At 62.9% G+C, this 57671-nt stretch carries 54 protein-coding genes and 1 pseudogene (1 of these 55 running past the window's edge); 26 read left to right on the top strand and 29 right to left on the bottom strand.

The features are described from left to right. The 8 genes from QCE69_RS17085 to pepE all read left to right on the top strand — a co-directional run. Positions 1–609 carry the end of an FAD-dependent oxidoreductase gene (locus QCE69_RS17085; protein WP_309932028.1) on the top strand. 798 nt of this gene lie to the left of the window's left edge, so 609 of the gene's 1407 nt are visible here — the last part of the coding sequence; its start codon lies beyond the left edge, outside the window; it ends in the stop codon at positions 607–609. A 10-nt stretch (positions 610–619) separates the two neighbouring features. Further along, entirely contained in the window at positions 620–1744 is a 1125-nt protein-coding gene (locus tag QCE69_RS17080) for an FAD-binding oxidoreductase (protein WP_309922852.1), read from the top strand. 79 nt (positions 1745–1823) lie between these two features. Next, complete coding sequence (locus tag QCE69_RS17075; protein ID WP_309812575.1) at positions 1824–2177, top strand: RidA family protein; 354 nt, start codon at positions 1824–1826, stop codon at positions 2175–2177. A 253-nt stretch (positions 2178–2430) separates the two neighbouring features. Continuing rightward, positions 2431–2592 (top strand): hypothetical protein, encoded by a 162-nt coding sequence (locus QCE69_RS17070; protein WP_309932026.1) that lies wholly within the window; start codon positions 2431–2433, stop codon positions 2590–2592. Between the two features lie 212 nt (positions 2593–2804). Beyond that, complete coding sequence (locus QCE69_RS17065) at positions 2805–3629, top strand: IclR family transcriptional regulator C-terminal domain-containing protein (protein WP_309920618.1); 825 nt, start codon at positions 2805–2807, stop codon at positions 3627–3629. Positions 3630–3665: 36 nt separating this feature from the next. Next, positions 3666–5285, top strand: coding sequence for an OPT/YSL family transporter (locus QCE69_RS17060; RefSeq protein WP_309932024.1), 1620 nt, complete (start codon positions 3666–3668; stop codon positions 5283–5285). A gap of 45 nt (positions 5286–5330) precedes the next feature. After that, the gene (locus QCE69_RS17055; protein ID WP_309932022.1) at positions 5331–6269 is read left to right on the top strand and encodes a DUF1177 domain-containing protein; all 939 of its coding nucleotides are present in this window, start codon (positions 5331–5333) and stop codon (positions 6267–6269) included. A gap of 52 nt (positions 6270–6321) precedes the next feature. Continuing rightward, positions 6322–7038, top strand: a complete 717-nt coding sequence (pepE, locus tag QCE69_RS17050) for a dipeptidase PepE (protein ID WP_309932019.1) — start codon at positions 6322–6324, stop codon at positions 7036–7038. A gap of 756 nt (positions 7039–7794) precedes the next feature. Here the strand turns inward: pepE and QCE69_RS17045 are convergent. Continuing rightward, positions 7795–8721, bottom strand: coding sequence for a LysR substrate-binding domain-containing protein (locus tag QCE69_RS17045; RefSeq protein WP_250491089.1), 927 nt, complete (start codon positions 8719–8721; stop codon positions 7795–7797). A gap of 109 nt (positions 8722–8830) precedes the next feature. Here QCE69_RS17045 and QCE69_RS17040 point away from each other — a divergent pair, with 109 nt between their 5' ends. From QCE69_RS17040 to QCE69_RS17010, 7 genes and pseudogenes are all read left to right on the top strand, one after another. Then, positions 8831–9925 carry a tartrate dehydrogenase gene (locus QCE69_RS17040; protein WP_250491108.1) on the top strand — a complete coding sequence of 365 codons (1095 nt, stop codon included), beginning with the start codon at positions 8831–8833 and terminating at the stop codon, positions 9923–9925. Positions 9926–10237: 312 nt separating this feature from the next. Continuing rightward, complete coding sequence (locus QCE69_RS17035) at positions 10238–11497, top strand: glycerate kinase (RefSeq protein ID WP_309922849.1); 1260 nt, start codon at positions 10238–10240, stop codon at positions 11495–11497. 1 nt (position 11498) lies between these two features. After that, entirely contained in the window at positions 11499–12917 is a 1419-nt protein-coding gene (gene pyk / locus QCE69_RS17030; protein WP_309932017.1) for a pyruvate kinase, read from the top strand. A gap of 7 nt (positions 12918–12924) precedes the next feature. Further along, positions 12925–14232: a phosphopyruvate hydratase gene (eno, locus tag QCE69_RS17025; RefSeq protein ID WP_309932015.1), complete on the top strand. Its 1308-nt coding sequence runs from the start codon at positions 12925–12927 to the stop codon at positions 14230–14232. Between the two features lie 85 nt (positions 14233–14317). Beyond that, complete coding sequence (locus QCE69_RS17020; protein WP_309932013.1) at positions 14318–15622, top strand: MFS transporter; 1305 nt, start codon at positions 14318–14320, stop codon at positions 15620–15622. A gap of 278 nt (positions 15623–15900) precedes the next feature. Beyond that, positions 15901–16136 (top strand): annotated as a pseudogene (locus QCE69_RS17015) (MFS transporter); the annotation flags it as partial. A 416-nt stretch (positions 16137–16552) separates the two neighbouring features. Continuing rightward, a complete protein-coding gene (locus QCE69_RS17010) occupies positions 16553–17041 on the top strand; it encodes a cache domain-containing protein (RefSeq protein WP_309920596.1) in 489 nt (162 codons plus the stop codon). 392 nt (positions 17042–17433) lie between these two features. Here QCE69_RS17010 and QCE69_RS17005 read toward each other — a convergent pair whose 3' ends face one another. The 4 genes from QCE69_RS17005 to QCE69_RS16990 are packed head-to-tail and all read right to left on the bottom strand — an operon-like array spanning position 17434 to position 22533. Continuing rightward, positions 17434–17925, bottom strand: coding sequence for a 2Fe-2S iron-sulfur cluster-binding protein (locus QCE69_RS17005; RefSeq protein ID WP_309932011.1), 492 nt, complete (start codon positions 17923–17925; stop codon positions 17434–17436). Next, complete coding sequence (locus QCE69_RS17000) at positions 17913–18842, bottom strand: FAD binding domain-containing protein (RefSeq protein ID WP_309932009.1); 930 nt, start codon at positions 18840–18842, stop codon at positions 17913–17915. Before QCE69_RS17000 ends, QCE69_RS17005 begins: the two co-directional genes overlap by 13 nt. Further along, on the bottom strand, positions 18776–21199 hold the full coding sequence (locus tag QCE69_RS16995) for a xanthine dehydrogenase family protein molybdopterin-binding subunit (RefSeq protein WP_309932007.1): 2424 nt from the start codon (positions 21197–21199) through the stop codon (positions 18776–18778). The genes QCE69_RS17000 and QCE69_RS16995 overlap by 67 nt, the downstream gene beginning before the upstream one ends. Beyond that, positions 21196–22533 carry an MFS transporter gene (locus QCE69_RS16990; protein WP_404987399.1) on the bottom strand — a complete coding sequence of 446 codons (1338 nt, stop codon included), beginning with the start codon at positions 22531–22533 and terminating at the stop codon, positions 21196–21198. Before QCE69_RS16990 ends, QCE69_RS16995 begins: the two co-directional genes overlap by 4 nt. Positions 22534–22884: 351 nt before the next feature. On the opposite strand from QCE69_RS16990, the gene QCE69_RS16985 reads away from it, so the two are divergent. The 6 genes from QCE69_RS16985 to QCE69_RS16960 all read left to right on the top strand — a co-directional run bounded on the left by QCE69_RS16985 (position 22885) and on the right by QCE69_RS16960 (position 28244). Then, positions 22885–23649 (top strand): enoyl-CoA hydratase/isomerase family protein, encoded by a 765-nt coding sequence (locus tag QCE69_RS16985; RefSeq protein ID WP_309932005.1) that lies wholly within the window; start codon positions 22885–22887, stop codon positions 23647–23649. A gap of 52 nt (positions 23650–23701) precedes the next feature. After that, positions 23702–24613, top strand: coding sequence for an SMP-30/gluconolactonase/LRE family protein (locus QCE69_RS16980; RefSeq protein WP_309932003.1), 912 nt, complete (start codon positions 23702–23704; stop codon positions 24611–24613). Between the two features lie 94 nt (positions 24614–24707). Continuing rightward, a complete protein-coding gene (locus tag QCE69_RS16975; protein ID WP_309920575.1) occupies positions 24708–25505 on the top strand; it encodes a TetR/AcrR family transcriptional regulator in 798 nt (265 codons plus the stop codon). A gap of 43 nt (positions 25506–25548) precedes the next feature. Next, positions 25549–25992, top strand: coding sequence for a VOC family protein (locus QCE69_RS16970; protein ID WP_309920572.1), 444 nt, complete (start codon positions 25549–25551; stop codon positions 25990–25992). 154 nt (positions 25993–26146) lie between these two features. After that, positions 26147–27490: an LLM class flavin-dependent oxidoreductase gene (locus tag QCE69_RS16965; protein ID WP_309920569.1), complete on the top strand. Its 1344-nt coding sequence runs from the start codon at positions 26147–26149 to the stop codon at positions 27488–27490. Positions 27491–27560: 70 nt separating this feature from the next. After that, positions 27561–28244 (top strand): TetR family transcriptional regulator C-terminal domain-containing protein, encoded by a 684-nt coding sequence (locus tag QCE69_RS16960; protein WP_309920566.1) that lies wholly within the window; start codon positions 27561–27563, stop codon positions 28242–28244. 34 nt (positions 28245–28278) lie between these two features. Here the strand turns inward: QCE69_RS16960 and QCE69_RS16955 are convergent, their stop codons facing one another. Then, entirely contained in the window at positions 28279–28896 is a 618-nt protein-coding gene (locus QCE69_RS16955; protein WP_309920564.1) for a TetR family transcriptional regulator C-terminal domain-containing protein, read from the bottom strand. A 77-nt stretch (positions 28897–28973) separates the two neighbouring features. After that, on the bottom strand, positions 28974–30320 hold the full coding sequence (locus QCE69_RS16950; RefSeq protein WP_309920561.1) for an LLM class flavin-dependent oxidoreductase: 1347 nt from the start codon (positions 30318–30320) through the stop codon (positions 28974–28976). A 165-nt stretch (positions 30321–30485) separates the two neighbouring features. On the opposite strand from QCE69_RS16950, the gene QCE69_RS16945 reads away from it, so the two are divergent. From QCE69_RS16945 to QCE69_RS16935, 3 genes are read left to right on the top strand one after another with little or no spacing between them, the layout of a single operon-like run. Beyond that, on the top strand, positions 30486–31598 hold the full coding sequence (locus QCE69_RS16945; RefSeq protein WP_309932001.1) for an extracellular solute-binding protein: 1113 nt from the start codon (positions 30486–30488) through the stop codon (positions 31596–31598). Between the two features lie 53 nt (positions 31599–31651). Beyond that, the gene (locus QCE69_RS16940) at positions 31652–32149 is read left to right on the top strand and encodes a 6,7-dimethyl-8-ribityllumazine synthase (protein WP_309931999.1); all 498 of its coding nucleotides are present in this window, start codon (positions 31652–31654) and stop codon (positions 32147–32149) included. Continuing rightward, entirely contained in the window at positions 32146–33288 is a 1143-nt protein-coding gene (locus QCE69_RS16935) for an ABC transporter substrate-binding protein (RefSeq protein ID WP_309931997.1), read from the top strand. Before QCE69_RS16940 ends, QCE69_RS16935 begins: the two co-directional genes overlap by 4 nt. A 15-nt stretch (positions 33289–33303) precedes the next feature. On the opposite strand, the gene QCE69_RS16930 is transcribed toward QCE69_RS16935, so the two are convergent. From QCE69_RS16930 to QCE69_RS16870, 13 genes are all read right to left on the bottom strand, one after another. Next, on the bottom strand, positions 33304–34632 hold the full coding sequence (locus tag QCE69_RS16930; RefSeq protein WP_309931994.1) for an NtaA/DmoA family FMN-dependent monooxygenase: 1329 nt from the start codon (positions 34630–34632) through the stop codon (positions 33304–33306). Positions 34633–34655: 23 nt separating this feature from the next. Beyond that, positions 34656–35843, bottom strand: coding sequence for an ABC transporter ATP-binding protein (locus QCE69_RS16925; RefSeq protein ID WP_309931992.1), 1188 nt, complete (start codon positions 35841–35843; stop codon positions 34656–34658). A 36-nt stretch (positions 35844–35879) separates the two neighbouring features. Then, complete coding sequence (locus tag QCE69_RS16920; RefSeq protein ID WP_309920543.1) at positions 35880–36719, bottom strand: ABC transporter permease; 840 nt, start codon at positions 36717–36719, stop codon at positions 35880–35882. After that, positions 36706–37530, bottom strand: coding sequence for an ABC transporter permease (locus QCE69_RS16915; protein ID WP_309920540.1), 825 nt, complete (start codon positions 37528–37530; stop codon positions 36706–36708). The genes QCE69_RS16920 and QCE69_RS16915 overlap by 14 nt, the downstream gene beginning before the upstream one ends. Positions 37531–37563: 33 nt before the next feature. Beyond that, positions 37564–38700: an extracellular solute-binding protein gene (locus QCE69_RS16910; protein ID WP_309920538.1), complete on the bottom strand. Its 1137-nt coding sequence runs from the start codon at positions 38698–38700 to the stop codon at positions 37564–37566. 194 nt (positions 38701–38894) lie between these two features. Beyond that, positions 38895–40430: an AMP-binding protein gene (locus QCE69_RS16905; protein WP_309931990.1), complete on the bottom strand. Its 1536-nt coding sequence runs from the start codon at positions 40428–40430 to the stop codon at positions 38895–38897. A gap of 105 nt (positions 40431–40535) precedes the next feature. Further along, on the bottom strand, positions 40536–41666 hold the full coding sequence (locus tag QCE69_RS16900; protein WP_309931988.1) for an LLM class flavin-dependent oxidoreductase: 1131 nt from the start codon (positions 41664–41666) through the stop codon (positions 40536–40538). 28 nt (positions 41667–41694) lie between these two features. Beyond that, positions 41695–42843: an acetyl-CoA acetyltransferase gene (locus tag QCE69_RS16895; RefSeq protein ID WP_309931986.1), complete on the bottom strand. Its 1149-nt coding sequence runs from the start codon at positions 42841–42843 to the stop codon at positions 41695–41697. Next, positions 42840–43262, bottom strand: coding sequence for an OB-fold domain-containing protein (locus QCE69_RS16890; RefSeq protein WP_309931984.1), 423 nt, complete (start codon positions 43260–43262; stop codon positions 42840–42842). The genes QCE69_RS16895 and QCE69_RS16890 overlap by 4 nt, the downstream gene beginning before the upstream one ends. A gap of 41 nt (positions 43263–43303) precedes the next feature. Then, the gene (locus QCE69_RS16885; protein WP_309920525.1) at positions 43304–43858 is read right to left on the bottom strand and encodes a flavin reductase family protein; all 555 of its coding nucleotides are present in this window, start codon (positions 43856–43858) and stop codon (positions 43304–43306) included. A gap of 45 nt (positions 43859–43903) precedes the next feature. Next, positions 43904–45298: an amidase gene (locus tag QCE69_RS16880; RefSeq protein ID WP_309931982.1), complete on the bottom strand. Its 1395-nt coding sequence runs from the start codon at positions 45296–45298 to the stop codon at positions 43904–43906. A gap of 13 nt (positions 45299–45311) precedes the next feature. Next, on the bottom strand, positions 45312–45698 hold the full coding sequence (locus QCE69_RS16875) for a nuclear transport factor 2 family protein (protein ID WP_309931980.1): 387 nt from the start codon (positions 45696–45698) through the stop codon (positions 45312–45314). 303 nt (positions 45699–46001) lie between these two features. After that, positions 46002–46232 carry a LysR substrate-binding domain-containing protein gene (locus QCE69_RS16870; protein WP_309922847.1) on the bottom strand — a complete coding sequence of 77 codons (231 nt, stop codon included), beginning with the start codon at positions 46230–46232 and terminating at the stop codon, positions 46002–46004. Between QCE69_RS16870 and QCE69_RS16865 the strand changes: the two genes are divergently transcribed. Continuing rightward, the gene (locus QCE69_RS16865) at positions 46182–46901 is read left to right on the top strand and encodes a MoaF-related domain-containing protein (RefSeq protein ID WP_309932841.1); all 720 of its coding nucleotides are present in this window, start codon (positions 46182–46184) and stop codon (positions 46899–46901) included. The genes QCE69_RS16870 and QCE69_RS16865 overlap by 51 nt on opposite strands. A 29-nt stretch (positions 46902–46930) precedes the next feature. Beyond that, complete coding sequence (locus QCE69_RS39540) at positions 46931–47317, top strand: DUF3331 domain-containing protein (RefSeq protein ID WP_409021207.1); 387 nt, start codon at positions 46931–46933, stop codon at positions 47315–47317. Positions 47318–47412: 95 nt separating this feature from the next. Here the strand turns inward: QCE69_RS39540 and QCE69_RS16860 are convergent, their stop codons facing one another. The 9 genes from QCE69_RS16860 to QCE69_RS16820 form a co-directional block, all read right to left on the bottom strand. Continuing rightward, positions 47413–48594 (bottom strand): porin, encoded by a 1182-nt coding sequence (locus tag QCE69_RS16860; RefSeq protein WP_309920518.1) that lies wholly within the window; start codon positions 48592–48594, stop codon positions 47413–47415. Positions 48595–48646: 52 nt separating this feature from the next. After that, positions 48647–49990, bottom strand: coding sequence for an MFS transporter (locus QCE69_RS16855; protein ID WP_309931978.1), 1344 nt, complete (start codon positions 49988–49990; stop codon positions 48647–48649). 18 nt (positions 49991–50008) lie between these two features. Then, on the bottom strand, positions 50009–50917 hold the full coding sequence (locus QCE69_RS16850; RefSeq protein ID WP_309920511.1) for a dihydrodipicolinate synthase family protein: 909 nt from the start codon (positions 50915–50917) through the stop codon (positions 50009–50011). 29 nt (positions 50918–50946) lie between these two features. After that, positions 50947–51996, bottom strand: coding sequence for an Ldh family oxidoreductase (locus QCE69_RS16845; protein ID WP_309931976.1), 1050 nt, complete (start codon positions 51994–51996; stop codon positions 50947–50949). Positions 51997–52001: 5 nt separating this feature from the next. After that, on the bottom strand, positions 52002–52964 hold the full coding sequence (locus tag QCE69_RS16840) for a D-glycerate dehydrogenase (RefSeq protein ID WP_309931974.1): 963 nt from the start codon (positions 52962–52964) through the stop codon (positions 52002–52004). Next, positions 52961–54304: an MFS transporter gene (locus QCE69_RS16835; RefSeq protein WP_309931972.1), complete on the bottom strand. Its 1344-nt coding sequence runs from the start codon at positions 54302–54304 to the stop codon at positions 52961–52963. The genes QCE69_RS16840 and QCE69_RS16835 overlap by 4 nt, the downstream gene beginning before the upstream one ends. A gap of 113 nt (positions 54305–54417) precedes the next feature. Continuing rightward, the gene (locus QCE69_RS16830; RefSeq protein ID WP_309920499.1) at positions 54418–55602 is read right to left on the bottom strand and encodes an enolase C-terminal domain-like protein; all 1185 of its coding nucleotides are present in this window, start codon (positions 55600–55602) and stop codon (positions 54418–54420) included. Between the two features lie 107 nt (positions 55603–55709). Beyond that, a complete protein-coding gene (locus QCE69_RS16825; protein ID WP_309931970.1) occupies positions 55710–56750 on the bottom strand; it encodes a LacI family DNA-binding transcriptional regulator in 1041 nt (346 codons plus the stop codon). Between the two features lie 146 nt (positions 56751–56896). After that, complete coding sequence (locus QCE69_RS16820) at positions 56897–57337, bottom strand: DUF4174 domain-containing protein (RefSeq protein ID WP_309920495.1); 441 nt, start codon at positions 57335–57337, stop codon at positions 56897–56899. Positions 57338–57671 lie beyond the last annotated feature (334 nt).

Genomic DNA, 57671 nt, shown 5'->3' with positions numbered 1-57671 from the left:
CTGCTGCATCAGGGCGTCGTGCCGAACACGCAGTTCACGCATGCACTGCGCGCGACCCATCGCTGGGACGATGCGCAACTGTGCTTCACGCCGAAGACCGATGCGTGGGGCGAGCTGGATGTGCCCGGCATCTTCGTCGCGGGCGATGGCGCGGGCATCGGCGGCGCGCAGGCGGCGGCCTTGCAGGGCACGCTGGCGGCGCTCGGCGCGGCCGCGCAGCTTGGCGCGCTCGATGTCGTCCGGCGCGATGCGGAAGCCGCCCCGCTGCGCCGCGCGCTCGCGGGCGTGATGCGCATCCGGCCGTTCCTCGACAGCCTCTATCGTCCGCGCGACATCAACCGCATCCCGCGCGACGAAACCGTCGTTTGCCGCTGCGAGGAAGTCACGGCGGGCCAGTTGCGCGAGTTCGTCGAACTGGGCTGCGTCGGACCGAATCAGGCGAAGTCGTTCGGACGCTGCGGCATGGGGCCGTGCCAAGGCCGCATGTGCGGGCTGACTGTGACGGAAGTCATCGCGGATGCGCGCCGCGTGTCGCCCGCCGAAGTCGGCTATTACCGCATCCGTCCGCCGATCAAGCCGCTCACGCTCGGGGAACTCGCCGGTGAATGACGCCAACGCGATGACGGAAGCCGATGTGCTGGTCATCGGCGGCGGGCTGCACGGCACGAGCAGCGCGTTCCACATGGCCCGGCGCGGCGCGAAGGTCATCGTGCTCGAAGCCGATTACGTCGCGCGCCATTCGTCGGGCGTCAATGCCGGCGGCGTGCGCACGCTCGGGCGGCCGCTGCCGGAGATTCCGCTCGCGCTGATGTCGCGCGAGATATGGCACGGCATGACGGATCTGATCGGCGAGAACGGCGGCTTCGTGGCATCGGGCCAGTTGAAGATCGCCGAATCCGAGGACGATCTCGAAGCCTGCCGTCAGCGCGTCGCGTTGCTCGAAGCGCAGGGCTTCACGCACGAGAAGCTCGTGGACCGCAAGACCGTGCTCGAACTCGAACCGGCGATCGCGCCGCATGTGACCGGCGGCATCTGGGCCGAGCGCGACGGCTATGCGCTGCCCTTCCGCACGACCAACGCTTTCCGGCGCGCCGCACAGCGGCTCGGTACGCGCTTTCTGGAAGGCATGCCGGTGAAGCGCATCGAACAGCGTGGCAACCGCTGGATCGCGCAGACGCCGCGAGGCGTGTTCAGCGCGGAGAAGCTGCTCGTGAGCGCAGGCGCGTGGTCCGGAGAACTCGCGCAGCAAGTCGGCGAAACGGTGCCGGTGCGGCCCGAAGGCTTGATGCTGATGGTGACGCAGCGCGTCGCGCCGTTCTGCCGTTCGACGCTGCTCGGCACCGGCCGGCCGCTGTCGTTCAAGCAGTTCGATAACGGCACGGTGGTGATCGGCGGCAAGCTGATCGGCATTGCGGATCTGCCGAACCGGCATGGCGAAGTGGACTTCGTGCGGCTCGTGAAGAGCGCCCGCACCGTCACCGACCTGTTTCCGCATCTGAAGCATCTCGGCGTCAATCGCGCGTGGGCCGGCGTCGAAGCCTTCATCCAGGACGACTTGCCCGTGATCTCCGCGAGCCGCACGGCCACCAACCTCTACTACTCGTTCGGCTACTGCGGCAGCGGCTTCCAGCTCGGGCCCGGCTGCGGCAAGCTCGTGTCCGAACTGATGCTCGACGGCGCGCCTTCGCTGTCGCTCGATGCGTTCGCCATCGACCGCTTCGGACGCGGCGCCTCGGTTCACTGATCGGCCTTTCCTGTGCCACGCGCCCGCGATGTTGCGCGGGCGGCGGCTTCGTTTCACTCACCCCATTGGAGAACAACGCATGAGCGATATCGTTCGCATCGACACCAATCAGCGCATGAGCCGCGTCGTGAAGGCGGCGGGTCTCGTGTTCGTCGGCGGCCAGACATCCGCCGATCCCACGCCCGACATCAAGCTGCAAACGGCGAAAGTGCTCGAGAAGATCGACGGCTTCCTGGAGAAGGCCGGCATCGACAAGACGCGGCTCGTGTCGGCGCAAATCTGGCTCTCGGACATCGCGCGCGACTTCGCCGGCATGAACGAAGTGTGGGACGCATGGGTGCCGGAAGGCTGCGCGCCCGCCCGCGCGACGGTGCAGGCGCAACTCGCGTCGCCGACCTTGCTGGTTGAAATCGCCGTGATCGCATTGGGCTGACGCTGCCCCCGCCCGCGCGGCTTTTCTGGCCGCCGGGCGCCTTCCTCTCGTCGCCGTTCGGCGGCACGGCCCGCTCTTCTTCGAGCGTGACTTCAAAAGCATGAGCTTCAAAGCCATCGCCGAAGCCATGGAAGTCACCAAGCCCTTCACCTGCGGCCTCCAAGACAAGAAGACCGATATCCTTTTGAGATCGTGCTGCGCAACGTCACGATCGCGTCGACGCCGTGCACGAATCGCTGCATGGCGAAGCCCGATGGCCGTGCGCTTCACCAAGGAATCCGCGCAGCTGCGGCGCGCCTCCGACTGGCAGACGCTCGAAGCAGCGGAACGCCGTCGGGTTGCCGACATGCGGTCGAGCGCCGACGCGCGCATCGGCGTTGACGCGTTTCTCGCCAAACAGACGCCGGTGTATTGAACACCGGACGCTCTCCTCTCCGTTTCCGCACAGCGACTCTGACGGCCCGTTTCCGGGTCTGAAAGAACGAACGTCGCAGTTTCTGAAAAGCAGGACCAATTCACACAAAACACTCTTGTGCCGCTTCTCGCCGCGCGTGTCCTTCGCTACGATAAATCAAGCGCTGGAACCCGGTTCCAAAATACGGAACCACAATAAGGAGAGCGAGCCACATGAGCATCCTGGACACAGCCACCACCGTCATGCGCTTCATGGCGCGGCATCAGCGGGAAGTCTGGATGATCGACCTCGTCGATCACCTCGACATGCCGAAGAGTTCGGCATCGCGCGTGCTCAAGCAGATGACCGACTGCGGTCTGCTCGAACGCGACAAGCATTCGCTGGCCTACCGGCCGTCCATGCTGCTGCTCGAACTGAGCCATCTCGTGCGCTCGGCGAGTCCGCTCATCGTCATGTGCGCGCAGGCACTCGAAACGCTCAGCGCACGCTATGGCCACACCGGCTACATCTCGGTGCTGGAAGGCAATGACGTCGTGGTATTGCGCGTGCAGCCCGGCTCGCTGGCCTTCCGCGCAACGACGCATCCGGGTCATCGTTCGGCATCGTGGGCGACGTCCACGGGCCGCGCGCTGCTGGCCCGGGAATCCGACCACGCCATCCGCGCGCGTTTTGCGGCCGGACTGCGGCCCGGCAACACGCCGCCCGCTGCCGGCCTTGCCAACATCCGCGCCGCGGTGGACGACGCGTACGCCCCGGCGCACGGCCCCGCCACGCTCGACGCGTTGCTCGAGGAGATCGCCGTGACCCGCACGCGTGGCTATGCGCTCGCGGAGAACGAAGCGCTGTACGGCGTGTGCTCGCTGGGCTGCGCGGTCGCGGATCCATCGAGCGGCGAATGCCTCGCGTTCTGCCTGAGCTTCCCGGCGGGAACACGGGACTACGCCGCGCTCGCTGAACTCGGCCAGGCGCTGCTCGAACAGGCGCGCACCATCGGCCGATCGCTCGGCGATCCGTTCTGGGTCGACGCCGAAAGATAAACGCACCTCCACGCGCACCGCAAACACGAACACGTCATGCATGGATCCCAATTACCCGAACACCGTCCGCCCAGCACAACGGCATCCTTCATCCAGACCGCGCCCTGCGCGTCGCAGAGGCATCCCTCGGCGCTAAACCCGTCCACGCTGCTGTTGCTCGCGGTGCTGGGCGTGATCGGCGCGATCATCGGGATCGAGTTGCTGGTGCGGGTGGGCGTGACGCCGAATACGTCCATCGTCGGCGCGCTGGCCGCGATGATCTGCGCGCGCGTGCCCCTGCGCTGGTTTCGCGCGTATCGCTCGGTGCATGTGCAGAATCTCGCGCAGAGCGCCATCTCCGCCGCCACGTTCGGGGCGGCCAACAGCCTGCTGCTGCCCATTGCCATTCCGTTCCTGTTCGGCCGGGAAGATCTCATCGTGCCGATGTTCGCGGGTGTCGCCCTCGGCATGCTGCTCGACGGGTACATGCTGTACCGGCTCTTCAACACCAGCGTGTTTCCCGCGTCCGGCGCGTGGCCGCATGGCGTCGCGGCGGCGGAAGCCATCAAGGCCGGCGACCAGGGCGGCAGGCAGGCGCGTCTGCTCGGCGCCGGCATCGTGATGGGGCTGACCGGCTCTTGGCTCGGCATTCCGATGTCCGCGTTCGGCACGGCGTTCATCGGCAATGTGTGGGCGCTCGGCATGCTGGGCATCGGTCTCCTGCTTCGCGGCTATGCGACGCCGCTGTTTCACTTCGACATCAGCAAGGCCCTCATTCCGCACGGCATGATGATCGGCGCAGGGCTCGTCGCGCTGATCCAGGTCGGCGTGCTCGTGCTGCGCGACCGGAATCCTCCGGCCCGCGCGACGCGCACACCGGCGATTGCGAGTTCGCTGCGCTTCGGCGGGATCGCCTACCTCGTGCTCGCGGCGCTCGTCGCGCTATTGAGCGGACTGTGGGGCGAGATGTCGCCGGGCATGCTGGCGGCGTTCGTGCTGTATGCGGCAGCGGCCGCGTTTGCGCATGAACTGATCGTCGGCATCGCGGCCATGCACTCGGGCTGGTTCCCGGCCTTCGCCGTGGCGCTCATCACGCTGTTGATCGGCATGCTGATCGGTTTTCCGGCGGTGTCGCTGGTGATGTTGTGCGGGTTTTCCGCCGCGACCGGGCCGGCCTTCGCCGATATGGGCTACGACCTGAAGGCAGGCTTCATCCTGCGCGGCCACGGCCAGGATCCGGCGTTCGAACTCGCCGGGCGACGCCAGCAATTGATCGCCGCGATGCTCGCGTTCGTCATCGCGATCCCGGTCGTGCTGCTCGCGTATCGCGGACTCTTTGCGAAAGGGCTGATTCCGCCTGTGGCGCGCGTGTATGTCTCGACCATTCAGGCGGGCGTCGCGCCCGGCATCCTCCATGCGCTGCTCGTGTGGGCGGTGGCCGGTGCGGCGCTCCAGTGGGCCGGCGGACCGAAGCGCCAGCTTGGCGTGCTGTTCGCGACAGGCCTGCTGATCGCGAGTCCATTCGCGGGCTGGGCGTTGATGGTGGGGATCGGCATGCGCCTCGTGATCGGACGCCTCAGACCCGGCGCGAAGAGCCGCATGGAAGTGTTCGCGGCGGGCGTGATCGCGGCGGACGCGCTGACCGGTTTCTGCGGCTCGCTCATCAAGTCGCGCTGATTCATTCAGCTTTTTGGTTGCATTGCCGACACGGAGAAATCCTCTATGAGCCTCGCGCAGACCCTGCAAGTTTTTGAAGCCTTCGACAGCCGTTACGCTAGCGGCCAGACCGTGATTGACATGCTCGCGCCGTTCGCAGATGTCGGCGTGAGTGTGGAGGTGCTCGAACTGAGCAGCCCGAAAGGCACGACCGACTTCGTGCGGATCGGCATTCCCGGCGAGCGCGGCAAGCATAGCGGCGGCCTGGCGAAGACGCTTGGCGTCGTCGGGCGACTGGGCGGGATTGGGGCGCGGCCGTCGCGCATCGGCATGGTGTCGGACGCTGATGGCGCCATCGCGACTGTCGCTACCGCGCTCAAGCTCGCGCAGATGCGCCGCAACGGCGACCCGCTACCGGGCGACGTCGTGCTGACGACGCATGTCTGCCCGACCGCGCCCACACGGCCGCACGATCCGGTCGAATTCATGGACACTCCCGTGGAAACCGATCGCCTTCTGGCGCATGAAGTCCGGGGCGAAATGGACGCCGTGCTGTCGCTCGATACGACCAAGGGCAACCGCGTCATCAATCACAGCGGCTATGCCCTCTCGCCGACGGTGAAGGAAGGCTATATCCTGCGTGTCTCGGAAGACCTGCTGCGCATCATGGAGACGACGACCGGGAAACCCGCCGTTACCTTTCCCGTGACGACGCAGGACATCACGCCCTACGATAACGGCGTGCATCATATAAACAGCATCATGCAGCCATCGACTGCGACAAGTGCGCCGGTTGTCGGCGTCGCGCTCACGACGCAAGTTGCCGTGCCCGGCTGTGGTACGGGAGCGAGCCACGAAACGGATATTGCGCTGGCGGTGAAGTTCGCGGTCGAGGTTGCCAAGGAGTTCGGGAAAGGCACGTGTTCGTTCTACGATGAAGTGGACTATGCGCGTCTGCTTGAACTTTATGGGTCGCTCGTGCATCTCACGGGGCGGCGCGGGTGATGGCTCTTTCATGCGCTGATTGCGCGACTTGTTCCGGATCCGGAGACTTTTGATGAACGCGCTTTTGCTGAGTAATTCCAGAAGTCCCGATGGCGCTTATCTCGTTCATGCGCTGGACGCGATTCGCGCACTTACGCCGAGCCAGGCGCAGACCACGACGCAGGCTCTGTTTGTGCCGTTCGCCGGGGTGACGATGAGTTGGGACGAGTACACGGACACCGTCGCCGCCGCGCTGGCGCCGGCCAACATTGCGTTGCGTTCGGTGCATGGTTTTGCAAGCGATGCTGACGCGCAGGCGGCTGTCGCTCAGGCGGAAATGATTGTGGTGGGCGGTGGGAATACGTTCCAGCTGCTCGCGCAATGCCGCGCGCGTGGGTTGCTTCGGGCGATCCGTGAGGCGGTGCAAGGCGGCACGCGCTATCTCGGCTGGAGCGCCGGCGCGAACCTCGCATGTCCCACTATCTGCACGACCAATGACATGCCTATTGTCGATCCTCGTGGCCTCGATGCGCTCGGGCTGATTGGTTTTCAGATCAACCCGCATTACACCAACGCGTTGCCGCAAGGACATCAGGGAGAGACGCGCGATCAACGTATAGAAGAGTTTCTTGTGGCTAATCGGGAAGCGAAAGTGCTTGGGTTGCCGGAAGGGGATTGGCTCGAGGTGACGTCTGCTGCTATCACCTTGCGCGGTCCGCATGATGCAAGGTTTTTCTCGCATGGGGCAGCGCCGATTGTGATGGCGCCTGGGGCGAATTTGGCTGGCTGAAGGCGGTGGCTCGCGCGGGTTGTTTTGCCCTGGATGTGCGGCATTAATTACCCAAAGCTGGACGTAATCTCCAGTTGCTAGCATGGCGCCTCTTCCACTCAATAAACCCTTAACCCATGAAGAAAGCAGTCATCGCCGTACTCGCCTCCGGCTTCGCATTCCTGTCCGTCGCCCCCGCCTTCGCAGCCCCGCCCCATCATCATGTCGTGTGCCATAAGGTACGCGTGCATCATCATTGGGAGCGGCGCTGTCATTGAGCCCTGGTTGATTTGTTGGGGAAGCGCCTGGGGGTTCGGGCGCTGGTTGGTTGCGGTTGGGGCGGAGCCCAGGATTATGTGATGGTCGTGCTTTGGGTTTCGAGTTTTGCCCCGGCGGTCAGCTCTGAATCGCCGGATCAACTCTCACTGAATCATCTCGACTTTTTGCACGATTCACAGCGCTTCGCCTGGATTTGCCAGGTGGAGGTCGCGAGAGGGTTGGCTTTTGAGTCCTCTCGGCCGTTCGACGGTCGGTGCGTTGGTGCCTTTTGACCGCGTGCGACGGTTATTAGCTCGCAGCCCGTCGGGGCGTTATTCGGCCATTGCGGACGCTCGACGAGGCGGCTCTGAACGTCCGCAACATTGCGGCTTGCCGACGGCGGCGGCGCCGCAGCGGCATGGTCACGTGCAGGATCCGCGAGCCTACACTTTCGACCCGTTGCAGACGGTCATAGGCTCGCCGAGAAGGTCCGCTTTCAATACCGTGCTGCCGATGCCGTTACCCGGGTTCGTGCGCTTCGTCACGAAGATCCTGCGCAATAAAATCGACAAACGCGCGGATTCGATTTGACATCTGATGTCGTTGCGAATACACGGCGAATATATCGGCGTTCGGCGTATCGTGATCGGGTAGCACGACGACCAAAGAACCGTCAGCCAGATAATGTTTGATGTCCCACTCGGCCCGCATCAGGATGCCGTGTCCTTCAAGAGCCCACTTTACGGCGATCTCTCCATCGTTCGTTGTCAGCGTGCCATTGATACGCACAGCCTCGGTTTTGCGCGACGACCCCCTTCCCGAAATCAGACGCCACACGCCATAGGCTTCGTCGCCCTGACGGATGCCAATGCAGTTGTGTCGCGTCAGGTCGTGCGCGGTCACCGGCATCCCCCGTGATGCGATGTACGAAGGTGCGGCACACAGCAAGCGCCGGTTCGCCGCAAGACGGCGCGCGACCACGCGCGTATCGGGCGGCTCGCCGAAGCGGATGCAGACGTCAAATGCATCGTCTGTCAGCGGCGGAGGCGTGACGGACAGTTGAAGTTGCACCGACACCTGCGGATATGTCGCGACGAAGCGCGAAATCGCGGGCGCTACATGACTGCGCCCAAAACCGAGCGTCGCGTTCACCCGCAGAAGTCCCTTTGGACTTTTCTTCGCGGTACCCAGCAGTTCGGCCAGTTCGTCAATCTCGTCGAGGATTCGACGTGCGTGCTCAAGGTACAACTCGCCCTCTGGCGTGAGCATCATCCGGCGTGTCGTGCGGTTGATGAGGGCAACGCCCGCACGACTCTCCATCTGGGTTAAATGCTTGCTGACGGCCGCTGGCGTCAGGCCAAGTTCCCGTGCCGCCGCGCTCAGACTGCCTGACGCGGCGAGGGTCGAGAAGAAACTCAAATCGGATGGCTGGACGGTGTCGAGCATGGCCTCCACTTATGAATCCAAGTTAAAGATACTTTGAGTCTAGCACCGGTTTTCGTGTCTGGAGATGGGTAAAGTTCATTCACACCCACAACACCTGAAGGACGGAGACATGAAGACCTATCGCATCGCAACCATCCCCGGCGACGGCATCGGCAAGGAAGTCGTGCCCGCAGGCGCACAGGTGCTCCAGGCACTCGCAAAGACGACGAAGTCGTTCGCATTTGAGTTCGAAAACTTCGACTGGGGCGGCGACTACTACCGCCAGCATGGCGTCATGATGCCCGACGACGGCCTCGACTCGATCCGCGACAAGGACGCGATCCTGTTCGGCTCGGCCGGTGACCCGGACATTCCGGACCACATTACGTTGTGGGGTCTGCGTCTCAAGATCTGCCAGGGCCTCGATCAATATGCCAACGTCCGTCCGACCCGCATCCTGCCGGGCATCGACGGGCCGCTCAAGCGCTGCAAACCGGAAGACCTGAACTGGGTCATCGTCCGCGAAAATTCGGAAGGCGAATATTCCGGCGTAGGCGGCCGCGTCCATCAGGGACATCCAATTGAAGCGGCAACCGATGTGTCGATCCTGACCCGCGCTGGCGTCGAGCGCATCATGCGTTTCGCATTCCGTCTCGCGCAATCGCGACCACGAAAACTGTTGACCGTCATCACGAAGAGCAACGCGCAACGGCACGCAATGGTGATGTGGGACGAGATCGCACTCGAAATCTCGAAGGAATTTCCGGACGTCACATGGGACAAGGAACTGGTGGACGCATCGACGGCCCGCATGATCAACCGCCCCGCGACACTCGACACGATCGTCGCTACCAACCTGCATGCCGACATTCTCAGTGACCTCGCCGCTGCACTCGCCGGCAGCCTCGGCATCGCGCCGACTGGCAATATCGATCCGGAGCGACGCTATCCGTCCATGTTTGAGCCGATCCATGGCTCGGCGTTTGACATCATGGGTAAGGGGCTGGCAAATCCGGTCGGCACCTTCTGGTCCGTCGTCATGTTGCTCGAGCACCTTGGCGAAGGCGACGCTGCCAAGCGCGTGATGCAGGCAGTCGAGGCGGTCACCGCCGACACGTCCTTGCATACGCGTGATCTCGGCGGCACAGCCACGACGGCGCAAGTGACGGCCGCTGTTTGTTCGCTGATCGAGAAAGCTGCCGTCCCTGGCGCCAACGCCGCGTAAGCACGAACACATCCGCGTACTGGCGAACCCCGCGCCGCGAGCCCACCCGCCGGTGGGCTCGGTCGAAAAGCGGGGACTAAACACCTGACATAAAGACATCGCCGCAGCGCTGCGCGGTCGGCTGAACTCGTCCTTACGCGACAAATACAACGCAGGAGACAAGATGTTCACCCCCCTCAATCTCGCACCATTCATCTCTGTTCTGGCTTGTGCGACGAGACGAGAACAGACATGAAAACGGCCGCCCACTTAAAGTCGTCGGCGGACATCGACACGCGCAACGAACTGGATATCGATCGTCTGCTGCAAGACATGTTCGGGGCCGCTATCTCCACTGCACAACCGGCACTACGCGTGCCCGACTTCCTTCCGACACCGCCTCGCGGGCGAACCATTGTCATTGGCGCAGGCAAAGCGTCCGCAGCCATGGCAAAAGCTGTCGAAGATCACTGGACAGGTCAAATCGAGGGCCTTGTCGTCACACGTTACGGATATGCCGTTGCGTGCGAGCGAATCGAAATTGTCGAAGCGGCTCATCCGGTTCCCGATGAGAATGGGCTGAAAGCTGCGGGGCGAATGTTGCAGCTTGTCTCGGGACTGACAGCCGACGACCTCGTTCTCTGTCTCATCTCAGGAGGTGGATCTTCGCTGTTGCCGCTACCGGCTGAAGGCCTGACGCTGCAGGATAAGCAGGAAATCAATCAGGCCTTGCTATCCAGCGGCGCGACCATCTCCGAAATGAACTGCGTCCGCAGACACCTCTCGGCAATCAAGGGTGGTCGGCTTGCTGCGGCCTGCTACCCGGCCCGCGTCGTCAACCTGATCATCTCCGACGTGCCCGCCGACACCGCAAGCGATATCGCATCGGGGCCCACCGTGCCGGATACGACGACTTGCGCGGATGCGTTAGCAGTGCTGCGACGCTACGAAATTTGTGCGTCGCCCGCCGTCATCGATCTACTGGAAAGCAATCGCACAGAAACACTGAAGCCGGATGACCCGCGCTTGCTCACCGTCGAAACTCATTTGATTGCTACGCCTCAACTCGCTCTCGAAGCGGCAGCAACGCGGTCACGCGCGGCAGGAATTCAAGCGTACATCCTCGGTGACGCAATCGAGGGCGAAGCCCGTGACGTAGGAGCTGTGATGGCCGGCATCGCGAAGCAGGTTAGCCGACGCGGCCAGCCCTTCGTAACGCCCTGCATCCTGCTGTCCGGCGGTGAAACCACGGTCACCATCCGCGGCACCGGCCGCGGCGGTCGCAACGTTGAATTCCTGCTCTCGCTTGCGGTCGCGCTGAATGGTGAACCTGGTGTTTTTGCTATTGCGGGTGATACGGACGGCGTTGACGGCCAGGAGGAAATCGCTGGTGCATTGCTCAGGCCCGACACCCTGGCGCGCGCCCGGGATCGCGGCATCCGGCCAACCGAGCGGCTCGAAGACAACGACGCTCACGGCTTTTTTCAGGCGCTTGGCGACTCGGTCATCACCGGGCCGACGCTGACCAACGTCAACGATTTTCGTGCCATTTTCATTGCCGCTCAGCACGGTGATCTTTCAGGGAGTAGATAAGATGCGCCGCAATCGAAATGCAAAAATTGTTGCCACACTGGGTCCGGCCAGCACTAGCCGCGAAACCATTGAAGCGTTGTTCAAAGCGGGAGCGGATGTCTTCCGGCTGAACTTCAGCCACGGAACTCACGAGGATCATCAACGTCGTCTCGAAGTCATCCGGTCTGTCGAGCAAGACGCAGGTCGGCCCATCGGCGCGCTTCTTGACCTTCAAGGTCCGAAGCTGCGGATCGGCACGTTCGTCGACGGCCCCATCAAGCTTGAGAAAGGCGCAACGTTTCGACTTGATCTCGACGCAAAGACTCCCGGTGACATCAATCGCGTCGCCTTACCGCATCCGGAAATCTTCGCGGCGCTCAAGGCGCAAACGAATCTTTTACTTGACGACGGACGCGTGCAACTCCGGGTCGAGCGTTGCGGTCCGGACTTCGCCGAAACCTCGGTTGTCGTCGGGGGCGCGCTCTCCGAGCGCAAAGGTGTCAATGTTCCTGACGTGGTGCTTCCGCTCTCCGCGATGACGGACAAGGACCGTCGCGATCTGGAGTTCGGCCTCACGCTGGGCATCGACTGGTTGGCGCTTTCCTTTGTTCAACGCGTCGAAGACATCATCGAGGTCCGAAAAATTGTCGGTGACCGCATAGGCATCGTCGCGAAGCTGGAAAAGCCTGCGGCGATCGGAAGCCTTGATGCGATCGTCGCGGAAACAGACGCCGTGATGGTCGCCCGCGGCGACCTGGGTGTAGAAATGCCGGCCGAGCAGGTGCCGGCAATCCAGAAGCGCATCGTGCGTGCCTGTCGCAAAGCCGGCAAGCCAGTCATCGTGGCGACGCAGATGCTCGAGTCGATGGTTACAGCCCCTGTTCCTACGCGAGCGGAGGCCTCTGACGTCGCGACGGCCATCTACGACGGCGCCGACGCAGTGATGCTATCTGCCGAATCGGCCAGCGGCAAATATCCCGTCGAAGCCGTACGGATGATGGATCTCATCATCGCCCAGACAGAAGCCGATCCGTACTACCGCGAGGTGATCGCGGCCTCGCATGCGGCACCTCATGCAAATACCGCGGATGCAATCGGGTATGCGATGCGCCATGTCACAGGTCTGCTTCACGCGGTCGCGACGGTCGCCTACACGAGTTCCGGATATTCGGCGCTGAGGATGGCGCGTGAACGACCGTGTAGGCCAATTATCGGCATGACCCCACGACAAGCTACGGCCCGTCGCCTGGCTCTTGGGTGGGGTGTCCACCCCGTCCTTTGTGACGAAGTCATCGACGTACTCGAAGTCAGCGACCTAGCGTGCGACACCGTCCGCGAAGAAGGGTTTGGAGAAACAGGACAGACCGTCGTGATTTCTGCGGGAGTGCCTTTTGGGACACCCGGCACAACCAATCTTCTGCGTATCGCGCAAATCCAGTGAGGACGATATGACACGCATTCAAGACGTCAAGGGCTTCGAGCTGCTCGATTCCCGAGGCAATCCGACCGTCGCGGCGCGGGTGACACTCGACGATGGATCGAAAGGGTTTGCGGTGGCGCCGTCCGGCGCATCGACCGGCGCGCGCGAAGCGCTGGAACTACGCGATGGCGACAAGTCGCGATACGGCGGCAAGGGTGTGCGGCGTGCGGTAAGCCACGTCGATGGCGAGCTGCGCCAAGCGTTGCTCGGGCTGGATGCCGCCGATCAGCCGGGCATCGACCGCCGCATGATCGATCTCGACGGAACGCCGACAAAGGCTCGTCTCGGCGCCAACGCGATCCTCGCGGTCTCGCTGGCATCGGCGAAGGCGGCTGCGGCATCGGCGGGCCTGCCGCTGTACCGCCACGTCGCGACGATGCCGAGCGCCCGCCTGCCCTTGCCGATGATGAACATCATCAACGGCGGCGCGCACGCAGACAACAACGTCGACCTGCAGGAATTCATGATCCTGCCGCTCGGCGCGCCGAGCTTCTCGGAAGCGTTGCGCTGGGGCGTCGAGGTGTTTCATGCATTGAAGGGCGTGCTGAAAGGCCGGGAGCTCTCCACATCGGTCGGCGACGAAGGCGGGTTCGCGCCCGATCTGTCGTCGAATGAGGCCGCGCTCGACACGATCATGCTCGCGATCGAGACCGCCGGGTTCGCTCCCGGCAAGGACATTGGCCTCGGACTGGATACCGCGAGTTCAGAGTTCTTCCATGACGGCAAGTACGTGCTGACGTCGGAGAACCGCAGCTTCGATTCGCAAGCCTTCGTGGACTACCTCGCGAAGATCGCCGATGGCTACCCGATCGTGTCGATCGAGGACGGCATGTCGGAAGGCGACTGGGAAGGCTGGAAGCTCCTGACCGATCGTCTCGGCGGCCGCGTGCAACTCGTCGGCGACGATTTGTTCGTGACCAACACGGAGATCCTGAAAGAGGGGATCGAAAGGAAGGTGGCGAACTCGATCCTGATCAAGCCCAATCAGATCGGCACGCTGACCGAGACGCTCGCTGCCATCGCGATGGCGGATCGCGCGGGTTACTCGTCGGTGATCTCACACCGCTCGGGTGAGACCGAGGACACGACGATCGCCGACCTCAGCATCTGCACCGCTGCAACCCAGATTAAGACCGGCTCGCTCTGTCGCTCCGACCGCGTGGCGAAGTACAACCGTTTGTTATTGATCGAGGCGGAAGTCGGTGCTGAGGCTTTTTATTCCGGGTCTCAGGCGCTTGCGTCAGTTCGAAAGGCGTACCACGCAAGAGCGGTCTAAAAGACCAGGTTGCAGAGCGAATCCAAACTTGAGGCCGCATAAGACGGCTGTTTATCAATCAGATATCTGAAGTCGGAGACATATCATGGATCAGGATCTCGAAAAGCGTACCTTGCGCAAAGTCACTTGGCGTATCGTGCCTTTCATTATGCTGTTGTACTTTATCGCCTATATCGACCGGGTCAACATCGGCTTTGCGTCCCTAACGATGAGGACGGATTTGGGGTTCACTGCCTCGATCCTCGGTTTGGGTGCTGGGATCTTTTTCTGGGGCTACTTCTTGTTTGAAGTGCCTTCGAACATTGCTCTGCACAAAGTGGGCGCCCGTTTGTGGATTGCTCGGGTCATGCTCACGTGGGGCATCATTTCCGCGTGCATGGCCTTCATGAAAGGGCCCACAAGCTTTTACATTGTTCGTTTCCTTTTGGGCGCAGCCGAGGCAGGCTTCTTTCCGGGCATCATCCTGTACCTCAGCTATTGGTTCCCGGCACGTCATCGCGCAGGGGTGGTCGCTTTTTTCATGGCCGCGGCTCCGATCTCTACCGCCCTCGGGTCACCACTCTCTGCCGCATTGCTCGAAATGCACGGTGTCATGGGTTTGCACGGCTGGCAGTGGATGTTCATTCTGGAAGCAATACCGGCGGTGATTTTGGGTATCTTCGTCTTCTTCTACATGACGGACAGGCCCGAAAAGGCGAAATGGCTTAAGGACGATGAGCGCGCCTGGCTGGTCGGTGTAATGAACGACGAAAATGCAAGGAGAAGCTCAAGCGGCGCAAAGCACGGAATTATCAGTGGCCTGGCCAATCCTCGTGTACTCGCATTGTCCCTGATCTACTTCGGTACCTCCGCGGGCTTGTACACGCTTGGGATCTGGGCGCCACAGATCATCAAGCAACTGGGGGTTTCGTCGATGACGGTCGGTTTGCTCAATGCGATTCCTCCCACTGTATCCGTGGTAGCAATGGTCTTATGGTCGCGCCATTCTGACCGTACCAACGAACGCACTTGGCACGTGGTGATTGCATGTGTGGCGGCGGCAATCGGGCTTTCGGTTGCGGCGGTTTCCAGCAGTGTTGTCGGTCTGATTGCCTCCCTGACGTTGGTCAATATCGGAATCAGTTGCGCCAAGCCTCCTTTGTGGACCATGCCGACCATGTTTCTGTCCGGTGCTGCGGCCGCCACGGGTATCGCCACAATCAATTCAATCGGCAATCTCGGCGGATTTGCCGGCCCTGTGATAATTGGGTGGGTCAAGGACCAAACGGGTAGCTATGCCGGCGGGCTCTATTTCGTTGCCGGTCTCCTCGTGTTGTCCGCTGTGATGACGCTGCTGCTAGCTCGCTCGCAGAAGTCGCCAGTCACGCCTGGCAGTGCGGCGGTGCATTGAATCTCCAAATGCAGGCCCTTAAGCTCAATCCGTTGTCGTCGCAGTCCGAGCTGATCGGACATGCGACGGCAACGAGCTCCCGGCGACATTGAACATCCGGGCGAGGGTCGACTACGCGGGCAGCGTGTACGGTCAAAGTTTTCGATAGTCACAGCATCAACGGTTTAAGGCGACGGTCCGCGACGACGTCTGCCGATCCGCCGGCGCAACAGTGGCGCCGAACGCACCGGGTCGCCCGGCAGGTTCCGCTGAAAAGGAAGTATCGCCACGTTTCGGGTGTGTTTGTTTCGGATGCCGGAGCGGCTGCGGGCATTGCAATGATCAACTCGGTTGGCAATCTCGGCGGCTTCGTCGGCCCTTTGTGATCGGTTGGCTGAAGAAAGTGACCGGAGGTTAGTCGGACGGGCTGCATGTTGTGGCTGCGACGTTGGCGGTATCTGCCATCGTGACGTTGATGCTGCGTCGGCGAGCACAGCAAACATACGCACCGGTTGGCGAGCGGCACGGTCACTAAACGTACTCATCGTCAGGCATCGACGCGGTCGGCATATGGATTCAATCTGGCGTTGGCCGGCCGCCGGAGTCTCATTGATGTCGCAAAGGTGGCTTACTGAGGACTTCATCGAAAGCGGTCGTTCGGTGCCACGCCTCCGACCGTCCCTTCCCTGGCCGAGAGCGTAAGATCGATGAACCTTCTATAGAGCTGTCGTTTGGGCTGCCCGTGTCAGAATTTCGATGGCGAGTCGGAACGCGAATAAACGGCCGGTTACCGACATTCGCGAACGTCCGTTATCGAGTCGCCTATACCATGCGGCAAAACTATCCTGGGCGAGCTGCGCTTCATGGACTAGTCTTTTGCATGCGAGCAGGTGCTTCTGTTCCACACGCTCCTTTGGTGCAGCGCTGAAATCAATGGTTGGAGACCGTGCAATGAACGGCAAATCCATCTTCACCGGCATCTTGTTACTGGCTGGATCCTTCTGCCCCGTGTCACCTGCATTTTCTCAGTCATCTCCTCCGACGTCCGACACAGCAGCTCAAACCAAAGCGCTGGTCGAGAAGGCAGCCGCGTTGATAGACAGCAGAGGCAAAGCCGCGTTTTCCGAGTTCAGGATCAAAGGCAGTGAGTGGTTCCATGGCGACACCTATCTTTTTGCTTACGATTTGAACGCAAATGTACTGTTGAATCCGGCTTTCCCTGCACGGGAAGGGACCAACGTTCGCGGCCAAACAGATACCAACGGCAAGCTCTTTCATGACGCGATGATCCAGACGGCTGAAACAACGGGATCGGGCTGGGTCGACTATATGTTCCTGAGACCGGGGCAGACTGAGTCATCGCATAAATGGACCTACGTGAAGGCAGTCAAGATTGACGGAGTTCCAGGCTTGGTGGGGTCGGGCTTCTATGCGCAGTAGGTTCGGGCCGGCGGCGTTCGCGTGGTCATCTCCTGCAGCTTTCCGACAAGCGGCCGTTTAGCCGCCTTACCGCATGATCATCCTCATGCGGGCTTGTCTTCGCTGATGCGCGTCACATCGACAGTTGAATGTGCTTTCGGTGCGCGAATTTCACAGCTAGAACTTCCGCTCTAGGCCGTCAAGCCTCGTTCGCCGTTCCCGGAAGCCGACGTTTGATTGCGCCGCATCGCGAACGACAGCTACGTGGCGAACTGCAGCCGCACGAAGGATGAACGGGAAGGTCGCCAAAGGCCGACAAGCACCCATTGAGTATCGGCGACATATGAAGAAGACTGGTCGTCCGAACAATAACCGCATGGCTCAGACAAGCGGCAGAACCTAGCCGGCATTTCTCACCCAGCCCCCGCCAATCCCCCCCGCGAACCCTTCCCCCACGCCGCCCTATAAACCGCATCGACAATACTTTCATACCCCGTACACCGACACAAATTCCCACTAATCCCACGTCGTATTTCCTCGTGGCCAGGCAAAGGATTCCGCCTAAGCAACTCCGCCGCCGCGACGAGCATGCCGCTCGTACAGAACCCACACTGAAACCCATTCTCCGCAATAAAAGCCTCCTGCAGCCGTTCGATTCCGTCCAGACCTTCAATCGTCCGTACATCGTTATCCGATATCGCCGCCGCAAGCACCAGGCATGACTTCCTCACTTCGCCATCGAGCAAAACGGTGCATGCGCCGCAATCACCCGTAAGGCATCCGACACGCGTGCCCTTCGCATCCAAGACGTCACGAATCAGCTCGACAAGCAGCATTCGTGAATCCGCGCACACCGAGCGCGGCTCGCCATTGAGCGTCAACCGTACCTCGATCATCTTTTCCATATCTTCGTTTCCGTGAGCAGATCGCGCAGATGCCGTTTAACGACGCCCGGCACGATGGCGCGGCGATACTCCGCATCAGCGAGTTCATCGCTCCAGCCTTCGCCAATAAGATTCAACACGCTCGCTGCCGCCTGTTCGATAAACACCTCAGGCACAAACGCCTCCAAATCGATCACGAAGCTCACAAAAGCCGGCCGACAACCCGCCCCACCGACCGCGAGCCGCACGCTGACTTCTTCGCCGCGATGCAGCGAGCAAGCGACCGTGACGATGGGCCAGGAACTCGCACTTGCCTTGTACTTCTGATACCGGCACGCCACCAGCGTCGCGTCAAGCGGCAGGAGAATGTTCATCAGAAATTCGTCTTCACGTCGCCCGGTGCGAAAGGCGTCGACAAAAAAGTCCTGTGCGCTAACGCGACGCATGCCTGTCGAAGACCGCAATTCAAACAGTGCCTCCATCGCAGCAAGACAGCCCGGCGCGTCAGACGAAGGATTGGCAAAGCTTGCCGCTCCACCTAATGTGCCCTGATTGAGGATTGAAGCGCCGCCGGTTATCTGCGCGGCCATCGCGGCAAGAAGCGGCGCATGCCGACTGATCAACGGCGAAGCAAGCAACCGTGCATAGGTCGCCATGGCGCCAATACGCAGATAACCATCATCCAGCACCACTTCATCCAGGCCAAGCGAAGCCAGGCTGATCAGATGCGCGGGTCGCACGAGATTCGCCGACATCGACGGCACCAGCATCGTGCCACCACCGAGCACAGCCGCTTGCTCACGATACGCGTTCATCAAAGCTGCGGCTTCGTCGAGATCGCGAGGCCGGTGAAATTCGAACCGATGACCAATCACGCCCGCGACTCCCGCAATGCCGCCGTCACGCAAGCGGGCGTCGCCGGCACGTGCTGCAAGCACGCGTCATCGCCCAAGGCATCCGCGACGGCATTGCTGACGGCCGCAAGCGCGCCGCCCAGCCCCGATTCGCCCGCGCCCTTCATGCCCAGCGGATGAAAAGGATTCAGCGTGACCCGATGTCCGACGCGAATCGGCGGCAGATCGTTCGCTCGCGGCAACAGATAGCTTTTGAACCGATCCGTGATCATGCGATGCTGGCTGTCGAACTTGATCTGTTCCCACAACGCAACCCCGATCCCCATCACGATCGCCCCTCTCAACTGCCCCTCGACCAGCGCCGGATTGATCATTGCACCGCAATCGTGCACCACGGCGTAATCCAGCAGCTTGCTGTTGCCGGTCGCCATGTCGAGTTCCAGCGCCACGGCATGAACCGAGTACGAGAAGGTCGGATAAGTAGCGATACGGCCCTGTGCATCGGGTTCCACACGCACGTTCTTCGGCGCGAAACTGCACGTCACTTCGAGTGGCAGCGTCACACCGGCCGCCACCGTGAAGGGTCGCAGATGAGCGCCCAGCGCCAGTTCGGCGACAGAGATCCTCTTGCCCTCCGCCTCGCGCCACGCATGGCCGTCGCGCAGCACGATCTCCTGCGCCGCTCCGCCCAGCATGTTGGCCGCGCATTGCGCAAGCCGGCCGCGCAGTTCCTGCGCAGCGAGATAGGCTGCCGTGCCGCCGTACATGAGCGCACGGCTGCTTGCGTTGCCGGTGCCCAGCGGCGTGACGTCGGTGTCGCCCTCGATGACGCTCACCTGTTCGGCTCGCAACCCCAGTTCGCCCGCGACCATCTGCGCGATGCCCGTGTCACTGCCGCTTCCGGGCGAAGTCACGCCCGTCAATACCTGGACATCGCCCGAGGGCATGATGCGCACCGTCGAGGTCTCGTAACCGTTGGGGAAGTTGCCGGGACGGGCGCCGCCTTCCGGCGTGAGCTCAAACGCAATGCCGACGCCAATACGCCATTCCGAAGCACGCGCAGCCTCCGCGCGCTGTCTCCATCCGGGGAAATCGAACATCGTCTGCAACTGCGCGAGACCGCCTGGATAATCGCCGCTGTCCACGTTCAGCCCGGACGGCAGCAGACGCGGCAAGGCTTCGCGCGCAACCAGATTGCGTCGCCGCAACTCGAGCGGATCGATGCCGGTCTGACGCGCCAGCAGATCAATGGCCCGCTCCAGCACGAGATTGCCGATCTCCTTGCCGTAACCGCGAATGGCTTGCCAGGGCGGCTGATTGGTGATCGCGAGCGAGCACTCGATGTCGCAATGCTCGATCGTATAGACCGTCGGAAACACAGCCGGCGTCACGAGCGCCATCGCCCAGCTATGACCGGCGCCCATGATCCCCACGTCTACCAGAATCCGGTCGCGCCAGCCTGTCAGCCTGCCCTCTTCATCGGCGGCAATCTCGAAGCTGTGATGCTGCGAACGCGAGCCGGCAAGCAGCGTTTCACGCCGCTCCTCGACCCACGCTACCGGCCGCCGCGTAAGACGGCTGAACAGCGCGACCAGTACTTCTTCGGGATGCCCCGCCATCTTCAGGCCGAACGTGCCGCCGATGCGCGGCGCAATCACGCGTACCTGAGACTCCTTCACGCGCAGCGCGCTGGCCAGCAGCCATCGGCTCGTATGGGGATTCTGGAACGTGCCCGTCAACGCATAGCGCTCGGCGCGGGCATCCCATTGCGCGATGTAGCACAAGGTTTCCATCGGCGCGCTGGTCGATGATCCGATCGTCATTTCGCCACGCGCTATATGCGCTGCCCGCGCAAACGCGGCATCGGCGTCACCGGAGCGGATGCGATCGCGCACCAGCAGATTGGTGTCCCAGCCGGGCTGGACAATCGGCGCATCATCACGCAACGCATCGAGCGCGTTCGTAGTCGGCGCGCGCACTTCATACGCGACGCGGATCTTCGCGAGCGCCGCCTGTGCATCATGCACCGTGGTCGCGACGAGCGCCGCCACCGGCTGGCCGAAATAAGTCGCATGGCCAAGCGCAAGACAGCGACTCTGCAAGGGACCGCGCGCGCCTTTCGCGGGGAGGTCCATCGCGGGTGGCATCGCATCGCTCATGCGGGCCGCCTCCTCGCCGGTCAATCCTGCCACGACGCCTGGCATGGCGAGGGCTTCGGACAGGTCGATGGAAACGATCGTGGCGCACGCATGAGCGCTGCGCAGTATGGCGAGATGCAGCGCGCCTGACGGAATGAGATCGGCGCTGTAGTCCACGCGTCCCGATACGAAACGCATGCCGTCGAGACGCGCCACGCTTTCCCCGAGCAAGCTTCCCGGCGATGCATCCTTGAAGTGATGTTCCATGTCTGTCACATGCCCTGCCGCAGATTGATCTGTCATTCGTGGATGCGGCGCGTACCGCGCATCGCAAGCATCCCGCATGCTCCGAGCGCAAGCAAGGTCGTCATCAGATAGAGGCCGCTGTTCAACGAGCCACTCAGCGTCTTGAGCCAGCCCATCGCGAAGGGGCTCGCAAAACCGCCGAGCAGGCCGAGACTGTTGACGAACGCGATCGCCGCCGCAGCAGCGGCCGATCCCGCAAAGTAATCCGACGCCAGCGACCAGAGCAAGGGAATGGTCACGAACACGGTCGTCGATGCAATCGTCAGCAACACGATGGTCGTAGTCAGATCATGCGCCAGAAGCGGCAGCAGCGAAAGCGCGATTGCACCGGCGAACGCCGCGAGCGCACCATGCCAGCGACGCTCCAGTTTCCGGTCCGAATGACGGCAGATCAGCACCATGCCGACGGCTGCGATGCCATACGGAATCGCCGATAGCCAGCCAATGCGCTCCACGCTCGTCACGCCTGCGCTCTTCAGCACTGTCGGCAGCCAGAAGCTCAACGCATAGGTGCCGCAAATGAAGGTGAAGTAGGCGAAGCTCATGAGATACACCTTGGGGTCGCCGATCACCTGCCGCAACTTCCCGGCATGTTCAGCGCCCGTTTCCTGGCCGTCGACGCGCAACGCGCGGCGCAAGGTGTCGCGCTCGGGTTCGGTCAGCCATCTGGCGCGCCCGATGTCATCCGAGAGCGTGAACCATGTAACGGCGCCGAGCAGCACGGCCGGCGCCGCTTCGACAATGTACAGCCACTGCCAGCCCGCGAGCCCCGCGACGCCGCCGAGATGCGACATCGCCCAACCCGACACCGGCCCGCCGATCATTCCGGCAATCGGAAAGCCTGTCATGAAGAGCCCGAGAATCTGCCCGCGACGGTGACGCGGAAACCACTGGCTCAGGTAGTAGACCACGCCCGGAAAGAAACCCGCCTCGAACACGCCGAGCAGGAAGCGCAGAAGATAGAACGCGGTCGGACTCGAGACGGTCGCCATCGCGCAGCCGGTGATGCCCCACAGGACCATGATGCGCGTGATGGTCTTGCGCGCGCCAATGCGTTGCAGCAGGAGGTTGCTCGGCACCTCGAACAGGAAGTAGCCGATGAAGAAGATCCCGGCGCCCAGTCCGTACACCGCATCACTGAAGCCCAGCGCATCCTGCATCTGCAGTTTGGCAAAGCCGACATTGATCCGGTCGAGATAGGCAACCACGTAACACACGATCAGCAGCGGCACGAGCCGTAACGCCACCTTGAGATAGAGCGCGTGATCCGCGTCGCCCGGGACCCTCGTTTCTGCAGGCATGTCTGCATGTAAAGCGGCTTTTCTCGACATGATGGCCCTCTCAGTAAAGATGGACCAAACGGGATGCAAACGACGGATAGCGATTCATCAACTGTCTCCTGGTCCTGCCGGCGCTCGATGTCGGCGGCGTGTGCTCTTGTGGGGGCGCGCCCGAAGGCGCCGGATCGTTCTGGTCGAAATCCGAAAAACTGATCGATCGAACAGTCAGCACAGTAGCGGACGAGTCAACGCCCGGTCAACGACGATCTCGCCCGGTATTTCCCCTGTTGACTGATCGATCAGTCAGGAATAGGATCGGCGTCTGAAGAGCCTGTTCGGATAGCGCCGGCGACAACGCCGGCACGCACCGACGCCACATCCCAACGTTCAGAGGACCCAGCCGTGACCCAATTCAACGATTACGCAGACAAGTTCGAGACCATCCGCATGACGCGCACCGACGGCGTGCTGGAGATGCACTTCCACACGCACGGCGGCCCGCTTGTGTGGAACCTGACCGCGCATCGCGAGTTCGAGCAGGCGTTCCTCGACGTGGGCCGCGATCGTGAAAACGACGTGGTGATCATGACCGGCACCGGCGACGCCTTCAGCGGCCCCCCGATCGCCCCTGGCATGCATCAGAACCGCAATTCGATGACGCCGACGATTTACGACCCGATCTACTGGGAAGCGAAGCATCTGCTCATCAATCTGCTCAATATCGAAGCGCCGGTGATCAGCATCCTGAACGGGCCGGCCGTACGGCATGCGGAGATCCCGTTGCTGGGCGATATCGTGCTGGCATCCGATACCGCGACCATCCAGGACACCGCGCACTTCCAGGGCGGCATGGTGCCCGGCGACGGCATGCACCTGATCATGCCGCTGCTGATGGGCCGCGCGCGCGGTCATTACTTCCTGCTCACGGGTCAGAACATCAGCGCCAGCGAGGCGCGGGATATGGGTCTCGTGAACGAGGTCATGCCGGCCGCAGACCTGCTCCCGCGCGCCCGCGAACTCGCGCAGCTGATGCTCAAACAGCCGCGTCTCGTGAGACGCTATACGCGCACCTGCCTGAACCAGGAACTGAAGGCGCGCCTGCATGACGTACTGGGCTACGGACTCGCGCTCGAAGGCCTCGCCCGCATGAAGGAACCGGCTGCCTGAGGCGGCGCTACGCAACTGCATCGCCATTCACACCGCATATCAAGGAGGCAACATGACTGTCAGCAGTATCACGAGGCCCATCGACATGGTGGGCTCGGTTATCGACGTAGTCGATTCCACCCCCGACGTTCTCGGCGAATCGATCATCTGGGACGAGAAAACGCAATTGCTCTGGTGGGTCGACGGCATCGGCCAGGCCATCCATCGCCTCGACATTTCCAGCGGCGTCAAGAAAAGCTGGCCGATGCAGGAAGAGATCGGCAGCATCGGGCTGCGCGCCAAAGGCGGCCTGCTGGTGGGCATGCGGTCCGGGTTCTATTTCTTCTCGCCCGAAACCGGCGAGCTGACCGAGATCGCGCGCCCCGACGCCGAACGGCCGAAGAACCGCTTCAACGACGGCAAGTGCGATAGGCACGGCCGCTACTGGTCCGGAACGGTGGAGGCCGCCGCCTATACGCCGCGCGGCCGCCTGTTCCGGCTCGACCCGGACCTGCAGCCGAAGCTGATCATGGAGGGCATCACCTGCATCAACGGCATCAGCTTCAGCCCGGACAACCGGCTGATGTACATGACCGACTCCTTCAGTTGCCAGATCGATGTGTTTGACTACGATTCAGTCGACGGCGCCATCTACAACCGCCGGAAATTCGCAGACGTGCCGCTCGGGCGCGGCATCTGCGACGGCTCGACCGTCGATGCCGATGGCTGCTTCTGGAGCGCGAACATGGACGGCTGGTGCGTGACGCGCTACGACCCGCGCGGACGGATCGACATGGTCGTCAATCTGCCGGTGCGGCGCGTGAGCAGCCTGTGCTTCGGCGGACCGGATCTGGATACCTTGTTCATCACCACGGCGCGTCGCCGGATGAGCGAGAAGGAACTGGCGCAGCAGCCGCTCGCGGGCAATGTGCTGGCGGTGCGGCCCGGTGTGAAGGGACTGCCGGAGCCGGAGTTTCTCGGCTGATGTCACACGGTGGCCCGACTCTGCCCTGTCGGGCCACCCAAGCTTCACGGTATACTGACTGATCGATCAAATAGCCTGGAGAGGTCGCCCCGGAATGAGTGCACAACGAGACAAGTCTGCGAAAGCCGCCAGTCCGGCTCAGGAGTCCGACCGCGGATCGGGCTCGCGCCTGTCGGCGATCCTGAATGCGGCCGAGCGGGTGTTCGGCGAGCACGGCTATGCCGGTGCGAGCATGCGCAACATCGCCGATGAAGCCGGAGTCGCCCAGGCGCTCGTGCATTATCACTACGCGACCAAGGACAAGCTCTACGAGGCCGTCTTCGAGCGCCGCTCGTCGGCCATCAATCTGCATCGCGGCAAGCTCCTCGACGCGCTGTTCGCGAGCGAGCAGACCGTGACGGTCGAAGACGTACTGACCATCGCCTTCACGCCGCTGTCGGACATTTTCGACGGTGAAGAAGCTGCGAACCTTGCGCTCTATGTGCAACTGGTCGCTTCCGTCAGCCTCGGCAGCGATGAGCGTTCACGACGCATTCGCGAGACTTATTACGACCCGATCGCGGAACGGTTCATCGATGCACTGCATACGGTGTTGCCCGGCATTGCACGCGAACAGGCAGTATGGGCCTATCTGTTCTCGGTCGGGGCACGGCAACAGGCGCACGCGCTCAATGGCCGCGCGAAGCGCCTGGGTGCGCGGGACCGCGCGAAGAAGTCGACGGCTCATTACTCCGATCTCGTGCGCTTTGCGGCCGCCGGCATCCGCGAACTGGTACGCAATGGCGCGGAAACGATGGACACCGGTGGGACCTCAGGCAAGACCTCAGGCAGGACCTCAGGCAGCAAGGCGAAGGCGACGAAGACCCCACGCGCTCGCAACGCGTCGGCATAGTCGAGCACTGAGCCAGGATCCGACACAAAAGGAGCGAGGTCGCATGGTGGATGACATCGGAGCGGATGCCCAGGCACAACGACTCGTCGAATTCGACAACGTCGCCATTTCCGTGACTGACATCGATCGTTCCGCGGAGTGGTATGGCCGCCTGTTCGGATTCCGTCGCGGGTACTCGACCTACATCGAATCCTTGCATGCGCACTTCCAGATACTCGAACGGAGCGACATGCGGATCGAACTGCTTTCGCGCGCAACGACCGTTCGCAACCCCGATGCCGCTATTGTCCCTGGCCCGCATATCGACAAGACCGGTGCAAAGGCGGTCGTATTCCGCACGTCCGACCTCGAAGCCGTGACATCGCACCTCGAGAGGGAAGGCGCGATCTTCGAATGGAAGTTGCAAAACCTGTCCGAAGATGGCTTGCGCGCAACGATGATCCGCGATCCCGACGGCACCATCATCAACATCCTGCAATATCCGTAAGCATCGGATCCCGATCAAGGCCGCATTCCGCGCCCCCTCTTTCGCCTGCAAATTTTGTTGGACATCCAACATTTATTGGGCTACCTTGCTTCCTCATCGCCGCGTCGCCGTGGCGCGGTCAACCCCGCGGTCCAACCCTTTTCCCGGAGTCGAAATGAAGCCCCGAGTCATGCATATTGGCGCCTTGCTGTCCCACGTCGGCATTCATCCGGCTGCGTGGCTGCATCCAGGCACGCCGCTCGGTGGCGAAGTGGACCTTTCGTTCTGGATCAATCTCGCCCGGATCGCCGAACAGGCCAGGCTCGACTTCATCTTTCGCGCCGATTCACCCGCCAGCCGCGACGGCGACATCGAAGCCATCACGCGCTATCCGGGCCATATCGCGGATCTCGAACCCGTCACGCTGATGTCCGCGCTCGCGGCGGTCACGAAGCACATCGGCCTTGCCAGCACGGCCTCGACGAGCTTCTACGAGCCCTATAACGTCGCCCGCCTGTTTGCCACGCTCGATCATCTGAGCGGCGGACGCGCGGGCTGGAACGTGGTCACGTCGTCGGCGCCGCTTGCCGCGCTCAACTTCAGTCGCAAGGATCATGAAGACCACGCGCGCCGGTATGCGCGCGCGAACGAATTCGTCGATGTGGTGCTGGGCCTGTGGGATAGCTGGGACCAGGACGCGTTCATCCGCGACCGGGCAAATGGCCGCTTCTTCGATCCGTCGAAGCGTCGCGTGCTGGATCACAAGGGCGAGTTCTATCAGGTGCGCGGCCCGCTCGACGTACCGCGCAGTCCGCAGGGCCGGCCCATCGTGATCAATGCCGGCGGCTCGGAGGCCGGCATGGAAATGGCCGCCCGCACCGCCGACGTCGTCTTCAGCGTGGACCGCAATATCGACAAGGCGAAGGCGTTCTATGCCGATCTCAAGGGCCGCATGGGCAAGTACGGCCGCCGTCCGGAAGAGTTGAAGATTCTTTGCGCGCTCAATCCTTTCGTCGGGGCCAGCGACGCCGAAGGCCAGGAAAAGCTGGACTTGCTTCAGTCGATGATTCATCCGGCCGTCGGCCGCGAGATTCTGTCCGTGGATCTGGGCGGCATCGACCTGCGCGATCTGCCGCTCGACGAACCCATTCCCGAATCGGTGCTGCCGCCTTCGAGCAATGCCACCAAGTCCTACTTCGACAACATGGTCTGGGCCATCCGCGAACAGGGGCTGACCGTGAGGCAGCTGTATCTGGCCTGCGCCGCCTCGCGAGGCGGCATGAATGCGATAGCCGGCTCGGGCGAAACCGTTGCCAACCGCATGGAGCAATGGTTCAACGAGGGCGCGGCGGACGGCTTCATGGTCCGCGTTTCACATCTGCCTGGAGGCCTGGAGGACTTCGCCCGTCATGTGTTGCCCGTGCTGCAGGAGCGCAAGCTGTTCCGCACCGAGTATTCCGGTCCGACGCTACGCGACCAACTGGGTCTCGCGGAGCCGGCGCGGCATCGCGTGTCGTGAGCTGTTCGAGGCTGACTTACAATACGTGATCGTCGAGTCGTGAAATGATCTGAACGGGAGACCAGCACCCATGGCGACACCTCTTTCGTCTGCCCGCAAGAAGCGCGGACCTTCGCGGATCGCTATCGAACGGCGGCGCGACCTGATCGAAGCGGCGATACGCGACATTGCGCGAAATGGCTACGCCACCGTCACCGTGGCGTCGATCTGCGCGGAGGCCGGCTTCTCGCGAGGCCTGATCGGCCATTACTTCACCAACAAGGAAGAGTTGCTGCTCGAGGCCGTCAAGACCGTCGCCACCGAGCTGGGAAGCGCCATCCGCGACGCTGCCAACGCCGCCAAGCCGGACCCCGCCCAGATGCTGCATGCGCTGATCCACGCCAGCTTCACACCGCCTGGCCTCACGGACGAAAAGATCGCCGTCTGGGTGTCGCTCGCGAGTTCGGCACGCTGGTCCGAGCAACTGGCGAAGATCTATCGGGAAATCTGGGTGGACTACCGCTCCGGCGTGGGCCGTCTTTTCGCGCGCGCAGCGGAGGCGCGCGGCGTCGCCATCAATGCGTCGCATGTCGCGCTCGCCTTTTCGCAGCTGGTGGAAGGACTGTGGATCGGACTGGCCGCCAATCGCAGCAGCATCAACGCGAACGATGCTGAGCATTGCTGTCATCACTACGTCGATCTGATCCTCGATGCGAAGACGCAATCGCCCGCAAGCGCAGCACCGGCCCCGCGCAAACGCCGCGCGCTGGCCTGAAGACCGGCGGCAGGCGGCTTCACCCCGTCCGGCGTTACGGCTGCTTGAAGATGGCGTCGAGGTAAGTCAGGCAGGCCGACTCGGCGCGCTGCCGGCTGATTTCAGTGGAATCGGCAACCCAGCCCACCCATAGACCTTCGATCAAATGCGTGAACGTGAGCGCGGCCAGCCTCGCGTCGAGTTCGATGCCGCGTGTCTGCGCGGCGCGCTCGAACAAGCGTGCGAGCGCCTCGCGATACCCCGTCCATAGCTCGTGATAGAGCTGTGTCAGTTCGGGCGACCAGCCCGCGTTGCCGGCCAGTGCAGCCCACACGCAGGCATGGGCCTCGGTAAAGGCCGGCTTGCCGAAGCTCGCACGCGCCGTGGCATACAGGCGCGCGACGGCGTCTTCACCCGCCGCCGATACCGCCTTGCGAGTACTTGCGCCGATCTCCGCGGCGACCGTCTTCACCGCTTCCAGCAGCAACTGATCCTTGCCCTTGAAGTAGTGGCCAATCAAGCCACGCGAGATGCCCGCAGTCTCGCTGATGGTATCCACGGTGACGTCGTTGTAGCCGATCTCGCCGATCGACACGATGGCCGCGTCAATCAACTTGCGCTTGCGCGCCTCGGGGTCGCGCGAGCGCGTACCTTCCGCGGGTTTGACACTCATTCGATTTCTCCCACTACTGGGCGGCGCACAGGCTGCGCGGCCCATGTTCCAGGCAGCGTCAGATATTAGCAGATGCCTCAGGCCGCACCGCGCCGCTGCTGGACGCGCGGACGTGGCAGACCCAGATGTTCGCGCAGCGTCGAGCCGCTGTAGCCGGCCCTGAAAAGACCGCGCCGGCGCAACTCCGGAATGACCAGCGTGACGAAGTCCTGAAGACCGTCCGGCAGCGACGACATGCCCAGCATGAAGCCGTCGCACGCGCCCTGCCCGAACCATTCCTGCATCTCGTCGGCAATCTCCTCCGCCGTGCCCACGATGAACTTGCCGCCGCGCGCCACCGCATATTTTTCGTAGAGTGTGCGCAGCGTGAGCGTGCCCTCTTCGGACATCGCGCGAATGTACTCGAGATAACTCTTACCGCCTTCCGTCGATGCAGGAATGCGGTCGAGCGGCAAAGGGGCATCGACGGACAGGTCCGACAGATCGATGTTGTCCAGGTCGATCGCAAGAATCTCCCGTCCGACATCGGGATGCAGCTTTTCCTGCAAGCGCGCGAGCTTGTCCTCCGCCTCGCTTCGCGTGCGGCCTACGATGGGATTCAGCGCGCTCACGATCTTCAGGTCGTCACGCGAACGCCCGAAGGCCTCGAGGCGCCCTTTCAGGTCGGCATAGAAGCGTTGCGCGCGTTCGAGCTCGGCTTCGGACGAGAAGACCAGTTCGGCCGTCTCGGCGGCCAGCGCCTTGCCGGCCTCCGACCCACCCGCCTGGACGATGACCGGATAACCTTGCGGCGGCCTCGCGATGTTCAGCGGACCGCGTACCGAGAAATGCTTGCCGGTGTGATCGAGGCGACGCAGCCTGGCCGGATCGAAGAACGTCGAGGTCGCGCGGTCGTGGACGAACGCATCGTCATCCCAGCTATCCCACAGACCCTTCACCACTTCGATGAACTCCTTCGCCCGTTCATAGCGTGCCGCGTGACCGGCGCGCGCGTCGGCGCCGAAGTTCAGCGCCGCGGCCGCCTGCGAGGTCGTCACGACATTCCATGCCGCGCGGCCGCGGCTCAGATGATCGATCGAGGCGAACTGGCGCGCCAGATTGTAGGGCTCGTAAAAGCTGGTCGACACCGTGGCCGCCAGACCAATGCGGCTCGTGGCCGCCGAGAGCGCGGCCAGCAACGTGACCGGCTCGAACTGGTTGGCGTACAGCGGCCACTTGCTGATCGCATGGAGGTTGCCATTGCGGATCGCCGGCACGTCCGCGAAGAAAACGAAGTCCAGCGCACCGGATTCCGCCGTCCGGGCCACGTCGATGTAATGACCGATATCGTTCTCGGCTCCATCCGGAGCATCGGCCACCAGCCACGCCGCCGGATGATTGCCGTAGGGCTGGATCAACACGCCTATCTTCATCTCTGTCTTCATCAATTCGCCTCCGGGTTAGCCTCGGTGATCGACACGCACCGCATCGCTTGCGTTATTTTTTTGTTGAACGTATAACAAGATTAACACGGACAAAAACACTGTCAACAACCGGCGAGGCGGCGGATACGAACCGGACCGCGCTTTCGTCGCACAGGAGGATGTCTCATGAACGCAAGGTCCAGACGGGTTCCACTGTCTGAAGCGGCGTCGTCGATGCGGCGCAAGATTTTGAAAGCCACCAGCGCCGGCACGCTGCTGTCCGGTTTGTCGAGTCTGGCGCCGCTTGCGTCGGCACAACAGAAGACGCTCAATATCGCGTCCTACGGCGGCAGCTACAACGATGCGCTGAGAAAGGCATGGCTCGATCCGTTCGAGCGCGAGACCGGCGTCAAGGTCAATCTCGGCGTCAACGCAAGCCTGTCGCTCGCGAAGTTGCAGACCATGAATCCGAACGGCGCGGAATGGGACATCGTCGATCTCACGGCAACCGAATACAGCATTGCACAGGCGCAGAACGTCCTTGCTCCGCTCGATCCGAAACTCGTCGACACGAGCAGGATGCTTCCGGACTATGTCGCCAGCCACGGATTCTGCTATGCGCTCTATATCTGGGGCATGGCGTGGGACCGTCGCAAGATCCCGGACGCAAGCGCGCCCAGGTCATGGATGGAGTTCTGGGACACGAAGCGCTACCCCGGCAAGCGCTCCCTGCTGGCCGTGAACAACGACGGCGCGTCCATGGAGGCTGCGCTGCTGGCGGACGGCGTAGCGGAATCGAAGCTCTATCCGCTCGACGTGCAGCGCGCCTTTCGCAGTTTCGACAAACTCGGACGCGAGAATATCGTGTGGGCCACCGGCAATCAGGAGCCGGTTCAACGGCTGACCTCCGGCGAATGCGCGCTGGCGGGCATGTACGTCGGGCGGGCCATCATGGCCAACCGCGCCGGCGCGCAGATCGGGTTTTCATTGACGCAATCGAATGTCGGCATGGACTATCTCGGCGTGATCCGCAATGCACGCAACAAGCCCGAAGCCTTCGCGCTGCTCAATTACATCGCGACGCATCCGGAGCGCGCGGCCGAATTCACGGCCATTACGTCTTATCCGGTCCCGATCAAAGGCCTTGCGTCGCTGTTGCCGCCGAACGCAGCCGACGTCAAGGCAGTCCTGCTCGACGACCCGATGGTCCGCGCCAAGGTGCATTTCAAGGACACGAAATGGTGGGTGGATAACCTGCCCCAGGTCGCGGCGGCATTCAAGCAGTGGCAGCTCATCTGACGGAAAAGCGTTTCCCGTTCCCACTCAAGTCTCAATCACACGGTCTGACAGGCATGACGCACATCTCATCGATCACTTCACGACGGCGCCGTATCGCTTTCGTTCAGGCTTGCTGGCATCGCGACATCGTCGACAACTGCAAGGCCGCCTTCCTCTCGACCATGCTGGAACTGGGCTATCAGGCCGATGACCTGCACTGCTTCGAAGTCCCCGGCGTGTTCGAGATACCGCTCTGTCTCAAGCGACTCATAGCGAGCGAGGAATTCGATGCCGTCGTCGCGGCGGGGTTGATCGTCGATGGTGGAATCTACCGGCATGAATTCGTGTCGACCGCCGTGATCGACAGCCTCATGCAGCTTCAGTTGCAGACCGGCACGCCGGTCATTTCCGCCGTGCTCACGCCGCAGCGCTTTCATGAAAGCGATGTGCACCATGCCTTCTTCCTCGAACACTTCAAGGTCAAGGGACGTGAAGCCGCACACGCCTGTCACCAGACCCTGGACACGCTGCAACGCGTCGAGGCTTCCCTGACTTCAAGAGGCACACGATGAACCTCAAGACCTGCGTAAGCGCGTCCTTCCTGATTGTCACGCAGGCTTGCCTGGCTCAGGTCAAGGTCGGCGTCACGGTGAGCTCCACCGGCCCCGCGGCCTCTCTGGGCATTCCGGAAAAGCAGACCCTCTTGCTGATGCCGGCGAAGATCGGCGCTTACGACGTCGAATACATCGTGCTCGATGACGCCTCGGACGCGACCACGGCTCGCAAGAACGTCCTGCGCTTCACCACGCAGGATCACGTCGATGTGCTCATCGGCTCGTCGACCACGCCCGCGACGCTCGCCAACATCGAAGTTGCCGGCGCATCGAAGACGCCGATGATCAGCCTGGGCGCCGGCTCCAGCATCATCGAGCCGATGGACCCCAACCGGCGCTGGGTCTTCAAGACCCCGTACAACGACAAGACGACCGCGAACGCCACCGTGCGCGACATGCAGCGCAAGCACATCAGGACGGTTGCCTTCATTGGCGCCGACGACGGTTATGGCGAAAGCTGGCTGAAGGAACTGAAGGCCGCGACGGGCCCGGCCGGCATCACGCTCGTGGCCCAGGAACGCTTTTCTTCGCGCGATCCATCGGTGGTCGCACAGGTGCTCAAGTTGATTGCAGCGAAGCCCGATGCGGTCCTGATCGCCGCATCCGGCACGCCCTCCGCGACACCGCAGATCGAGCTTCGCGACAAGGGCTACAAGGGCCCGGTCTATCAGACCACCGGCGTGCTCAACGAGGATTTCATCCGCGTGGGCGGCAAGGCCGTCAACGGCACGCTGGTCGCCGGCGCGCCGGTGACGGTGGCGGCCGATCTGCCGGACTCGCATCCGGCCAAGCAGCCGGCCATGGCGCTGACCGCCCTGTGGAAAGGCAAGTTCGGTACGGACAAGGTGAACGCATTCGCTGGTTATGCCTGGGACGCGTATCTCGAACTCAACGCCGCGATTCCGCTCGCGGGCAAGACTGCGCGGCCGGGTACGCCGGAATTCCGGAGCGCATTGCGCGACGCGCTGGAAGGCCTTCGAAACGTGGCGACGACCAACGGTCTCGTCACGATGACGGCATCCGACCATAACGGCTATGGCCCCGACGCACCGTCCATGCTGACGGTGCAGAACGGCAAGTGGGTGCTGGCGAAGTAGGTTTCGCCAGCCGGCTCAGGCGTCCCCGTCCCATGCCTTCGGACGGGGCAGATGCAGATGGCCTCGCAAGGTGTCCGCTTCATAAGCGCGCCTCGCATAGCCCTTCTCCTGCAGCGCGGGGACAAGGTGCGCGCAGATGGCATCGACGGAATCCGGGAAGGTCGGCGCATTGAGGCTGAAGCCATCGCAAGCGCGGGCCTCGAACCACGCGATCATCTGCTCCGCGACCGCTTCCGCCGACCCGCAGATCAGCAGATGCCCCATGGCGCTGCTGAAGTTGATCAGCAGATCGCGCAGCGTACTGCCGGGCTGGCTGGCAACCGTCCTGTAGGCGAGAATGCGCGGCCCTGACGGATGCGTCCGCCACACGTCGAAGCGTTCCGCGGGCACCGGCTGATCGAGCGCGAGGCCGTCGAGAGACACCGAGAACATCGCGCGGAAACGCTCGCGCAAGTCCTGGAAATCCATGAACGCAATGATCGATTCGAACAGATCGCGTGCTTCGGCATCCGTGCGGCCGACGTAGGGAATGAGACCCGGCAGGACCTTCACGTGATCCGGGTCCCGGCCGAACCGCACCACGCGTTCCTTTTGCTCGCGGTAGTACTGGATGGCCTGGTCCTTGTCCGGCTGAGTCGTATAGATGATGTCGGCGAATTCGGCGCCGAAGTTCAGACCTTCGGCGGATTGACCCGCCTGGACCAGTACCGGATGGCCTTGCGGTGAGCGCGGTATGTTCAGCGCGCCTTTTGCCCTGAAGAACTCACCCGCGTAGTCGAGCGGCTTCACCTTGTCCCGCTGCAGCCAATGCCCGCGCTGCTTGTCGTTGATGACGGCGTCATCGCTCCAGGCAGACCAGAGCTCGCGCACGAGGCCGACGAACTCGGCCGCGCGCCGGTAGCGGTCCGCCTTCGCCGGCAGCGCGATGCCATGCGCGTCCGCGCCGAACGTGGAAGTCACGATGTTCCAGCCCACCCGTCCTCCGCTCAGCAGGTCGAGCGCGGCGAGCTGGCGCGCGATCGTGAACGGCTGATTGAAGGTCGTCGAAAGCGTGCCGATGATCCCGATCCGCTCCGTCACCGCGGCGAGCGCGCCCATCGTCGAGATGGATTCATACGGGCTGCCCAGCGCGAGATCGCCGTCCAGCAGGAAGTCGGCGCCCGGAATATCCGCGACGAACACGGAATCGAGCTTCGCCGCTTCGTAGCGCTGCGCAATGGCCTTCACGATGCCCACCGTACCAATCTCTCCCGACCGGCTCGTCGGCAAGCGCCAGGCCCGCGCGTCGTAGCCGCCCGGCGCGAGAAACCCGCTCAACACCATGTTCGATCGACGCCCTCTCATGATTTCCTCGCCCCGATTGTGTTCTAGACCGCTTCGCGCAACTGCACGCTCATGTCGTGCGTCTCGCGACCGCTTCCCGCCACTTGCATGTCGCCCGGTTCGACATCCACGCCGAGCACTTTCGCGTCTTCCCTCGACCAGCCAAGCCGGATCGCCGCGCCCTCCGCAAGCCTGCTGATGCGCTCGGGCGCGTTGCCGATGATCGACGTGATCTCGACACCTGATGCCACCGTGCAGACACGCACGAACTTGCCGAGGAACGCGACTTCGCGCACGACGGCATCCACCATGATCTCGGCGCGTTCATCAGCGGCGAGCACGCTGATCTTTTCAGGGCGAATCGAAACGAAGGTTTCCGGGTGGCGGCTCAGCTGCGCCCGCTCGACATCGGACGCCGCCGGGAAACTGAACCCCGACGCGAGCGTCACTTTCACGGCGCCGCTTCCGGCCGTGTCCGCGACGCACGACAGCAGGTTCGTCTCGCCGAAGAAACTCGCGACGAACGGCGTGCGCGGCGATGTATAGAGCTCGCGCGGCGTTCCTATCTGCACGATCTGGCCATGGTTCATCACCGCGATGCGGTCGGACATGGTCATCGCTTCTTCCTGGTCGTGCGTCACGAACAGGACCGATATGCCGAGCTTGCGCTGCAGGCTCTTGATCTCGTACTGCATGCGCTCGCGCATCGACTTGTCGAGTGCGCCGAGCGGCTCGTCGAGCAGCAAGGCATCCGGCTGGAACACCAGCGCGCGCGCCAGCGCCACCCGCTGTTGCTGTCCGCCGGACAGCTCGCGCGGACGCCTTTCCTCGAGGCCCGCAAGACCGACCTTCTCAAGCATTTCGAGCGCCATCGAGCGCCTCCGCGACTTCTCGACGCCCCGCATGCGCAGCGGGAATTCGACATTCTGCCGCGCACTGAGATGCGGAAACAGCGCATAGCCCTGGAACACGATGCCGAAGTTGCGATCCTTCGGCGCCCGTCGCACGACATCGACGCCGTCCACCTTGATCGCGCCCGAACTGGGCGACTCGAAACCGGCGACCATCATCAACGTCGATGTCTTGCCCGAGCCGCTCGGCCCGAGCAACGTGACGAACTCACCCGGTTCGATGGCGAGCGACACATCCTTCACCGCCTTGAAACTGCCGTACGCCTTCGAGACATTTTCCAGGGTGACGCGTTTGACCTGTGGCATTTCTGATCGAGACATGACTGAATCCGGAAACGAGAGTGAAGAGATCGGGCGTTAGCGCGGCACTGTCTTCGGCCGAGCGAGGCTCTGGTAGCCGTTGACGATCAACGCGACGAAACTGATGGCCAGCAAGACCGTGGACACGGCCGCGATCTTCGGCGTCAGATCGAATTGCAGCGCGGTGAACATCTGCACCGGCAGGGTCACGGCATTCGGCCCGGACAGGAACAGCGCAATGACCACTTCGTCAAAGGAGCCGATGAAGGCGAAGATCGCACCGCCGACCATGCCCGTGCGAATGACGGGCCAGTAGACATCCACCAGCAGCGCGGTTGTCGTGCCGCCGAGACTGCGCGCCGCCCGATGCAGCGCGGGGTCGAGTCCCGCCAGCGAGGTCTGCACCGAGACGAACACATACGGCGTGACGACCACGCTGTGCGCGAACGCAATCGACACCCAGTTCGAACCGAGATTCAGCGTCGACGAGAACAGATAATCCGCGAGCGCGAGCACGACCACCGGCACGAGCAAGGGCAGCATGATCAGCGTGGAGAAGAAGCTCCTTGCGGGCACATCGTTGCGATGCAATGCCAGCGCCCCGCCGGTGCCGGCCGTCACGGCGATCACGGTGGCGAGCAGCGCCACCTTGAACGACGTCAGTGCCGATGCCACCCATTGCGTATCGCGCAGCAGATCCGCGAATGCATGGCCGGACCAGCCGTCCGGCGGAAACATGAGGATCTCGCCGCTCGTCATCGACATCGGCACGATGATGAGGATCGGGCCCAGCAGGAAGACGAAGATCGGCAGGCACGCGATCAACAGCAGCGCATGGCCCGAGAGTCCGATGCGCGGCGCCTTGAAGGCCGGCGCGTGCAATTCAAATTTTTCCATACTGACCTTCCTTCGGAATGGAGTGATAGAGCGCGATGAGGAACGCTGTCGCAACCAGAATCACCAGGGCCAGCGCGGACGCCATCGGAAAGTCGATGATCTGATGCGTGTAGAAATCGACCAGGTTCGCGACCATCATTTCGCGCGGGCTGCCGAGCAGTACCGGCGTGATGTAGAAGCCCAGGCAGATGATGAACACCAGCAGACCGCCTGCATACAGGCCGGGCCGGGTCAGAGGCAGCGTGACGGAGACCACCGTTCGCCAGCCCGGCGCACCGAGGCTCCTGGCGGCGCGATACAGGCGCGGATCGATCGCGAGCATCGAGCTGTAGATGGGAAACACCGCGTACGGAATGACGTAATGCACCATGCCGATGACGACCGCCAGCCGCGTATGCAGCAGCGGCAACGGATGCGAGACGATCCCGAGGTGCATCAGCGCGAGGTTGATGACGCCGTTGTCCTGCAGCAGCGCGGACCACGCGAAGTTCTTGATCAGCGCGGCGGTCCAGAACGGCAGCAGGATAGCCGCCATGATCCACGCCCGCGCACGCTCGCCCGACTGCGCGAGCAGCGCCGCGATGGCATAGGCGAGCAGCACGGCGACAAGGGTCGTTTCGAGAGAAATCACCAGCGTGTTCTGCGCGATGCGCAGGAAGATCGGCGAAGCGAACAGGTCGCCGAACGTGCCCAGCCCTTTCTTGAAGCTCAACTGGGCAATCATGAGGATGGGCGTGGCCGCGGCCAGTCCGTAGAGGATCAGGACCGGCGTCAGCATCAGTGACTGGGTGAGGTTGAAACGTCGAGGCATGGCCAGATTCCCTTGGTCGGTTCGTGTCACTCGCTACGACAGCTGCCACGCCTTGAAGGCCGCGGCAACCTGGGGCAGATTGCTGGCCCAGTAATCGTCTTCCTCGTAGAACACCTTGGCGCGCACGTCAGGATTGCTCGGCAGCACGGCCTTGACATCCGCCGCACTGGCCGGCAGCAGCGCCTCGATTCCCCGGATCGGCACCGGATAGGACGTGATGGCCGTGAACTCCGCCGCGCGTTCGGGATGGGTCGCGATGTAGTTGAGCAGCGCGAAGGCTTCGGGCTTGTTGCGGGCATTGCGGATCACGCCGAGAAAGTCTCCCGCGACCGCCGCGCCGTCGAGCGTGAAGCCGATGTTCGCGCCCGAGCGGTTCGCCATGATCGAGCGCCCCACGTACATGCCGGCGAGCACGCACTCGCCCGACGTGAGCCGTTGCACCGGCTCCTGATTGGTGGAAGCCCACACGATGTTGTTCCGGCCGAGCTTGTCGAGGCTCTTGAAGGCGCGTTGAATGTCGAGCGGATAGAGCTTCGACGGCGGCACGCCGTCCGCCTGCAAAGCGGCTTCGAGCGAGTGTCCGTTTGTATTCACGGTGATCAGCGAACGCTTGCCGGGATACTTTTGCGTGTTCCAGAAATCGGCCCATGACTTCGGCGCGGATGCATCGGGGATCTTGCGGCGATCCCAGGCCATGCCCCACACATACGCCGCATAGCCAAAGCCATGGGTCTTGACGTACTCGGGCAGCAGCCGGCTCGTATCGACCTGCTTCGGGTCCATCGGCAGAAGCATGTCCTGACGGGTCGCGATGCTGAACTCCGGGCCCGTCAAGTCAACGATGTCCCATTCGGCACCATTCGGATTCATGGTTTGCAGCTTCGCCAGCGACAGGCTCGCGTTGACACCGAGATTCACCTTGATGCCCGTCTCCTTTTCGAACGGTTCGAGCCACGCCTTTTTCAATGCATCGCCGTAACTGCCCCCGTAGGACGCGATATTCAGTGTCCGGCTCTGCGCTGCCGCACTGCGGATCAACGCGCCCGACGTCGAGAGCACGAATCCGGCCGCGGCGGCTTTCAGCACGCGACGGCGGCCCGTCTGCGCGTCATTCATTTCATCGGTGAACTGCGTGCTGCTGTCTGCGGCATGGCGGGTCCGTCGGGTCATTGGACAGTCTCCAGTTGGGCGACTTGAAGCAACGGGCACGTCTGCGCGTCAGCGCGCACCGTTGCAATGAAGCGGAAAGAAAGCGCGTCGTTACTTGTTATACGTTCAGCAAGATAATGGCGCGCGGAATGCCGGCAATCCAAGCCTCCGGACGGAACACGCGCGGGTGCGCCTCCGTCCGGAGTCAGAAGGACTCAACTCGCCTGCAGGTACGAATCGATGACAGAGCGCTTCTGGATCTTGCCGGTCGGTCCTTTCGGAATCTCGTCCCAGATCTCGACCGTCTTGGGTATCTTGAAGCTGGCAATCTTGTCGCGGCAGAACGCGCGCACGTCGTCGGGCGTGAGGCTGAATCCGGCGCGCACCGAGACGACGGCGTGAATGCGGTCGCCCCACTTTTCATCGGGCAAACCCACGACGCAGACTTCACGAACGGCTTCGTGCTCGGCAATCACGTTTTCGATCTCGGTCGGAAACACGTTGTAGCCGCCGGTCTTGATGCGGAACTTGGCACGGTCGCTCAGGTAGAGGTAGCCGTCTTCATCCTGCCGGGCGATGTCGCCCGTGCAGAGCCAACCGTCCTTCACCGCTTCGGCGTATTTCTCGGGCGCGTTCCAGTAGCCCGAGGTCACGAACTCGGTCCGGATCAGCAACTCGCCTACTTCGCCGGCTGGAACGTCGCGCATCTCGTCATCGACGATACGCACGTCCACGTACGGCAAGGGCCGCCCCGCCGATGACAGCAGGCCCGGACGCTCCCGGATCGCCAGCTCGTGCTCGGACGGAAACAGCATCATCGACATGCCCATCAGTTCCGTGGTCCCGTACATCTGGAGCAGCTTGCCGCCCAGCACGCGCGCGGCTTCGCGGACCATCGAGGGCGGCAGGGGCGAGGCGCCGTAACCCCATTGACGCATCGAACTCAGGTCGAAATCGGACGCCCGGCCCGACGTCACCAGTGAGGCGAGCATCGTCGGCACGAGCACGGTGATGGTGGTCTTCTCCTGCTGGATCAGCGCGAGCGCCGCTGCCGGATCCCAGTCCCCGACGATGACCGTCTTGGACCCGTGCACGACATTGCGCAACAGATGCATGATGGGCACGCCACTCGCGGGCATGGCATGCAGCCAGACATCGTCATGGTTCGCACCCTCCGCGAGCGCGATGGCCTGGGTCGAGCGCAGCATCGCCTCGTGCTGGTACACGGCGCCCTTGGGCAAGCCCGTCGAGCCGGTCGTGTAGCAGATCATCAGGTGATCGTTCGGCGTGTGCGGCAGCGGGTCGCTGCCCGCGGCCTGCGTGAGGCACTCGGTGTAGTCGAGCAGGAACGGATGGCCGTCGTGCATGCCGATGACAACCGGCTTCTGCGCGCTCTCGAGAAGCGCGGCTTCGACCATCGCGCCGTAGCGGGCATGGACGAACAACACGGCCGGCGCCGAGTCATCGACCAGCTGCGCGAGTTCCCGTGCGGCAAGACGGCCGTTGAGTCCCACGCGCAATGCGCCGATCTTCGCGCACGCATAGAAGACCTCGGCGACTTCGACGCAGTCGGGCGACACGATGCCCACGCGATCGCCCGACGACACACCCAGCTCGCGCATGTAGCGCCCGAGTGCATCGCTGTTCAGATGGATGTCCTGCCAGGTCGTGCGACGTCGGTGATCGACGTAAGCAGGCGCACTGCCGCGCACCCGCGCGTGCCGTTGGACAAGTTGCCCGAACGTATTCATCGATTGCTCCCAAGGCTTGAATGCGTGGCCGCGCATGCGTCATGCGCGCCGGGTTGACGACTCCGCGCGGGATGCCGCAAGCGGAGTTTCGTGTGCCGCTGTCCGTCAGTCTTTCGGAACCTTTGCGATGACTGCGTCCGCAAAGGCCTGCAAGGAGCCGCGTTCGAGCTCGTCGCCGAAGTAGTTAATGTGATGCCAGACAAAAAACTCGTCTACTCCGTACTTTTCATGCAGGCGCATGACGTCGTCGAGCACGGCCTGCGGCGAACCGGTCCACACGCGGCCCATCGGCACATGGTAGGGAGGCGCATCGTAGGCATAGTTGAAGAGCTCGATGAAACCTTCCTTCATTGCACGCTCTTCAGCTTCGGTGCGGCCCATGACCAGATGTCCGCCGATCGCCAGCACGTCGCGCGGCGCGCTGTTGCGCCCGGCCGTGTGCGCGGCTTCCAGACAGGCGTCGAGCACGATCGGCATGAACTCCTCTTTCTCGGGCCGCACGAACGACACCATCTTGCCGCCTTCCGCACCCCAGAAGCGCGCGGTTTCGACCGAATAGCTGAACGGCGCGTAGATGGGCGGATACGGCGTCTGCAAGGGACGCGGAGTAATCCCGACCTTGCGCAGGATGCCTTCGCCATCGACCGCATCCGCGCCCCAGTCGCGCGTCGGATTGAATTCCCACGGCACCGGCTCCGGGACTTTCCAGAACTCGCCCTGGAACGAGGTCAGATCGTCCAGCCACAAGGACTTCACGATCTTCCAGTTCTCGTACAGCGCCCGGCGATTGCGCTGGTCCGCTTCCGACCGGTCGGATTCCGCCGACAGGATGTTGAGATGCTGTCCCATCGTCGCGGTCCAGCGCGCGGTATTGCCGCGCGAGAAGCCCGCGAAGGCACGGCCGCCCGTCATCTGGTCGAGCATCGCGATATCTTCCGCGACCTTGATCGGATTCATGGCCGTCAGGTTCATGCCCAGTTGCCCGACGCGCATCTTCTTCGTGTGCTGCGCGACGAAGAGATTCCACATCAACGGATTGGTCGTGGCCTCGACGCCTTCCACCTGGAAGTGATGTTCGGTCATGCAAAAGCCGTCGTAGCCGAGTTCCTCGGCGAACACCATCTGATCGCGCACCGCGTGCATCATGTGCTGGAAGCGCTGCGGATCACGTCCCGCGAGCGCGACTTGCTCGCCCCGCTGCCGCATGAAGGGGATGGCCAGCAATGTGAATTTCATTTTTCAGTCTCCATGTTGCATTTCGAAGTCAGACGGTGGTCCCGGCGCCGAGGATCGTCGTGCACTGATGCGACAAGGTGCCCCCGTTACCGTGTGCAATCGCGATCTCGGCGCCGTCGACCTGGAAGCCCCGCGCATCGCCTCGTACTTGCCGCGCCGCCTCGATCAGACAGAACAGGCCGTACATGCCCGGATGAACGCAAGACAGGCCGCCGCCGTTCGTGTTGACGGGCAATGTCCCGCCCGGTCCGATCCGCCCGCCCTCGACGAACGCGCCGCCCTCGCCTTTCCGGCAAAAGCCCAGATCTTCCAGGAACAGGATGGTGTTGATGGTGAATGCGTCGTACAGCTCGACCACATCCACCTCCTCAGGCGTGATGCCTGCCATCGCATAGGCGCGTGCGCCGCTTTTCGTCGCGGCCGTGACGGTCAGGTCCGGCATCTGCGAGATCTCGCGATGCCAGTGCGCCCCCGCCACACCCAGCACATAGGCGGACTTCATGCCGCGCGCCCGCGCCCGTTCCGCCGACATCAGGATGACCGCCGCTCCGCCGTCCGACACGAGACAGCAGTCGTAGCGCGTCAGCGGATCGCAGATCATCGGCGCCGCGAGCACCGTTTCCCGCGAGAGCTCCGCGCGCGAGGTGGCCTCGGGATTCAGCTGCGCCCAGCGCCGGGCCGAGACCGCCACGTCGGCCAGTTGCTCACGCGTCGTGCCGTACTGGTGCATGTGCCGGGCTGTCGCCATGGCGTAGCCGGCCATCGGCACGGGGAGTTCGTAGAGCGCTTCGAAGCGCGGCGTCTCGATCAGACCGTTCAGGTTGCCGCTCGAGCGGGCGTTGCTGCCGTACGCGATGAGCACCGTTTCGCACAAGCCGGCGTTGATCGCGAGCGTCGCCTGCAGCACGTCCGACATGAACGATGAGCCGCCGACGGATTCAGAACCCGACCACTTCGGCCGGATGCCGAGATACTCCGCGGCGGACAACGAAGGCAGGAAGTGATAGAGCGTGCTCGCGCATACGCCATCGATTTCATCCAGCGTGATGCCGGCATCGTCGAGCGCCGCACGGGTGGCCTGGGCCATCAGTTCGAGCGAACTCCAGCCCGGCACTTTGCCGAGCGCCGAATGGCCCGTGCCCACGATGGCCGTACTGCCGCGCAAGGAATCGATCATGAGCGGTCTCCTTGTGACGGTGCGGGCGGTGCAAGCGGTGTGAACGCCACGACAGGACAATCGGGCTCGGCGCTCGACCACGAGCGCGTGAGAATGGTTGCCCGAACCGGCATGGCAATGGAAACGCGCTCCGGCTCGACATCGACGAGCCGCGACAAGATGCGCGGCCCTTCAGCCAGATCGATCAGTGCAATCGTGTAGTCGCCGCCGCGTTCAGCGGGGCGACGCATGTGCGTGCAGGAATAGACCACGCCGTCACCGGACGCCTCGACCCATTCGAAGTCGTCCATCGTGCCGCGGGCATGCAGCGCGCGCGGATAGAACACATGGTCGTGGCTGGTGCGATGTCGCTGCAGCATGAACTTTCCCTGCTTCAGATAAGCGAAGAATTGCGCTTCCGGTCCGAGTTCGTGATTCATGAGATGTCGTGTGATGGCGCGTGGATGCGTCAGGGGCGCGGCTAGCGGGCCACGGAGGCGGAGACGGCCCGTTGCAGGGGCAGGCCTTTGCCGTGGAATTCGCGGAATCCGTACAGGAGCGGATTGCCGTTCGAGAGCAGCCGGATGCCCTGCACTTCGCCGATGAACACCGAGTGCGACGCAACGGGCACTTCCTTCAGCACGCGGCAGGACACATTCGCGAGCGCGCCGCTCAACCACGGCAGGCCGTCCTGCTCTTCCCACGCGCCGCCGTTGATGAACTTCTGCTCGGCTTCGTCGGCGCTCTTGGCCGAGCGCGAGAAGACCGTGGCGACGTCCAGTTGCGAATCGGCGAGCATGTTCACCGAGAACGCGCCGCTTGCACGGATCAGTTCACAGGCGCGTGCGTTGTGGTTGATCGAGATCAGCATGGAAGGCGGCGAGTCCGACAACGAACACACGGCCGTGGCCGCGAGGCCCGCGCGCAAGCCGCCGAACTGCGACGTCACGATGGTGACGGTGGTCATGTGACGCTGGAAGCAGGCGCGAAAATCGTCCTGGATGCTCGGCGCGGTGAGGTGTTCATTGCCCATCATTTACTCTCCTTCGCAGACTCATGGCAGTGCGTGTCATCGTGGTGTTCAGAGCTCCGGGCAGGCTTCGAACGGGCCCGTGAGATCCTCGAAAAGTCTGGCGAGCCGCAGCACGCCGATATCGTCATAACGCCTGCCGACGATCTGCATGCCGATCGGAAGGCCGTCCACAGTCTTGCCGCACGGAACCGATATGGCCGGTTGTTCCGTGAGGTTGAACAGAAAGGTGTTGCACCAGGGATCGAACAAACGTGTCTCGTCGGGCGCGGCGCGCTCCGCCGCGAATGCAGCGGTCGGCGTGGCGGGCAGGATCAGGAAGTCGGCATCATCGAGCAGCGCCATGGCCTGCTCGCGCAGCGCCAGCAAGGCCTGCATCGCGTCGATCACGGACTCGGCGGACTCGCCGGCGCTGGCGCGCGTCCATTCGTACAACAAGGGAGACAGCGGCTGCCGCTCCGGTGCGTGCTGGTTCAATTCCGCAAAACAGCGCGCGCGGTAGAAGCGTTCCGCGGCCTCCACCTGTTCATGCGCGAAGCGGGCGGGCCGTTCCTCGATCGAGGCGATGCCCGCTTGTTCCAGCCGCCCGGCCGCTGCCCGGACCGCTTCCACCACTTCGGCGTCCGGACTCAGCCCGAAGCCCAGATCGGTCACGAGATGGATGCGGACGTGCTCGGGCGGCTGCTTCGACGCTCCGCTGTATGACTGTCCCGCAGGCGGCAATGCGGTGAAGTCGCGCGGGTCGGGCCGGGCGATGCAGTCGAGCAGGAGGGCGACGTCCGCCACGCTCCGCGCCATGGGTCCGGCAACCAGCGCGGGGCTCACCGGCGGGTAGTAGGGAACGCGGCCATACGAAGGCTTCAGCCCGACCAGTCCGCAGAAGGATGCCGGCAGCCGGATGGAACCCACGATGTCGGTGCCGAGGGCGAGCGGATGCAGGCCCGCTGCCACCGCCGCCGCAGCGCCGGAACTCGACGCGCCCGCCGATCTCGACAGGTTCCACGGATTGCGCGTGACGCCGAAGCGGGAACTGACGCTGCCCGCGAGGATGCCGTAGTCGCACATGGTGTTCTTGCCAAGCAGGATGGCGCCGGACTCACGCAACCGCGCGACAGACGGGGCGTCGAACGTCGCTGTAGTGCCGCCGTCGGCTGTGCAGGCCGATCCGCGATAGCCCGGCATGCCGGCCACCGGCAACGCGTCCTTCACCGTCGTGGGAATGCCGTCCAGCGGACCGAGCGCTGCGCCGCGCCGCCATCTTTCTTCCGAGGCGCGGGCCGCATCGAGGGCTTCGTCCGCGGCCAGCCAGTAGATGGCGTTGATGCGCGGATTGAGCCGTTCGATACGCGTCAGCGCGGCCCGCGTCACCTCGACCGGCGACAGATGCTTCCGGCGATACGCTTCCGCCAGGTCGGTAGCGGACAGAAAGGCGAGTTCGTCGTTCATTCGATGACCCGCCTCATTCCTGGACGACGTTCTTGCGATACGAATCCTTCACCTGGATTCGCCCGTCCCTGAACTGGAACAGATCGCATCCGCGTGCCTCGACGCGGCTTCCGTCCCGCTTCGTGCCGGTGAAGGTCCAGTAAGAAACACCGCGGTCGCCGTCGACGAAATGCCGTGCGTCGTTCCAGCGCGCATCGGGAAAGGTTTCCCAGATGGCTGCGTAGCTGCGGCGGACCGCCTCGCGTCCTTCATGACGTTGCCCGAACGGATGCGGCCCCGCCGAGGTGTCGAATACGCAGTCGTCGGTCATGAAGCTCATCAATGCGTCGGCGTCGTGGGCGTTCCACGCAGCCGCGAAGGCTTCGAGCATCTGCATCAATGCGCCGGATTCGTTGCTCATCCTTTTCCGCTCCCGTCAGGCGGCATGACGCGCTGCCGCCTTCTCCGGCAGCCCGCCATCATCCCGATTCAATATTTGTTGAACGTATAACAAGGATATTGCCGGGTTTCGGGTCTGTCAACTGTGTCAAAAAACGGGGATGGGACAGTCAGGCGCGTGCCTGGAACGGGCAAGGCTGCAGCGAGCCGACGCGCGAGGTGAGGAAGAATTGCAGGCTTCCGAACTGCTCATGACAGCGGGAAGGCTCGGCAAGTGGCGGGGGGATGGTGCGTCTCGAAGGGGATGGGTTAGACGCGTGGCCTGCTACCGGCATGAACCGGGACGCCGGCGAACGGGCGCGCTCGCCGGCCTTTGCTTTCGTGCGAATGTCCGTGAGACGCGAATTTTCGCCGTGGGATGTTGACCGGCCGGGCGAACGACATAGATCCCCGCGGCAGGCGGTGGAAACCGGCACATCACAGGCACGAGCGCACCGGAAGCGACATGTTCGTTGGTCACGCCGTCGGGGATAAAGGCAATGCCCAACCCGGCCACTGCGGCTGCAACGAGCGCGCTGGCGTTGTCGGCCTTGAAGACAGCCGCAAGCAACTGATCATTGCGGGCCTGTGGACAGAAATCTGCGTGGCATTGCCTGCGATCCAGGCACTCGGCGAAGGCGCGACGGTGATCAACGTCCAGGACTACGATCGCGGCGTGTTCCTGTCGTTCGTCACGCTGGCAACCGGCGAGTTCTGGCGCATGACCGGCACCATGATTGTGACCCGGCCGACAGAAAGAATCGCGGACGATCGCCCGGCGCACAACAAGGCCCTCGTGCTCGACGCCATGAAAGCATTATTCCAGCGTCACGATCCCGCCGCAGTAGAGCGCTTTTATGCACCCGGCCATGTTCAGCACAACCCGTACATTCGCCAGAGACGCGACGAACTTCGCGCACTTGTCGCCAAGCTGTCGCCGGACGTGTGCTACGAGCCCGGCATAACGGTCGCCGAGGGCGACTTCGTGCCATTCATGATGGCATTCGCGGTTGGGCACCCACACCGCTGGTGGTCGTTGATCACTCCCGTGTCGAAGATGGCAAGCTTGCAAAGCACTGGGACGTGCTGCAAGACGAAGCGCCGGCCTCGGCAGCGCTCAGCGGCACATCGATGTTCGATCCCGAAGAGTGCGCTTCGCAAATCAGACGGGCGGAAGTTTGATTGACGTTGCCCATTTCTAGCGTCTGGAGCGCCGTGATCTCCGAACTGTCACGGCCTGTTCGAGGAGCGCTCACAACGTCGGGTTACGGCAACGCGCCGGACAATCGCAGGCAGGCGATCGGCACGAGTCGCCCCCACCCTCTCCTCGACAACGTGACAATCGGGTTGATCGAATGGACGGACTCGCGATCCGTCATCCTGTCCTGGCGCGGCGCGACGACCGGAGACTATGCCGAGCAAGTCTGGAAGCTGAATAAAGCGAGAAAGCCGGGTCGATGCGCGTTATCGGGTTGCGCCGTGCGAAGAGGTGATCCTGTCTTTCGCCCGTCGTGTCGAAAACGGAATCTGCCCGGCAACGCGGAGTATGTCGTCTGCGAACATGCGATGCGCAGGTTCTGCATTCGGTCATCCGGCAAATAGCGGCTCACTGCCGAATCGCACCACGAGCTAGTCCCGCACGCCAATCTCCACGTTTTCCGCTTCGCGGAGATGGCGCGTCCGCATTCATCCATCGATCAGAACTTATGGCGAAGACCGATCCGCACCAAAGCTTGATGATCATTGCTGGACGGCGAACTCTGATTGTTGATCGACGCCACCGCCGCACGATTGCGCGAGTCTGTACCTGACGCTTTCTGATAAATGCCGAGCAGCGATATGTCGGTCCGCTTCGACAGGAAGTAATCGAAGCCGATATCGCCTTGATGATACGTCGCGCCTTCGTTGCGGCCGCTTGCCGACGTCACGCTGCCGCCATCCGTGTAGCTGTACGCCGCGCCGATCAGCAATGCGGGCGTCAGTTGATACTTGGCGCTCAATTCCGCGCTGTTGAATGTCGCGTTGCCGCTATAGCCCGAAGGATTCGGCCCGCTCGACGTGTTGCCGAGTCCCTTGAACGCGATGTTCGAATACGTCGCGCCCAGTGTTACCGCGCCGATGTTGTACGCCGCGCCGGCGCTGATGACCTGATAGGTATGCGCCGACAGATAACCGCTGAACACCGGATAGACCGAATTTGCTGTTGTCGCTGAAGGCGTGCCCGAGGTCGAGTTGCCAAAGAAGCTCACGTTCGGATTGCGTGCATTGATATAGCCGACGCCAAGCGTCAGCGGCCCGCTTGCATAGCCTGCCCCAAGGGACCAGATCTGGTTGCGCGTAGTATCGCCTGCGACGCCGCCGAGACTGTACATGGCGCCGAACGAAAAGCCGCCGTACGAAATGCTCTTGAACTTGACGGCGTTGTTCGTACGGTACGCGTTGTTCAGGTTGTCCAGATCAGCCGGATGCGCGCCGATATTGCCCGCCCATTGCGCGCCCACTTCGAGCGGTCCGACGAAGTCGACGCTCAAATCGTATTGACGCCCCAGCGTAATCGTTCCAAACGGGCTCGACACGCCGACGAACGCCTGGCGGCCAAACTCCAGACCGCCCTGCCCCAGCTTGCCGGTGCTCGGATCGAAACCGTTCTCCAGGGTGAAGATTGCCTTCAGCCCGCCGCCGAGGTCCTCGACACCCTTCAAACCCCAGCGGCTGCCGGACAGCACGCCGCTTTGCATCGCGTAGGAGCGGTTGCCATTCATGTTGGTATTGAACGTCAGCCCTTCGTCGATGACGCCATAAAGCGTCACGCTGCTTTGGGCGTGGGACATCGTGGACAGCGTCATGCAAGCCGCGCCGAGCGCAAGCGTCTTTTTCATGCAAGTCTCCTTACTGTACTGATAAGAATAGTGATGGCGGGAAGCCGCGCGCTCAGCGCGCCACTTCGAGGCGACGGATCTTTCCGGTGATGAAGAGATAGGTGATCGCGCCGATCAACCCATGGGCCGCGACGAAGTACATCGCGCCGGTGAACGAGCCCGTCAGCTGCAACGCATAGCCGATGACGATCGGCGTGACGATGCCCGAGATGCTGCCGAACAGATTGAACAGGCCGCCCGCCAGTCCGACGAGATGCGGCGGCGCGGTGTCCGAGACCACGGCCCAGTTCACGGCCGCGAGACCCTTGCCGAAAATCGCGAGCGACATCAGCGCAACCACGGTATAAGGCGATGCGACGAAATTGCACAGCACGAGGCTCGACGCGAGCAGCATGCCAATCACGAACGGCGTCTTGCGCGCCACACTGACGTCAAGGCCGCGACGCAACAGCGAGTCCGACAGATAGCCGCCCGCGATACCGCCGATGAATCCTGCCATCGCCGGCAGCGTCGCCAGGAAGCCGACTTCCACGATGTTCATCCCGCGTCCCTTGACCAGATAAATCGGGAACCACGTGATGAAGAAATACTGCAGCGACGTCAGGCAATACTGGCTGAGATACACGCCGAGCATGAGCCGGCTCTTCAGAAAGAAGCGCACCGCGCCGAGATCGACACTGCCTGTCTCGAGCGCCTTCTTCCCGTTCGTACCGAGGTTCGCACCGCCTTCGCGCAGATAGTCGAGCTCGGCGGCATTCGCGCGTGGATGCGCCTGCGGCTGATGCATCACCTTGAACCAGACCATCGCCAGCACGAGACCCAGTGCACCCATGATCCAGAACACACTCGGCCAGCCGGCCTTGTGCACGAGAAAGCCCATCAAGGGCACGAAGACGACGACCGCGATGTACTGCGCCGAGTTATAGATCGACGTCGCGAGGCCGCGCTCGCGGACCGGAAACCACGCCGCGACGATGTGGCTGTTCGCCGGCGACACCGGTGACTCGACCAGACCCAGCAGAAAGCGCAGTACGAACAATCCGGCGATGGCGGCCGCCGTCGAAAGCGTGCCGAGAAAGCCCTGCGCCACCGTACACAGGGACCACAGTACGAGACTGATGCCGTAGACCTTGATCGAATCAAAACGGTCGAGCAGCCAGCCCGCAGGCAGTTGCGCAAGCACATAGGCCCATGCGAACGCCGAGAACACATAGCCGAGCGCGACCGGTCCGATCCCAAGATCCGCCGACATCGCTGAGCCGGTGATCGACAGATTCGCCCGGTCACCCAGATTGACCGCGCTGGCGATGACCAGCATCGCGAGCACCGCGTAACGCACGGAGGTGCGCTGCGTCATCGCTACGCCCGCGGCGACGCTTTCGCTTTTCATTTGCATGTCTCCTCTGTCTTCTCTTTAAGCGCGGCGTTCGGCGAGTCTCTTCTCCAGCCGGCTCGACAGGCGGTCCAGTTCCTGGATGTCGGCTGCAGAGAGCTTCGGACCCGGTGTACGCATCGTGGCGGAACGGATCGCGCCGCGACGACGCATCATTTCCTTGCGTGCGCACACTCCCCAGAAGCCCATCGCCTCGTAGCGCAACAACGGCAGATAGATGTCGAAGACGTCGTCGGCTTCATCGAATTTGCCCGCGGCGTGCAGCGCGTAGACTTCGGACAGCATCTCGGGATACGAGAAGCCGGCCATCGGGCCATCGGCTCCGCGGCCGAGTTCGAGCGGCAGATACATCGCGTTGTTGCCCGTCAGGATCGCAACGCGACGGCCGCCGCCAGCGCGCAGGCGAGAAATCTTGTTCAGGCAAGGGAGATCCTCTTCCTTCACCAGTTCGATTTCCTTGTGCGTATCGATGAGCGCGAGCATCGCCGGCACGGACATCGCCACCTTCGACGCGAAGGGAAAGTCCTGCAGTACCGTCGGCACCCCGACGTTCCGCCGGAACACATCGGCGAAATAGCCGTGCAATTCCTCGTCGGTCTGGATGCCGGCGGGCGGGGCGATCATCACGCCTGCCGCGCCGAGGTCCATGACGCGCGCGGACAGGTCGGTGAGCTGCGCCAGGCTCGCGTTGCTTACGCCGACCACGCACGGCCGCGAACCCGCGCGCTTGATGAAGCGCGACGCGACCTGCAAGGCCTCGTCCGCGTTCAGCTTGCCCGCTTCGCCACTCACGCCGAGCACGGTGAAGCCCTGCGCACCGTGCCGGATGTAGAAATCGACGAGCGTGTCGATGCTTTCAAGATCGACCGCACCGCTCTCGTCGAAAGGCGTCTGCGTGACGATGAAAACTCCTTTTGAATCGCGCAACATGGGGAACTCCAGAGTTGAATTGCGTTGGGTCACGCCGATGCAGGCATCGGCAGATCGAGTGTGTCGGACCAGGTTTTCATGCGGACGATGACGTCGTCAGTGAGCGCGACACCATCGCGTATCTGTTCGCGGCGCAGTGCGAGCGCGCGCTCGCCGGGCAGGCGCACCGGCGGCGCACCTTCGCGCACGCGGCTGGCGTGACACGCATCGGCGAGCCAGGTGGTTTCGTCCAGAAACGCATCCAGCCCGCCGAGCAGACGAGGATTCAGTACCTGGAGGAACACGCCTTGACCAAACTTGTCAGGCTTCGTGCGGCGGCCCGATCCCGGCAGCGCGAGCGTCAGTGCCTCGACGGCAAGACCGAGCCCGAAGCCCTTGTAGCCGAACTCCACGCCGCCCAGCGGCAGCACCGTGCCGGGCGGCTTGGCCGTCAGGACGTGGGGATCGTTCGTCGGCTTGCCTTGCGCATCGAGCAGCCAGTCGCCGGGCAAGGTTTCGCCACGCTGCGCGAAGGCCGTGAAGAACGTATTGCTGCCGAGCGATGTGCATTGATCGATGAGAATCGGATCGCGCCGCGTCGGGATGCCGTAGGCGATCGGATTCGTCGTCAGCACTGCGTCCATGCCACCGAACGGCGCAACCGAAGCCACGCCCGCATTGGTCGCGGACAAGGTCACGAAGAGATTGCGTTCGACGAGCGGCAACAGATAGCTTTGCAGGCAGCCGATATGCGAACACTCTGCAATCGTTGCTACCACCACGGCACGCGACGTCGCGCGCGCGATGACCTCGTCGATCGCACGATGCATCACCCACGCGCCCGGCAGGCGGTTCGCATGCCATGAGAATGCGCTGTCGGTATCGGACAGGACGCGCACTTCGCCCTGGGTTGCGATCTGACCTGCCTGCAGGCGTTCGAGATAGGTCGCGAGCAGCCAGAGACCGTGGCTGCGATGTCCGAGCAACTCGGCATCGACCAGTCTTGCCGCGACCTGATCCGCATGGTCAGCCAACATGCCGCAGCGCTGCAAGGCCTGCGATGCGTACCGTGTCAGGTCGATATGGGAATAAGTTGGCATGGCGTTCAGTGAAAGTTCAACGTGTCGGAGCAGTGATTTCCGCCCAGCACCAGCGCAATGTTGTCCAGTCCACGCAGACCGAGATCGTTGCGCGTCTGCACGGTGGCCGACCCGCTGTGCGGCGTCATGAAGACTTGCGGCAGTTCGAGAAAGCGCCTGTCGAAGTGCGGCTCGCTGGCGAACACGTCAAGTCCCGCAGCGGCAATGTGGCCGCTGCGCAGGCTGTCGATGAGCGCGGCTTCGTCGATCAGCGAACCACGCGCGGTGTTCACGACAATCGCGCCACGCGGCAGCATCGCGAGTTGACGGCTGCCGATGAGCGGCGCCGCGCCCGGACTCGCAGGAAGATGCAGCGACAGAATCCGTGCATGCGGCAACAGCTCGTCGAGCGAGTCGAAGTAGCGCGCGCCCTGCTCGATGTCCTGCGCAACGCGACGGCGGCTGTGATACAGGATGCTCATGCCGAACGCACGGGCACGCTGCGCAACCGCCTGCCCGATGCGCCCCATCCCGACGATGCCGAGCGTGCTGCCCGTCACCCGATGCCCGAGCAGCTCGCTCAACCCGAGCGCGCGGCCCCAGCCGTCCTGCATCACCTGCAGGTGTTCGCGGGCCCGCCGGCTGGCGGCGAGAATATGCAGCAAAGTAGCGTCGGCAGTGCATTCGGTCACGACCGGCGCATTCGTCACGACGATGTCCCGGGCTTCGGCCGCCTGGAGGTCGATGTGATCGAAACCGACGCTGGTCGTCGCCGCCACGCGCAGGCTCTGCGGCAGGCGCTCGATCAGCGTGCGATCCAGACGCAGCGCGCCCGAGAACAGCAAGCCTTGCGCTTCGTGGGCATGCGCCTGGCTCACCAGATCGTCGACCGACAGCGGTTCGTGCGGAACGATGGCATCGAACCGCGCCTTCGCACGTTCCTCGACGGCGGGCTGCATCGGCCGCGACAGAATGATTCGATGCTTCATGCCACGACCGCCTCCGGCAACTTGAGCCGTTTCAGCTTGCCGACGATGAAGAGGTAGCTCAATGCACCGACCAGCGCATGCGTGCCGACGAAATACATCGCGCCCGTGAACGAGCCGGTGATCGCGAGGATGTAGCCGATGGCGATCGGCGTCACGATGCCCGCGATATTCCCCGCTACGCCGAACAGTCCGCCCGCGATGCCGACGATTTCAGGCGGCGCGGTATCGACGACGACGGCAAGTCCGATCTGTGCAAGACCTTTGCCGAACAAGGCAAGCGACATCAGCGCGACGATCACGGCGGTCGAATCCGTAAAGTTGCACAGCACGAGCAGACTCGCGAGCAACATGCCGGAGACAAACGGAATCTTGCGCGCGGCGGTCACGCTGCCGCCGCTCTTCAACACGCGATCGGAAATCCATCCGCCGAGCACGCTGCCGACGAAACCGCAGATCGCGGGCAAGGTCGCGACGAAACCGACGTGCAGCAAATCCATGCCCCGGCCCCTGACCAGGTAGATCGGGAACCACGTGATGAAGAAATACTGAAGCGACGTGATGCAATACTGGCCGAGATACACGCCCGCCATCATGCGGCTCCTGAGCAGCACCTTGATCGAACCGGCGGGCGGCGGGACACGCTTCTTCTTGTTCGCTTCGATATCGATCATCGCGCCGTTCTCGCGCAGATAGTCGAGCTCTTCCTGCGTCACTTTGGAACTCTTGTCCGGCGCCCGCATGACCGCGAACCAGACCCCCGCGAGCAACATGCCGAAGCTGCCCATGAACCAGAACACCCAGTGCCAGCTCAACGCGTGACTGAGAATGCCCATCACCGGGACGAACAGAACGACCGCGACGTATTGCGCCGAACTGAAGATCGAGGTCGCGAGTCCGCGTTCGCGCAGCGGAAACCACGCCGCGACGATGTAGTTGTTGGCCGGATAAATCGGCGCCTCTACGAGACCGACGAGAAAGCGGCATGCGAACAACGCGCCGATGGCAAGCGTCACTGGCAGAAAGCCGACATAGCCCTGGAGAAACGTGAAGAACGACCAGAGAAAGAGTGCCGCACCATAGACCTTGATCGAGTTGAAACGATCGAGCAGCCAGCCGCCCGGCAATTGCCCGATGACATAAGCCCATGCGAACGCCGAGAACACATAACCCATCGTGACGCTGCTCAGGCCGAGTTCCTTGGCCATCGGTGCGCCGGCAATCGAGAGGTTCGCGCGATCGCCGAGATTGACTGCGGTGACGAGCAGAATGAGCACGAGCACGTAGTACCGCACGTAGCGGTGCCGCGCACGGACTGCGCTGAGAACAGCCTGCGTTGACATCGAATGTCTCCTGAGTGTCGGACGGCCTTCATACCGCCCGTCGGGTAAGCGATCCGGGCGGGCCGCCCCTGCATGTGGCTGCTCGATGCAGCTCTTTTTGCCAGGCGCCGTGCTTAGCGCTTGTTCAACTCGAAGACGTGATGCTGCTTCGTGTGACGCTTGATGTAGTCCCAGTCGTAGGTGACGCCCAGCCCCGGGCCGGTCGGTACCGGCACCGTGCCGTCGCGGTCGATGCAGTCGATCTGGTCGTTGTAGTCGCACGCATAGACCTGCGGGATGTTGTTCGCACAGTCCGGACCGACGAGCGCGACTTCGTAGTAGTTCGAGTTGCGGATCGCGCCCATCACGTGACGATGCGCCGGGCCGACCGCATGCACTTCGACATCGAGACCGAAGGCTTCCGCGAGACGCGCTGTCTTGATCGCGCCGGTGATGCCCATGTCGTATTCCGGATCGACACGCAGGAAGTCCGTACCGCCCGCCATCAGGAAGTCCGCCTTGGGTTCGAGGCCGCGCACATGCTCGGTGATGAGCAGCGGCGTCTTGAGCATCTCACGCAGCTTCTTGTGCGAGAACGCGGACAGGCCGGCATCGCGATACGGATCTTCAAACCAGAAGTAGTTGGCTTCGTCACAGGCGCGGCCGACGTAGAGCGCATCGGCGAAGGTCTTCAGATCGCAGGCGCCGTCGTACATCAGGTCCATTTCGTTGCCCACGGCCTTGCGCGTCGCGAGAATCGCGGCGGCCTCTTCCTTCGGGTTGCCGTCGAACCAGCCGTGAATCTTGTAGCCGCGATAGCCCATCTCGCGGCAGCGCACGGCGAACTCGCCATATGCTTCGGGGCTGTCGAGACCCCCGTTGCGATCGCCGTGGAAAGTGCTCGCATAGGCCTTCAGACGGGAACGATATCCGCCGAGCAGGTTCGCGATCGACGTATTCAGTTGCTTGCCGACCAGGTCCCACAACGCGATGTCGACCGGACCGTGGCCCATGTGATCGAAGTGATGCAGCTTGCGCTTGAACTCGTCGTAGAGCTCTTCGCGCATGGCGGGATCGCGGCCGAGCAGGTCCGGGGCAAGCATGATCGACTGGGCGAGCGCCGGGCGCGTGCCGCCCCACATCGCCACGTATTCGCCACGCGCGCCGTCGTCCGCTTCAATCACGACGGCGTACTTCTTCAGCTTCATCCTGCCGCCCTTCTTGTAGGCGACGTGGTTGTGCGTATGCTCGGACGCGGCGGCGAGGTTCTCGACCTCGTATTCGAAGTCGAAAATCTCGACGCGGTTGATTTTGCTCATGACAAGTCTCCGGTGTTCGGCGCGAGATAGCGCTATCTGACGTGCAAGATAGCGCTATCTCATCCAGATGACAAGCAGCTTTTTGCGTTACTTTTCGAACTTGGGGTTTACGCGGAAGCGCGTCGCACGACAGAAAAGCCGACATCGACGACGCGTTCGGTCACGTCTTTCGATGCGCGCTCGACGATGAGCCGCGCCGCTTCCTGCCCGATGATCTTGCCGTCTGCGCGGATCGTGGTGAGCGGGGGATCGGTGTCCGGCGCGAAGTTCATGTCCCCGTAACCCATTACGGCGAGCTGTTCCGGCACGTCGATGCCGCGCGCTTTCGCTTCCGTGAGCACGCCGAGCGCGACCATGTCGGAGGTGCAGAATACGGCGTCGAGCGGTGCGGGCCGCGACAGCAAGTCGGCGAGCGCGCGGCGCCCTTCGCCTAACGTGCTCGGCGCGGGAATCAGGACGGATTCGACGCGTGCCTTCTTGTCGTGCTCGCGTATGGCGGCGATGAAACCTTGTGCGCGCATGGCTGCGCGGTCGTCGTTCGCGCTGATGATGGCGATATGGCGCCGCCCTTCGCCGATCAGGAATTCGGCGGCCTCGCGACCCACGGCGGTCTGCGAGAAACCGACGAGCATGTCGAGCGGCTCCGGGGGCATGTCCCAGGTTTCGATGACCGGAACGCCGGATACGAGCAGCCGCTTGCGCCCTTCCTTCGAGCGCACGGCGCCCACCGTGACGATCGCGTCGGGACGGCGTGCGATCAGCGTATCCAGGAGTGCGGGCTCGAGTTGATGCCCGTAGTCGCTCTCGCCGAGAATGACCTGATAACCTTTCTTCGCCAGCGCGCTTCGCAGGGCCTGCACGAACTCGAGATAGATCGTCGATGCGATGCTCGGCACGATGACGGCCACCAGCAGACTGCGCGCCGATGCAAGTGCCCCGGCAAGCAGATTCGGCACATAGCCCGTTTCGATCACGGCGAGGCGTACTCGCTCGACCATTTCCGGATTGACGATTTCCGGCGAATTCAATGCTCGCGAGGCCGTCATCGGCGCCACACCGGCTGCCCGGGCGACATCGGCCAGCGTCACGCGTCCGCTGCCTCTGCGCGCGCGACGCTTGACCAATGAAGAAGGGTTGTCGACTGACAAAACGCGTTCCCTCGAAACGTGCGAGTAACAATGCTCGTGCTTCGACGAGCTCCACAGGCGAAGTATGCCCGAAGGGCTGTGCAGCATGGCGTACGAGAGGATCCGGAGGCGCGGCGCGTGGGGTGGCGTGCTCCAGCTGAAGTTGACTACGTCCCGCGGCCTGCTGCCTCCTGCTTGCGCATCGGCATGGCGTCGATGGTCTTGAACAACTCACGGGATTCGATCGGCTCGTGCGAGTCCAGTTTCACGCCGCCGTCCTTGCCGACGAGAAGCACGCGAAACGTGCCGGCCTTGACTCCGTATCGTTGACGTAGAGCGCTGGCGGAATCGCCGACGCCTTGCACGTCATTCCCGATCACTTCGATCACCAGGAGATCGCGCTCCGGAAAGCCCTTGCTTCCCTCGATGGTCGCGCGCTGTTTCGACAGTGCCGCAGAATCGGCATTCCCGGCGAAGATGATGAGCAAACGCTTCTGCCATGAGTACTGTTCGACAGAGGGTGCTGTGCTTCCCCCGGCCTTCGAGATTGTGGTCATTCCCATCAGCATCGTTCCCATGATGCCTGCAAGTACCAGATACCGGTTCATTGGCCAGCCCCTCAGACAGAGTTCAAGGAGACCGGATACGACATGGCGCACCGGGTCTTTATATTCAGCATACCTCTACCCGTTGGCTTCGGTTGGGGCTTGATGAGTGTCTTGAGACGTCTGTGCGCTTGGACGGGGATAGTCGGCGCTGGTCTCGCCCGATTCCGGTCGCGGTCGAGACGCTGCCGCCGTTCGTATGCATATAGGCCGTGCCGGGCAGCAGCTGAGCGGAATCTTGAAAGGGCGCTTTCTTGCCGATTTAGAATCGGGGCCGAACGATGTTCGTTTCCGTACGCGGGTGATCGTCAATCCAACCTTACCCCTGAAACCGGCC

It is taken from the genome of Caballeronia sp. LZ032, from assembly GCF_031451315.1.
Classification (GTDB): domain Bacteria; phylum Pseudomonadota; class Gammaproteobacteria; order Burkholderiales; family Burkholderiaceae; genus Caballeronia.
Note: the sequence above shows the minus strand (reverse complement) of the source record. Positions and strands in the feature narration are given on the sequence as shown.

Coding starts and splice junctions, on each gene's coding strand:
- QCE69_RS16855 (WP_309931978.1), bottom strand. CDS start 49,990: ATGCAAATGAAAAGCGAAAGCGTCGCCGCGGGCGTAGCGATGACGCAG.
- QCE69_RS16975 (WP_309920575.1), top strand. CDS start 24,708: ATGAGTGCACAACGAGACAAGTCTGCGAAAGCCGCCAGTCCGGCTCAG.
- eno (WP_309932015.1), top strand. CDS start 12,925: ATGACACGCATTCAAGACGTCAAGGGCTTCGAGCTGCTCGATTCCCGA.
- QCE69_RS17075 (WP_309812575.1), top strand. CDS start 1,824: ATGAGCGATATCGTTCGCATCGACACCAATCAGCGCATGAGCCGCGTC.
- QCE69_RS16915 (WP_309920540.1), bottom strand. CDS start 37,530: ATGCCTCGACGTTTCAACCTCACCCAGTCACTGATGCTGACGCCGGTC.
- QCE69_RS16995 (WP_309932007.1), bottom strand. CDS start 21,199: ATGACAGATCAATCTGCGGCAGGGCATGTGACAGACATGGAACATCAC.
- QCE69_RS16965 (WP_309920569.1), top strand. CDS start 26,147: ATGAAGCCCCGAGTCATGCATATTGGCGCCTTGCTGTCCCACGTCGGC.
- pyk (WP_309932017.1), top strand. CDS start 11,499: ATGCGCCGCAATCGAAATGCAAAAATTGTTGCCACACTGGGTCCGGCC.
- QCE69_RS16845 (WP_309931976.1), bottom strand. CDS start 51,996: ATGCCAACTTATTCCCATATCGACCTGACACGGTACGCATCGCAGGCC.
- QCE69_RS17065 (WP_309920618.1), top strand. CDS start 2,805: ATGAGCATCCTGGACACAGCCACCACCGTCATGCGCTTCATGGCGCGG.
- QCE69_RS16910 (WP_309920538.1), bottom strand. CDS start 38,700: ATGACCCGACGGACCCGCCATGCCGCAGACAGCAGCACGCAGTTCACC.
- QCE69_RS16840 (WP_309931974.1), bottom strand. CDS start 52,964: ATGAAGCATCGAATCATTCTGTCGCGGCCGATGCAGCCCGCCGTCGAG.
- pepE (WP_309932019.1), top strand. CDS start 6,322: ATGAACGCGCTTTTGCTGAGTAATTCCAGAAGTCCCGATGGCGCTTAT.
- QCE69_RS17055 (WP_309932022.1), top strand. CDS start 5,331: ATGAGCCTCGCGCAGACCCTGCAAGTTTTTGAAGCCTTCGACAGCCGT.
- QCE69_RS17010 (WP_309920596.1), top strand. CDS start 16,553: ATGAACGGCAAATCCATCTTCACCGGCATCTTGTTACTGGCTGGATCC.
- QCE69_RS16955 (WP_309920564.1), bottom strand. CDS start 28,896: ATGAGTGTCAAACCCGCGGAAGGTACGCGCTCGCGCGACCCCGAGGCG.
- QCE69_RS16875 (WP_309931980.1), bottom strand. CDS start 45,698: ATGAGCAACGAATCCGGCGCATTGATGCAGATGCTCGAAGCCTTCGCG.
- QCE69_RS16960 (WP_309920566.1), top strand. CDS start 27,561: ATGGCGACACCTCTTTCGTCTGCCCGCAAGAAGCGCGGACCTTCGCGG.
- QCE69_RS16925 (WP_309931992.1), bottom strand. CDS start 35,843: ATGTCTCGATCAGAAATGCCACAGGTCAAACGCGTCACCCTGGAAAAT.
- QCE69_RS16885 (WP_309920525.1), bottom strand. CDS start 43,858: ATGATGGGCAATGAACACCTCACCGCGCCGAGCATCCAGGACGATTTT.
- QCE69_RS17045 (WP_250491089.1), bottom strand. CDS start 8,721: ATGCTCGACACCGTCCAGCCATCCGATTTGAGTTTCTTCTCGACCCTC.
- QCE69_RS16980 (WP_309932003.1), top strand. CDS start 23,702: ATGACTGTCAGCAGTATCACGAGGCCCATCGACATGGTGGGCTCGGTT.
- QCE69_RS16920 (WP_309920543.1), bottom strand. CDS start 36,719: ATGGAAAAATTTGAATTGCACGCGCCGGCCTTCAAGGCGCCGCGCATC.
- QCE69_RS16900 (WP_309931988.1), bottom strand. CDS start 41,666: ATGAAATTCACATTGCTGGCCATCCCCTTCATGCGGCAGCGGGGCGAG.
- QCE69_RS16820 (WP_309920495.1), bottom strand. CDS start 57,337: ATGAACCGGTATCTGGTACTTGCAGGCATCATGGGAACGATGCTGATG.
- QCE69_RS16830 (WP_309920499.1), bottom strand. CDS start 55,602: ATGAGCAAAATCAACCGCGTCGAGATTTTCGACTTCGAATACGAGGTC.
- QCE69_RS17035 (WP_309922849.1), top strand. CDS start 10,238: ATGTTCGGGGCCGCTATCTCCACTGCACAACCGGCACTACGCGTGCCC.
- QCE69_RS16940 (WP_309931999.1), top strand. CDS start 31,652: ATGACGCACATCTCATCGATCACTTCACGACGGCGCCGTATCGCTTTC.
- QCE69_RS17020 (WP_309932013.1), top strand. CDS start 14,318: ATGGATCAGGATCTCGAAAAGCGTACCTTGCGCAAAGTCACTTGGCGT.
- QCE69_RS17040 (WP_250491108.1), top strand. CDS start 8,831: ATGAAGACCTATCGCATCGCAACCATCCCCGGCGACGGCATCGGCAAG.
- QCE69_RS16990 (WP_404987399.1), bottom strand. CDS start 22,533: ATGTCGAGAAAAGCCGCTTTACATGCAGACATGCCTGCAGAAACGAGG.
- QCE69_RS16880 (WP_309931982.1), bottom strand. CDS start 45,298: ATGAACGACGAACTCGCCTTTCTGTCCGCTACCGACCTGGCGGAAGCG.
- QCE69_RS16890 (WP_309931984.1), bottom strand. CDS start 43,262: ATGAATCACGAACTCGGACCGGAAGCGCAATTCTTCGCTTATCTGAAG.
- QCE69_RS16945 (WP_309932001.1), top strand. CDS start 30,486: ATGAACGCAAGGTCCAGACGGGTTCCACTGTCTGAAGCGGCGTCGTCG.
- QCE69_RS17060 (WP_309932024.1), top strand. CDS start 3,666: ATGCATGGATCCCAATTACCCGAACACCGTCCGCCCAGCACAACGGCA.
- QCE69_RS16950 (WP_309920561.1), bottom strand. CDS start 30,320: ATGAAGACAGAGATGAAGATAGGCGTGTTGATCCAGCCCTACGGCAAT.
- QCE69_RS16835 (WP_309931972.1), bottom strand. CDS start 54,304: ATGTCAACGCAGGCTGTTCTCAGCGCAGTCCGTGCGCGGCACCGCTAC.
- QCE69_RS16850 (WP_309920511.1), bottom strand. CDS start 50,917: ATGTTGCGCGATTCAAAAGGAGTTTTCATCGTCACGCAGACGCCTTTC.
- QCE69_RS17005 (WP_309932011.1), bottom strand. CDS start 17,925: ATGGAAAAGATGATCGAGGTACGGTTGACGCTCAATGGCGAGCCGCGC.
- QCE69_RS16935 (WP_309931997.1), top strand. CDS start 32,146: ATGAACCTCAAGACCTGCGTAAGCGCGTCCTTCCTGATTGTCACGCAG.
- QCE69_RS16970 (WP_309920572.1), top strand. CDS start 25,549: ATGGTGGATGACATCGGAGCGGATGCCCAGGCACAACGACTCGTCGAA.
- QCE69_RS17070 (WP_309932026.1), top strand. CDS start 2,431: ATGGCCGTGCGCTTCACCAAGGAATCCGCGCAGCTGCGGCGCGCCTCC.
- QCE69_RS16860 (WP_309920518.1), bottom strand. CDS start 48,594: ATGAAAAAGACGCTTGCGCTCGGCGCGGCTTGCATGACGCTGTCCACG.
- QCE69_RS16905 (WP_309931990.1), bottom strand. CDS start 40,430: ATGAATACGTTCGGGCAACTTGTCCAACGGCACGCGCGGGTGCGCGGC.
- QCE69_RS17080 (WP_309922852.1), top strand. CDS start 620: ATGACGGAAGCCGATGTGCTGGTCATCGGCGGCGGGCTGCACGGCACG.
- QCE69_RS16930 (WP_309931994.1), bottom strand. CDS start 34,632: ATGAGAGGGCGTCGATCGAACATGGTGTTGAGCGGGTTTCTCGCGCCG.
- QCE69_RS16865 (WP_309932841.1), top strand. CDS start 46,182: ATGTTCGTTGGTCACGCCGTCGGGGATAAAGGCAATGCCCAACCCGGC.
- QCE69_RS16895 (WP_309931986.1), bottom strand. CDS start 42,843: ATGATCGATTCCTTGCGCGGCAGTACGGCCATCGTGGGCACGGGCCAT.